Raw genomic sequence first — 56,277 nt, forward strand, 5'->3', positions numbered from 1 at the left:
AAGTGCTTGTCCATGCCGACCGCCGAGGCGAGGACGCCCGCGCCCACGTAGCGCACGTCGGCGAGCTCGAGCATGCCCTGGAGGGTGCCGTCCTCGCCGTAGGGGCCGTGCAGGAGCGGGAAGACGACGTCCACCTCGCCGAGCACGCGCGGCACCTCGCCGGGCGCGAGCACGCGCAGGTCCCGGCGCCCGGTCGACAGCGGGAGGATGACCTCCTCGCCCGTCGGCTCGACCTGGGGCAGCCGGCCCGCCGTGATCTCCCAGCGCGACGGCTCGTCGGCCGCGAGGACCCACTCGCCCGACGGCGTGATCCCGACCGGGACGACGTCGTAGCGCGTCCGGTCGATGGCGCGCAGGACGCCCGCGGCGGTCGCGGCGGAGATGGCGTGCTCGCCGGAGCGCCCGCCGAACAGCACGAGGACGCGGGGCTTGCGGGGGGCGCCGGTGGGGTGCTCGTCGGTGGACGGCACGGACCGGTCGGGGCTCTGGCTGGACATCGCCGACGACCCTACCGGACGCCTGCTCGCGCGCGGACGCGCGCCGGTGCGAGATTCCGGAGAACATCCCGGCGAGATCTTGGGAACGATCCGGGAGGCTCCGGCGTTGGGAGTGCCGTGGAAGACACGACTCTCGAGGCCCCCGCGGCCGACGACCCCGACCATAGTCCCGGCCGCACCGGCCCCGGCAGCGAGCGGACGCACCCAGGCGTCCCCGTCGACCGCAGGGCGGTGCGGGCACGATGACGACCTTCCTCTCCCTCCTCCTCGGGCTCCTCGTGGTCCTCGCGATCACGGCGGCGACGGCCTACTTCGTCGCCCAGGAGTTCGCCTACATGACCGTCGACCGCTCCCGGCTGGGGGCCAAGGCGGAGGCCGGCGACGAGTCGGCCCGGCGCGCGCTCGCCGTGACCCGGCGCACCTCCTTCGTCCTGTCCGGCGCGCAGCTCGGCATCACGGTGACGGGCCTGCTCGTCGGCTACGTGGCCGAGCCCCTCATCGGGCAGTCGCTCGGCACCATGCTCGGCGGCGTCGGCGTCCCGACGGGTGTCGGCGTCGCGGTGGGCACCGTCCTGGCGCTCGTGCTGTCGACGATCATCCAGATGCTCTTCGGCGAGCTCTTCCCCAAGAACCTCGCCATCGCGCGGCCCGAGCCGCTCGCGAAGGGTCTGGCACGCTCGACGTCGGCGTACCTCACGGTGTTCGGCTGGCTCATCGCGGTGTTCGACAAGGCGTCCAACGCGCTGCTGCGGATGCTCAGGATCGAGCCCGTCCACGACGTCGACAACACCGCGACCGCGCGCGACCTCGAGCACATCGTGGCCGACTCGCGCGAGAGCGGGAACCTGACCGACGAGCTGTCCGTGCTCCTCGACCGCGTGCTGGACTTCCCGCAGCGCGACGTCGAGCACGCGATGATCCCGCGCTCGCGCGTGGGGACCGTGCGGCCCGAGGCGACCGTCGCCGAGGTGCGCGAGCTCATGGCCCGCGCCCACACGCGCTACCCGGTGGTCGACGACACGGACCAGCCGCTCGGCGTCGTCCAGCTCGCCGACGTCCTCGCGACCGACCTGCCCGCGGACGCCCCCGTCACGGCGCTCATGCGCCAGGCCGTGGTGCTGCCGACGGCCATGACGCTCCCGGACGCCCTCGCGCAGCTCAACTCCACGCGCAACCAGCTCGCGTGCGTCATCGACGAGTACGGCGGCTTCACCGGCGTGCTGACCGTCGAGGACCTCGCCGAGGAGCTCGTCGGCGAGATCACCGACGAGCACGACCCCGAGCAGCCCGCCACGGTCACGGCCGAGGAGGACGGCGTGTGGGTCATGGGCGGCGACGTCCACGTCGACGAGGCGGAGCGCGCCCTCGGGCACGACCTGCCCCGCGGCGACCACGAGACGGTCTCGGGGCTCCTCATCGCCCAGCACGGTGCCCTGCCGCGCGCGGGCGACCAGATCGAGGTGCCGCTCCCGGACGACCCGGCCGACCTCGTGCACGACGAGCCGGTGCACCGCGCGCTCGTCGTCGACGTCCTGTCGGTCGAGCGGCACGTGCCGCGTCTCGTGCGCGTCCGGCTCGTCGAGCGGCGGGGCGACGTCCCCGTCGACGTCGTCGTGCACCCGACCGCGCGCGAGGCAGCGCACCCGACCGACGCCGCGGAGGAGACCCGATGAGCAACCCCTGGGTCGTCGTCACGGCGACCGTCGCGATCATCGCGCTCAGCGCGTTCTTCGTCGCCGTGGAGTTCGCGCTCCTCGGCGCCAAGAGGCACCGCCTCGAGGACGCCGCCCCCACGAGCCGCGCCGCGCGCGCCGCGCTGCGCAGCTCGAACGAGCTCACGCTCCTCATGGCCGGCGCCCAGCTCGGCATCACCGCGTGCACGCTCGCGCTCGGTGCCATCACCAAGCCCGCCGTCCACCACTGGCTCACGCCCGTCTTCGAGACGTGGGGCGCGCCCCTGTGGGCCGCGGACGTCGCGGGCTTCGTGCTCGCGCTGATCGTCGTGACGTTCCTGCACCTCGTCGTCGGCGAGATGGCACCGAAGTCGTGGGCCATCGCCCACCCCGAGCGGTCGGCCACGCTGCTCGCGCTGCCGATGCGCGGGTTCATGTGGGCGTTCCGCCCGCTCCTGCGCTGGCTCAACGAGCTCGCGAACCGCTGCGTGCGGGCCGTGGGCGTCGAACCGGTCGAGAACGTCGAGGGTGGCGGGCAGGACGCCGCGACCCTGCGGCACCTGGTCGAGCACTCGGCGAACGTCGGCGCGCTCGAGGCGTCGTACCGGGCGCAGATCTCGGGCGTGATCGAGCTCGAGACCCTCACGGTCGACGCGCTCGTGCCGACCGGGAGCCGGCCCACGTCGGTCCCCGCCGACGCGACCGCGGCCGACGTGCGACGCGCGTCGGCCCGCTCGGGCCACCTGCGCATCCTCGTCCAGAACGGGAGCGTGGTCCCGAAGGTCGTGCACGTGCGCGACACGCTCCTCGAGCCGGACGACCGGCTCGCCAAGGAGCTCGCACGCCCCGGGTTCGTCCTGGAGTCCGGCACCACGGTGCACGCCGCGCTCGCGCGCATGCGCGAGTCGAGCGAGCAGCTCGCGGTCGTCATGGACGGCGAGCGGTTCGTCGGCGTCGTGACGCTCGCGGACGTCCTGCGCCGCATCCTCCCCCACCCGGAGGACCCGGTGCCCGTCCTCGTGGGCTGACGGCCGGCCACCGGCCGCCATACGGTGGAGGGGCCCCGGCGACGCACGTCGCCGGGGCCCTTCCCCGTCCACCCCTCCACCGTCCGTCCCGAGACCGAAGGCAGGCCATGCCCACGCCCGTCCCGTCCCCCGCCCCGTTCCCCACGCCGCGCACGCTGCTCTCCGACGAGCTGCTGGAGCAGATCCGCGGCCGGGCCGCGGGCTACGACCGCGACAACGCGTTCTTCACCGAGGACCTCGCCGCGCTCACCGAGGCCGGGTACCTGCGCGCGCTCGTGCCGGAGTCGTTCGGCGGCGCGGGCCTCACCCTGCGCGAGCTGGCGCACGAGCAGGCGCGGCTCGCGAGTGCCGCCCCCGCGACGGCGCTCGCCGTGAACATGCACCACGTGTGGACGGGCGTCGCGCGCTACCTCCACCTGCGCGGTGACGCGTCGCTCGACTGGCTGCTCGAGGAGGCCGGCCGCGGCGAGGTCTTCGGCTTCGGCTACTCCGAGGGCGGCAACGACCTCGTGCTGCTCGGCTCGCGCACCGAGGCGCGCCCGGACGAGCGGGGCGGGTACACGTTCCACGGCCGCAAGATCTTCACGTCGAACTCGCCCGCGTGGACGCGGCTCGGCGTGCTGGGGCTCGACACCCAGTCACGCGACGCCCCGCGCCTCGTGCACGCGTTCGTGTCGCGCGACGCCGGGGTCCAGGTGCTCGACGACTGGGACACGATGGGCATGCGCGCGTCGCAGTCGCGCTCCACGGTGCTCGACGGCGCGTTCGCCCCCGTCGAGCGCGTCGTCCGGCGGCTGCCGCCAGGCCCGACCCTGGACCCCCTCGTCGTGGGGATCTTCACGACGTTCGAGACGCTGCTCGCGTCGGTGTACACGGGCATCGCGGACCGTGCGCTCGAGCTCGGCGTCGCCGCGGCCCGCCGTCGGACGTCGATGAAGAACGACGGCGCGCCGCTCTCCGAGGACGCGGACGTCCGCCGGCGCCTCGCCGACGCCGCGCTCGCGCTCGACGCCGTCTGGCCGCAGATCGACACCGTCGCGGCCGAGCTCGACGCCCTCGTCGACCGCGGCGCGGGCTGGTTCCGCGCGACCGCGGGGCTCAAGGTGCGCGCGACGGAGACGGCCAAGACCGTCGTCGACCAGATGGTGCGGGTCGCGGGCGGCTCGAGCTACTTCGCCGGCAACGAGCTCGGCCGTCTCTACCGCGACGTCCTCGCCGGGATCTTCCACCCGTCCGACGACGAGTCCGCCCACTCGACCGTCGCGCAGTCGCTCCTCGGCCCCCTGTCCTGACGCGGACCACCGGCCGCCGAGCAGGTGGTCCTGGCTCGTCCCGGCCGCACGACGCACCAGGACGACCTGCTCGGCCGACCGTGATCGCCTGGTCGCCCGGTCAGGGGGTGGTCGCCCGGGGCACTCGTCGGGCGGCCGGGCGTACGCTGCCGCCATGAGCGACCCGCACGTCCCCGACGCCCTGTCCCCGCGACCGTCGCCGTCGCCGCGGGACGCCCCGAGCGGTCGCAGGGCGCGCCCGTGAACCCCCCGATCGTGCTGTCCTCGACGTACGTGTCGCAGGGCGTCCAGCAGCCGGGCGAGCTGCTGTACACCCGGATGGACACCGAGACGTGGCACCCCTTCGAGGAGGCGCTCGCCGCGCTCGAGGGCGCGGAGCACCCCGGCGTGGTGTTCGGCTCCGGGATGGCGGCGATCGCCGCGGTGTTCTCGGCCGTGCCCGCGGGCGGGAAGGTCGTGCTGCCGCGCCACGCCTACCAGGTGTCGCTCGGCTTCGCGGACGACCTCGCGGCACGGGCCGGCGTCGAGGTCGTGCGCGTCGACGTCGCCGACACCGACCAGGTCGTCGCGGCCCTCGACGGCGCGTCGCTCCTCCTCGTCGAGTCCCCGACGAACCCCATGCTCGAGGTCGCCGACCTTCCCGCCCTCCTCGCGGCGGCGCGCGAGCGCGGGGTCCTGTCCGCGGTCGACAACACGTTCGCGACCCCGCTCGGCCAGCAGCCCCTCGCGCACGGCGCGGACGTCGTCGTGCACTCGGTGACGAAGTACCTCGCCGGGCACTCCGACGTCGTGCTGGGGGCGGCCGTCGCGCGCACGCCGGAGCTCACGACGGCGCTGCGTGCCTACCGCACGCTCCACGGCTCGATCCCCGGGCCGTTCGAGGTGTGGCTCGCGCTGCGCGGCCTGCGCACGCTCGCCCTGCGCGTCGAGCGGTCCCAGCAGAACGCGGCGGAGCTCGCGCGCCGGCTCGCCGAGCACCCCGACGTCGTCGAGGTGCGGCACCCGAGCCTGCCCGACGACCCGGGTCACGAGCGCGCGACGCGCCTCATGACCGGGTACGGCTCGATCCTCGGCGTGCGCCCGCGGGGTGGTGCGGCGGGCGCGGACGCCGTCGTCGCTGCGGTCCGGCTGTGGGTACCCGCGACGAGCCTGGGCGGCGTCGAGTCGAGCCTCGAGCGCCGACGCCGGTTCGCGACCGAGTCGCGCACGGTCCCGGAAGACCTGCTGCGGCTCTCGGTGGGCGTCGAGGACGTCGAGGACCTCTGGCGTGACCTGGACCGGGCGCTGCGCAGCGCGGTCGACTGACGCGCGCCACGGCCCCGGCCGCGCGGCGCCGCGGCGGCGGGTGCGTCGGTCCGGCTCCGCACCGCCACGCTCCGACCCCGTCAGAGCAGGTCGTTCTCCGCCTCTTCCAGGGGACCGCTCCACCAGGAGTCCGGCCCGGTCGCGGCGCTGTCGATGGCGCGCAGCCTCGTGCGGAGCGTCCGCAGCCGCGCCCGGTGCGAGGGAGCCCTGCGCCCGGACGGACGGGAGGGCGGGCGGACCTCCCCCGCGCGGAAGGCACGCAGACGCTCCGCGGCCTGCTCGGCCGTCATCGTCGTCGGTCCGGGGGCGGGCTGCCCGGAGCTGAGGAACTCCGCGAACGCCTCCAGGAACCCCTCGGTCGCCGCCCGGTCGCGGTTGAGGGGGGACGAGTCGCCCGTCGCGACGTCCCGCACCCATGTCGACCCGTCCTCGTGCTCCATGACCAGAAGCTCTCCGTCGTGGACGACGCCGATCTCGCGGGACCCGGGGTCGAGGTCGGTCCTCGCTGCCACCGGGTGCAGGCGGATACCGAACGGATGCTCGTCACGCACGCCCTGGATCCTCTCCGCGCAGGCCGCCACGGCCCGCGCACCACCACCTGTGGGTCACCGCACCCTAGCCCGCGTCGGGCTCGGGTGCCGGGGAGCCGCGGCGGGACTGCTCCCGAGGGACGTAGAAGACCCCGCCGTCCAGGTCGACGTCGAACGGCCGGCCCTCCGCCGGACGCTGCACGATGTCGAGCCGCTGACGTTCCTTCTCCTCGGTGAGGTGCGTCCGGCTCGGCTGGAAGATCTCGACGATCTCGCCGAACATGCCCGACGACGCGCTCTCGCCCGCGCCCTCGGAGCGCCGGGCACGCGCCTCCGCACCGGAGGTGAAGCGGACGATCCCCACGACGACCAGTCCCGTGAGCGCGACCGCGAAGAACGCACCACCGATCCCCTGCACCATCCCCCGAGGGTAGCGGCAGCCATCTCGTCAGGACAGGGTGCGTGCCAGCCGAGACCGGGCCGTGACACGACCGTCGCCGGACCGTGGCCCGCCCGCCGCGCGCGCGTGACCTGGGGTTTCTAGGATCGACCGCATGACGACACGACGAGCGGTGCGGACGCGGCGGGCACGACCGACGGACGGTGCGGCGCCCAGGCGGCGGCCGGCGGCCGTCGCCGGCGCGGTCCTCGTCCTCGCCCTCGCGGCGTGCAGCCCCGGTGGGTCGGACGACTCGCCCTCCCCGTCGAGCACCGCGACGAGCGCGTCGCCCAGCCCGACCGACTCCCCGAGCACCACCCCGGAGCCCGGCGCCGAGCCGACCGACGGCGCATCCACGCCGTCGGACGACGCGACCGAGGCACCGCTGCCGTTCCCCGCGAACACCGAGCCGGACACGCAGGACCCGTCCGCGGACGCCGCGCTCACGGTGACGGACGTCCGGGTCGGGCACCACGACGGGTTCGACCGGGTCGTCTTCGAGCTCGGCGGCACCGGCACGCCCGGGTGGCGGGTCGAGTACGTCGACCAGCCGGTCGACGACGCCAGCGGCAACGTGGCGACGGTCGACGGCGACGCCTACCTGCAGGTCATGATCTCCGGCTCGGGGTACCCCACGGACACCGGCGTCGACCTGTACGCGGGCGCCAACCCCGTCCGGGCCGGGAACGACGGCGTGGTCGAGGAGGTCCTGCTGCGCGGCGTGTTCGAGGGGTACACGCAGGCGTTCGTCGGGGTCGACGACGAGCAGCGCCCGTTCCGGGTGTTCTCGCTCGAGGACCCGACCCGCGTCGTCGTCGACGTCCGCGACGACGGCTGACGGTCCGCAGGCCGAGGGCCTCAGCGCTCCGCCGAGACGCCCTCGGCCTTCTGCGGCCGGGACAGCAGGCCGCGCGCCATCTCGTCGACGGGCATGCCCTCGTGGAGCACCGCGACGACGCCCGCCGTGATGGGCATCTCCACACCGACCTTGCGCGCGAGCTCGAGCACCGAGCGGCACGACTTCACGCCCTCCGCCGTGCCGCCGGTCGCGGCGATCGCGTCGTCGAGGCTCAGCCCCTGGCCGATGTGCTTGCCCAGCGTGTGGTTGCGCGAGAGCGGCGACGAGCACGTCGCGACGAGGTCGCCCATGCCCGCGAGCCCGGGGAACGTCTCGGCGTCCGCCCCGAGCGCGAGCCCGAGGCGCGTGATCTCGACCAGACCACGGGTGATGACGGTGGCGGTCGTGTTGTAGCCGAACCCGCGGCCCTGGGCGATGCCCACGGCGAGCGCGATGACGTTCTTCACCGCGCCGCACAGCTCGACGCCGACCACGTCCCGGTTGGTGTACGGGCGGAAGTACGACGACGAGCACGCGCGCGCCACGTAGCGGGCCACGTCGTCGTCGGCGCACGACACGACGGTCGCCGTCGGCTGCCGGTGCGCGATCTCGCGCGCGAGGTTCGGCCCCGAGACCACGGCGACGCGCTCGGGAGCCAGGCCGAGCGACTCCGCGACGACCTCGCTCATGCGCCGGTCGGTGCTCAGCTCGACGCCCTTCATGAGGGACACCGCGACGGCGTCGGGCGCCACGTGCGGGCGGAGCTCGGTGAGCGTGTCGCGCGCCACCTGGGAGGGCACCGCGACGACGACGAGCCCGGCGCCCGCGAGCGCCTCGGCCGCGTCGGTCGTGGCGCGGATCCCCTCGGGGAGGTCGATGCCCGGCAGCCGCTTCTCGTTGCGGCGCGAGGTGTTCACCTGCTCGGCGACCTCGGCGTCGCGGCCCCAGAGGCGCACCTCGCACCCGGCGTCGGCCAGGACGGCGGCGAACGTGGTGCCCCAGCTGCCGGACCCGAGGACGGCGGCGACGATGCGCTCGGCGCTCACGCGCGGTCCTCCGTCCCGGGCCGACGGCGCAGGTCGAACCGTTCGGCGGGCGCCTGCTCCCCGCGGATCTCCTCGAGCTGGCTCGTGATCGCGGCCATGATGCGCTCGGTCGCCTCGCGCAGCGTCGCGGTGTCCTGCGGGCGGTCGTAGAGGTCGGAGAGGTCGACGGGCGGCCCGGCGTGGACCGCGACCTGCTTGGGCGGGATCGGCTTGAACACCTTGCCGTACGGCGCGAGGAGCCGGTGCGCGCCCCACTGGGCGATGGGGACGACGGGCGCCCGGCTCGTCAGCGCGAGGCGCGCGACGCCCGTCTTGCCCACCATGGGCCAGCCGTCCGGGTCGCGCGTGAGCGTGCCCTCGGGGAAGAACACGACGCACTCGCCCTCGTCGAGCCGCGCGGTGGAGTCGACGAGCGACTGCGCGGCACCGGCCGTGCCGCGGTGCACGGGGATCATCCCGGTGCGGGTGAGGAGGCCGCCGAGCACGGGCACCTTCCAGAGCGAGGCCTTCGCCGTGATCTTGGGGGCACGGCCCTGGTCGTAGAGGAAGTGCGCGAGCGTCACCGGGTCGACCTCGGTGACGTGGTTGGCGGCGGCGATGAACCCGCCGTCGGGCAGGTTCTCGGCGCCCTGCCAGTCGCGTCGGGTGATCGCGAACAGGATCGGGCGCAGCAGGAACGCCAAGGTCTTGTACGCGCGCGGGGTCTGGGGCTGGCTCGGCACGGTCACCGAGCCTACCGGGCGGGGCCCGCCCTCAGATCCAGCCGTGCCGCCGCGCGGCGTGCGCGGCCTCGTGCCGGTTCGCGGCGCCCAGCTTGGCCGCCGCGGACGAGAGGTAGTTGCGCACCGTGCCGGGCGCGAGGTGCGCACGCGTCGCGATCTCCTCGACGGGGGCGCCGTCGGCCGCGAGCTCGAGCACGTCGGCCTCGCGCGGCGTGAGCGGGCTCGCGCCCGCGGCGATCGCCTCCGCGGCGAGCTCCGGGTCCACGTAGCGGCCGCCGTCGCGCACCTGGCGCACGACGTCCGCGAGGACGCGCGCCGAGACGGTCTTCGGAAGGAAGCCCCGCGCGCCCGCCTCGAGCGCGCGCTTGAGGTAGCCCGGGCGTCCGTGGCTCGTGACGATGACGACGCCGCACGACGGCAGCTCGCCGGCGAGCCGCTGCGCGACCTCGACGCCGTCGAGGCCCGGCATCTGGAGGTCGAGCACGGCGACGTCGGGCCGGAGCTTGAGCGCGGCCGCGACGGCCTCGGGGCCGGACGCCGCCTGCGCCACGACCTCGAGGTCGTCCTCGAGCGCGAGGAGCGACGCGACGGCGTCGCGGATGAGGTTCTCGTCGTCGGCGAGGAGGATGCGGATCACGCCGGGGTGGTCCTCTCGGGGAGCGGGGACGGGGACGAGCGGTGGGGACGGGCGGCGTCGGGCACACGGGCCACGAGCCCGAACCGCCCGTCGTCGACCCACGTCTCGAGGCGACCGCCGGCGCCCTCCAGGCGTTCGCGGAGCCCGACGAGGCCCGACCCGCCGCCGGTGCGCGGCGCCGTCGGGACGCCGTCGTTGACGACCTCCACGACGCTCGACGCCCCGTCGCGGTGGACCGTGATGGTGCAGGTGCGCGCGGTCGAGTGCCGCACGACGTTCGTCACGGCCTCCCGGACCGCCCACGCGAGCGCCTCCTGCGCGTCCTCGCCCACGGGGGTCTCGTCGCCGTGCACGGTCGTCTCGATCCCGGCGGACCGCAGGACGGACCGCGCCCCGGCCAGCTCGGCGCCGAGGTCGGCCGTGCGGTAGCCCGCGACGACGGCGCGCACCTCGCGCAGCGCGTCCTGCGCGATGCGACGGACCTCGAGCATCTGCTCCTCGGCGCCGGGGCGGCCGCGGGCCGCGAGCTCCGCCGCGAGCTCGCTCTTCACGGCGACCACGGACAGGGTGCGCCCGAAGACGTCGTGCAGGTCGCGCGAGAACCGCAGCCGCTCCTCCGCGACGGCGAGGCGGGCGTGGAGCACGCGCGTGCGCTCCTGCTCCCACACGACGCCGAGCATCCAGACCGAGGCGCGGTACGAGCCGAAGACGCCGAGCAGCATGACCAGGACCGAGAGGCCGAGGCCCACCGCCATGCCCGCCGTCCGCGCCGTCACGGGCCCGGTGCCCATCCACACGGAGCACCCGGTGACGACGGCGAGGACCAGCGCGACGAGCGCGACCCGCCGGAAGGTGAGCAGGGGGACGAGCGCCAGCACCCCGTACCCGAGGCCCAGGAGCATCGCGTAGTAGCGGCCGCTCGCGGCGACGTCGTCGGCGCCCTCCACGGGGAAGGTGCCGACGGCGAGCACGGCGACCGCGAGCGAGAGGACCCCGAGGAGGACGAGCAGCACCGGGTGGACGCGGCGTCCGCCGAGGAAGTGCCCGATCCCGGCGCGCAGCGTGAGGATGCAGACGACCGTGTGCACCAGGACGAGCGCCAGCCAGAACCGCGCCACCGACGGGTCGAACGTCCGGTCGCTCCCGATGAGGGCGAGCGCGATGAAGGGCTCGGTCCCCGAGAGGAAGTAGAGCGACCATCGGGTGTAGGAGTCGAACCGTTCAGGGCCGGTCCGACGGCTCCACACGTCGAGGAACGTGCGCGGTCGGGTGATCACGACGACCAGCCTCGCACGCGGACCGCGTGCGAGGCCGTGACAGTCGTCATGAGGTGGGTGCCCCGGGCACCCGTGGACGGCTCAGTCCCGGCGGACGTCCGCGCCGAGCGCGACCAGCTTGTCCTGGAAGTTCTCGTAGCCGCGGTCGATGAGGCTGATGCCGCGCACGGTCGACGTACCCTTCGCGGCGAGCGCGGCGATGAGGTGGGAGAAGCCGCCGCGCAGGTCGGGCACCTCGATGTCGGCCGCGGTGAGCGGCGTCGGGCCCGAGATGACCGCGGAGTGGTGGAAGTTGCGCTGCCCGAACCGGCAGTCGCGCCCGCCCAGGCACTCCTTGTAGACCTGGATGGTCGCGCCCATGCCGCGCAGCGCGTCCGTGAAGCCGAAGCGGTTCTCGTAGACCGTCTCGTGCACGATCGACAGGCCCTTGGCCTGGGTGAGCGCCACGACGAGCGGCTGCTGCCAGTCCGTCATGAAGCCCGGGTGCACGTCCGTCTCGAGCACGATCGGCGACAGGTCGCCGCCCGGGTGCCAGAACCGGATGCCGTCGTCCTGGACGTCGAACCGGCCGCCGACCTTCCGGAACGTGTTGAGGAACATCATCATCTCGGGCTGCGTCGCGCCCTTGACCGTGATGTCGCCGCCCGTCGCCAGCGCGGCCGACGCCCACGAGGCCGCCTCGATGCGGTCGCCGAGCGCGGTGTGCGTGTAGCCGTCGAGGCGGTCGACGCCCTCGATGCGGATCACGCGGTCGGTGTCGACCGAGATGATCGCGCCCATCTTCTGGAGCACCGCGATGAGGTCCATGATCTCGGGCTCGATCGCGGCGTTCGCGAGCTCCGTGATGCCCTCGGCGCGCACCGCGGTCAGCAGGAGCTGCTCGGTCGCGCCCACCGACGGGTACGGCAGCGCGATCTTCGTGCCCTGGAGGCGGCGCGGGGCACGGATGTGGATGCCGTTCTCCCGCTTGTCCACCACCGCGCCGAACTGGCGCAGGATGTCCAGGTGGTAGTTGATCGGCCGGTCGCCGATCCGGCAGCCGCCCAGGTCCGGGATGAACGCCTCGCCGAGACGGTGCAGCAGCGGGCCGCAGAACAGGATGGGGATGCGGCTCGAGCCAGCGTGCGCGTCGATGTCCGCGACGTGCGCCGACTCGACGTTCGACGGGTCCAGGTCGAGGATCCCCGCGTCCGGGTCGGACTTCACGGTCACGCCGTGCAGCTCCAGCAGCCCCGTCACGACGCCCACGTCGCGGATCTGCGGCACGTTGCGCAGCACGCTCGGCGACTCCCCCAGCAACGACGCCACCATCGCCTTCGACACGAAGTTCTTCGCGCCGCGCACGGTGATCGTCCCGTCCAGCGGGGTCCCGCCGTCGACGTACAGCACATCCTTCATGAGCTCTGGTCGCCCTCTCGCCAAGCCGATGGTCGTGGTGCCCCTGCGGGCAGGGCCCGCGTGCGGGGCCGCGGACGGCCGTTCCGCGCGCGCGGGTCCCGTGCGTGCCAACGTGCGGCACCCGGAGATTATTCACCCCCTGCGGGGGTGCTCGCCGCCGAACGGACGGTGGCGGCCGTCCCCGACACGTTACTCCCCGGTACGTCCGCGCGGGACGAGCGCCCAGAACCGCGAGACAGAGCCTCCATCGCGCGAGGTAGAGCCCCGGTCGCGCGAGGTAGAGGCGTGGTCGTGACCACGCCTCTACCTCGGCGGACCAAGGCTCTACCTCGGCGGGGTGGGTGGCCGGGTCAGACGGCGGTCGCGTCGAACGCCGCGACGTACCGGTCGATCTCGGCGAGGTAGGCCGCGCGCTGCGAGTCGCCGAGCCACGACGCCTCGAACGAGTTCCTCGCGAGCTGCACGACCTCCTCCGTCGTGAGGCCCGCCGCCTCTGCGAGCGCGACGTAGTTCTCCGCGACGTAGCCGCCGAAGTACGCCGGGTCGTCGGAGTTCACGGTGACGCGCACGCCCGAGCGCAGCAGGCCGGCGATCTCGGTCGCCTTCATGTCGTCGGTGACGAACGAGTTCGAGATCGGGCACGTCGTGAGGCCCAGCCCGCGCTCGCGCACGACGTCGACGAGCGCCGGGTCCTCCACGACGTTCGTACCGTGGTCCACCCGGTCCACGCCGATCTCGTCGAGCACGGTCCGGATGTTGTCGATGCTGCCGACCTGGTCGATGTCGCAGTGCATCGTCAGCCGGTACCCGAGCTCGCGGGCGCGCGCGAACACGTCCGCGAACTTCTGCGGCGGGTTGTCGCGCTCGTCGGAGTCGAGCCCGACGCCCAGGATCTTGTCGCGGAACGGCACCGACGCCTCGAGCGTCTCGGACGCGCTCTGCGCGGAGTGGTCGCGCAGGAAGCACAGGATGAGGTGCGCGTCGATGCCGTGCTTGCTCGGCGCCTCGGCCGCGGCGCGGTGGTACCCCGTCACGACCGCCTCGAACGGCACGCCGCGCGACGTGTGCGCCTGCGGGTCGAAGAACATCTCGGCGTGCTTCACGCCGTCCGCCGCCGCGCGCGCGAGGTAGGCGTCGGCGAGCTCGTAGAAGTCGTCCGCGGTCTGCAGCACCTCCATCGCCGGGTAGTACACGGCGAGGAAGCTCGTCAGGGAGTCGAACGCGTACGTCGCGCGCACCTCCTCGACCGTCGACTGGCCGATGTCGATGCCGTTGCGCTGCGCGAGGCGCAGCTTGAGGTCGGGCTCGAGCGTGCCCTCCAGGTGCAGGTGCAGCTCGGCCTTCGGTAGGCCGGTGACGAACTCGCGGGTGGGCGTCGTGGGCGCGGGCATGGGTCTCCTTCTCGGTCGGTGTCCCCCGGGACCATCTTCTCCCGGGCACGACGACGGCGGCGCACCCGGGTGGGGTGGCCGCCGTCTGGTCGCGCCGGGGACGGGAGAACCCGTCAGAGCAGCCGACCGCCGGTCACGCCGATGCGGTCACCGGTGATGTAGCTCGACTCCTGCGAGGCGAAGAACACGTACGCGGGCGCGAGCTCGGCCGGCTGCCCGGCACGGCCGAGGGGCGTGTCGGCACCGAACTGCTCGACCTTCTCCTCCGGCATCGTGGCCGGGATGAGCGGCGTCCAGATCGGCCCGGGCGCCACGGCGTTGACGCGGATGCCCTCGGGCGCGAGCTGCTGCGCCAGCCCCTTGGTGAAGTTGAGGATCGCCGCCTTGGTGCTGGCGTAGTCGAGCAGCGGAGGGCTCGGGTCGAACGCCTGGACGGAGGTCGTGTTGATGATCGCGCCGCCGCTGGGCAGGTGGTCGAGCGCGGCCTGCGTGATCCAGAACAGCGCGTAGACGTTCGTCTTGAGGACCCGGTCGAGCTGCTCGGTCGTGATCCCCCGCAGCCCCTCGTCCTGCGCCATCTGGTACGCCGCGTTGTTCACCAGCACGTCGAGCCCACCGAGGCCCGCGACGGCGTCCGCGACGAGCTGTCGGCAGAACTCCTCGTCGCGGATGTCGCCCGGCAGCAGCACGGCCGTGCGGCCCGCGTCCTCGATCCACCGGGCCGTCGTGCGGGCGTCCTCCTCCTCTTCCGGGAGGTACGAGATCGCGACGTCCGCGCCCTCGCGCGCGAACGCGATCGCGACCGCCCGGCCGATGCCCGAGTCACCGCCGGTGATCAGCGCCCGCTTCCCGTCGAGCCGGCCCGATCCCCGGTAGGTGGTCTCCCCGTGGTCCGGCTCCTGCGACATGTCGCCCGTGCGTCCCGGCGGCTGGAGCTGGTCGGCGGGCTGCTCCGGCTGCGGCTCCTGCGTCGTGGGGTCCTGCGGCGTGGTCTGGTCGGACATGAGCAACTCCCCTGTCGTCGTTCGGCGGAACGTCCAGCATGGGGGCGTCCGCGCGCGCTCGCAGCGCGCCCGCCCCGTGCGCCGAGGACGCGCGCCCTAGTCCGCTGCGACCAGACCCACGCGGTACGCGAGCACGACGGCCTGCGGAGCCCGTCCGCGAGCTGCTCGAGCACCTCTCCCTCGCGCGGCTCTCAGGGCACGCACGACCTCACCCACGCAGCCCGCTAGGGTACTTCGCATGCGAAACAACAGCCCGGCGACGGTGGGCTCCGAGGAGCTGCGGATCCAGATCCCGGCGGGCGGCTGGGTCGTCGGCACGGTGCGCGAGCCCGCCGAGGAGTCCCCCCGCGGTGTCGTGGTGATCCACCCCGCGACGGCGGTCCCCGAGCGTCTGTACACGGGGTTCGCGGAGTTCCTCGCCACCCACGGGTACGTCGCCGTCACCTACGACTACCGCGGCACGGGCCGGTCCGGCAGCCCCCGCGACCACCGCGGCCTGCGCATGCGCGACTGGATGGCCGACGACGTCCCCGCGGTCGCCGCGTGGGCCCGCCCGCGCTTCGGCGACGTGCCCCAGCTCGCCGTCGGGCACAGCATCGGCGGGCACGCGCTCGCGCTCGGCAAGGGCTCACGGGGCCTGGCCGGGTTCGTCACGGTCGCGTCCCACGTCGCCGCGACGTCCGCGATCCCCGACCGCGCCGAGCGAGCGCGCGTCCGACTGATCCTGCGGGCTCTCGGCCCCGCGACGGCCCGGGTGCTCGGCCACGTCCCCGGCCGTCGTCTGAGCCTCGGGGAGGACATGCCTGCCGCCGCGATGCTCGAGTGGAGCCGCTGGTCGACCATGCCGGGCTACTTCTTCGACGACCCGACCATGCACGCCGCCGCGGACGCGGCACGCGTCACGGGCGACGTCCTCGCCGTCGGGTTCACCGACGACCCGTGGGCCACGCCCGCGCAGATCGACGCGATCACCGACCGCCTCACGGCCGCCCACGTCGAGCGCCGCACCTGGAGCCCCGCCGACGGCGGCGTGGAGGCGATCGGCCACATGGGCTTCTTCCGCCGTGGCCTGCGGGACACGCTCTGGCCCGAGCTCGTCGCCTGGCTCGACGCCCGCGCCGCGGCCGCCCCGTCGCAGCAGGACGGGAACGTCCACTTCCCCGCCAGGAAGCCGCGACGATGACGGGCCGCCCGCCGCGGCTGGTGTTCCTCACCACCGCGGCGGAGCGCCAGATGCGGCGCTGGATCGCGCGCCGCGGCAGCTCGCGCACGACCGGGGACGGAGGCCCGGGGCTCGGGGCCGCCGCCGCCGGCGTGCTGCTGCACCTCGCCACCCACCCCGGCGCGACGATCGGCGAGGTGACGGCCGCGCTGCAGGCCTCCCCCGCCGGCACCAGCGGCCTGCTCGCCCGCATGGAGCGCGCGGACCTCGTGCGCCGTCGCCCCGACCCCGACGACCGCCGCACCGTCCGCCTGGACCTCACGCCCACCGGCACCGTGGCGCTCGACGACGTGCGCGCCGCGCTCGCCGAGCTGAACGACCGCCTCACCGAAGGCTTCACCCCCGACGAGCTGGCCACCGTCGCCCGCTGGCTCGAGCACGTGACGCGGACGCTCACCTAGCCGCACCGGCGGGTCGCCCGGCGGACCGTCGGCCTCCCCTGCGAGGGCGCGCGGGGGCACGTCGTCCCCGCGTGCGCACGGGCATGGGACAGCGCGAGGCCCGGACCTGGAGAAAGCAGGTCCGGGCCTCGGCTCGGGTGGTCGCCCGCGCGGGCGACCGCGTCTGACGGGTCAGAAGTTGATCATGTGCCCCGCGAGACCGTGGATCGACTCCTGGACGGCCTCGGACAGCGTCGGGTGGGTGTGCACGTTGCGCGCCACCTCGTTGACGGTGAGGTCCCACTTCTGCGCGAGCGTGAGCTCGGGCAGCATCTCGGAGACGTCGGGGCCGATGAGGTGGCCGCCGAGGAGCTCGCCGTAGGTCTCGTCGGAGATGAGCTTGACGAAGCCGACCGGGTCGCCGAGGCCGTGCGCCTTGCCGTTCGCCATGAACGGGAACGACGCGACCTTGACCTGGTAGCCCTCGTCGCGCGCCTGCTGCTCGGTGAGGCCGAAGCTCGCGACCTGCGGCTGGCAGAACGTCGCGCGCGGCATCATGCGGTAGTCGCCGAGCGTGAGGGTCTCGGCCCCGCCGATCGTCTCGGCCGCGACGACACCCTGCGCCTCCGCGACGTGCGCGAGCATGAGCTTCGCGGTGACGTCGCCGATCGCGTAGATGTGCTCGACGTTGGTGCGCATGACGTCGTCGATCGCGATGGCGCCGCGCTCGGTGAGCTGGACACCGGTGTTCTCCAGGCCGAAGCCCTCGACGTTGGGCGCGAAGCCGACGGCCATGAGGACCTTGTCGACGACGATCTCGCCCGGCTTGTCGTCCTTGACGCCCTTGTAGCTGACGGTGACGCCGTCGGCGCCGTTGTCCTTGACCGTCTGGACGGCGGTCGAGGTGAGCAGGTTGACGCCGAGCTTCTTGTACTGCTTGGCGATCTCCTTCGACACGTCGGCGTCCTCGTTGGGCAGCGCGCGGTCGAGGAACTCGATGATCGTCACGTCCACGCCGTAGTTCTTGAGGACGTAGGCGAACTCCATGCCGATCGCGCCCGCGCCGACGATGGCGATGGAGCGGGGCAGGTCGCGCGTGAGGATCTGCTTCTCGTACGTGACGACGTTCTCGGACAGCTCGACGCCCGGGAGCAGGCGCACCTTCGAGCCGGTCGCGATGATGACGTTGTCGAACGTCACCTGGTCGGTCGAGCCGTCGGCGAGCTTCACGTCGAGCGTGTGCGCGTCGCGGAACGTGCCGCGGCCGTCGTACTCGGTGATCTTGTTCTTCTTCATGAGGAAGTGCACGCCCTTGACGCGCCCCTCCGCGACGGTGCGCGAGCGGTCGAACGCCGCGCCGAAGTCGAAGCTGACCTCTCCGGAGATGCCGAAGGTCTTCGCGTCGTGCTGGAAGATGTGCGCGAGCTCGGCGTTGCGCAGGAGCGCCTTGGACGGGATGCAGCCCACGTTGAGGCACACCCCACCCCAGTACTTCTCCTCCACGACCGCGACCGACAGACCCAGCTGGGCTGCACGGATCGCGGCCACGTAACCACCGGGACCTGCACCGAGGACGACGACGTCGTAGTGGGATGCCATGGCCTCAAGCCTACTGGCGCAGCATCGGCCGTGGCGCGCCCGCGTGCGCGACGTCCGCCACACCGCCGGGGCGCCGAGCACGGGGTGGGCGACCGGAATCGCCTCGATCCGGTCGCCGGTCCCGTGCTCGGCGCCCCGGCGCCGGCGGGTGCGGTCCTGCGACGCGTGGTGGGGGCGGAGTCGCTACGATGCTGCGGCCGCGTCCACTCGACCAGCGGGCCCGTGCGCGGCGACACGGGTCGGCGCACGGAGCACCCACCCATGGCCTTCGGACTCGCTGCCCTCCTGGACGACATCGCGGCGTTCGCCAAGCTCGCGGCCGCCTCGATCGACGACGTCGGTGCCGCCGCCGGGCGTGCGAGCGCGAAGGCGACGGGCGTCGTCATCGACGACACCGCCGTCACGCCCCGCTATGTCGAGGGCCTGGCAGCCAAGCGCGAGCTGCCGGTCATCAAGCGCATCGCGACGGGGTCGCTGCGCAACAAGCTGCTCTTCATCCTCCCGGCGATCCTGCTGCTGAGCCAGTTCCTGCCCTTCCTCCTCACGCCGCTGCTCATGCTCGGCGGCACGTACCTCGCGTTCGAGGGCGCGGAGAAGCTGTGGGAGCTCGTCTCGGGGCGGCACCACGCCGAGGTCGAGACGAAGACCGAGAAGAAGGCGGTCGACGAGGACTCGGTGGTCTCGAGCGCGGTCCGCACCGACTTCATCCTCAGCGCGGAGATCATGGTCATCGCGCTCAACGAGGTCGCCTCGGAGAACTTCTGGTCGCGTCTGATCATCCTCGTGATCGTCGCGATCCTCATCACGGTCCTCGTCTACGGGGTCGTGGCGCTCATCGTGAAGATGGACGACATCGGCCTGCACCTCGCGAAGCGCGACACGCCCTGGGTCCAGTCGTTCGGGCGCGGGCTCGTGAGCGGGATGCCGAAGGTCATGTCCGTCATCTCGATCGTCGGGATCGTCGCGATGCTCTGGGTGGGCGGCCACATCCTGCTGCAGGGCACGTACGACCTCGGCTGGCACGGCCCGTACGACGTCGTGCACCACCTCGAGCACGCGGTGACCGGGGTCGCGGGCGTGGGCGGGTTCCTCGGCTGGCTCGTCAACACGGCGTGCTCCGCCGTCGTCGGGATCCTGGTCGGCGGCGTGGTGGTCCTCGTGGCGCACCTGATCCCGCGCCGCAAGCACGGCGAGCCCGCCGCGACCGAGCCGACGACGCCGGACGGCCCGGCCCCGACCGCCGGCTGAGCCCACGCCGGGCCGAGCGGCCTGGTTGGATGAGGCATGGACTCCGGCACCTGGACCAACATCGGCCTCGTCCTGCTCTTCATCCTCGTCGGCGGCGTCTTCGCCGGGACCGAGATCGCGCTCGTCTCGCTGCGCGAGAGCCAGGTCGCCCGCATCGAGAAGCAGTCGGCGCGCGGCGCGCGGGTCGCGGCGGTCGCGCGCGACCCCAACCGTTTCCTCGCCGCCGTGCAGATCGGCGTCACCGTGGCGGGGTTCTTCTCGGCCGCGTACGGCGCGTCGACGCTCGCGCCGGACCTCGCGCCCGCGCTCGAGGACCTGGGGCTGTCGAGCGGGCTCGCGGACACCGTCGCGCTCGTGGGGCTCACGCTCGTCATCGCCTATCTCTCCCTGGTGCTCGGCGAGCTCGTGCCCAAGCGCATCGCGCTCCAGCGCTCGGCGGGCGTCGCGCTCGTCGTCGCCCCTCCCCTGGACCGGTTCGCGACCCTCATGCGGCCCGTCATCTGGCTGCTGTCGCGCTCGACCGACGGCGTCGTGCGGCTGCTCGGCGGCGACCCCTCGGCGCGCAGCGAGGAGATGAGCGAGGAGGAGCTGCGCGAGATCGTGCTCGCCCACGAGTCGCTGCCCGAGGACGAGCGCCGCATCCTCGACGACGTGTTCGCGGCGGGCGACCGCTCGCTCGCCGAGGCGATGACGCCGCGCGGCGAGGTGGCGTTCCTCGCGGCCGACACCCCCCTCGCGGACGCCGCCGAGACGGTCGCGGCGGGCCCGTACTCGCGCTACCCGGTGACGGGCGACGACTTCGACGACGTCGTCGGCTTCCTCCACGTGCGCGACCTGCTCGGCCGGGACTGCCCCGACCACCCGCCGACGGACCCGACGACGGGGCGCGCCCTCACCGTGCGCGACGTCGTGCGGCCCATCCTCGCGCTGCCCGCGACGAACACCGTGCTGCCCGCGATGTCGCAGATGCGGCGGGAGGGCGTGCACATCGCCGTCGTCGTCGACGAGTACGGCGGCACCGACGGGATCGTCACGCTCGAGGACCTCGTCGAGGAGCTCGTGGGCGACATCCGTGACGAGTACGACGCCGACGAGCCGTCGCCCGCGCGCGAGCACGGCGCGACGACGAGCGTCGACGCCGGCCAGACGATCGAGGAGTTCGCGCGTCGCACGGGCGTCGAGCTGCCCGACGGCCCGTACGAGACCGTCGCCGGCTTCGTCCTGGCGCAGCTCGGGCGCCTCGCCGTCGTGGGCGACCACGTCGACGCGGACGGCTACCGGCTCACGGTGACCGACGTCGCGCGGCGGCGCATCGTGCGCGTGGACGTCGTCCCGCTCCCCTGACCGCTGCGCGCACGACGCTGAGTGCGGGAAACAGTCGCGTCCCGGCACCTTGGACGCGACTATTTCCTGCACTCAGCGGTGTGGGTGGGGCCGCGTAGCGTCGGGTGGATGAGCGCAGCGAGGACGGGGACAGGGTCGGGGATCAAGGTCGGGGTGGTCGGGAGCTTCGGCTCCGCCGCCCAGGTGCTGGAGATGGCGGTCGGGACGGAGGACTCCGGCTGGGACGGGTTCTTCTCGTGGGACGGGCTGAGCCTGCTGTCCATGCCGGTCGACACGTTCGACCCGTGGGCGGTGCTCGCCGCGGCGGCGGTCCGGACCGAGCGGATCACGCTGGGGGCGATGGTCTTCGCGCTCCCCCGCCGCAAGCCGTGGGAGGTCGTGCGCCAGGCGCTGACCGTCGACCACCTGTCGGGCGGTCGCCTCGTGCTGCCGGTCGGCGTCGGTGTGCTCGACGACGGCGGCTTCTCCGCCGTGCCGGGTCAGCCGCAGTCGCTGCGCGAGCGCGCCGAGCTGCTCGACGACGCGCTCGCCTACCTCGACCGCGCGTGGACCGGCGAGCGGTTCACCTTCGAGGGAACCCACGTGCGGACCGGGGAGATGCAGTTCCTGCCGCGCCCGGTCGAGCGCGCCGTCGTCGGCCACCACGTGCCGGTGTGGCCGGTCGGCGTGTGGGACGCCGAGCGCCCGCCGGTGCGCTCGCTCGACCGCACCCTGCGCGCCGACGGGATCGTGCTCCAGCTCCGCGGCGACCGCGGCTTCGACGTGCCCACGCCCGACGACGTCTCCGCCCTCGTCGCGTGGCTCACCACGCGGCGCGCCGAGCTGGGCCTCGACGCGGCCCGGCCGTTCGACGTCGTCGTCCAGGGCGAGCTCCCGGCGGACCGCTCCGCGGCGGCCGACCAGCTCGCCGGCCTCGCCGACGCCGGAGCGACCTGGTGGGTCGAGTCCCGCTGGAACCCCGAGACCGCGACCCCGGAGTCGCTGCTCGCCGCGATCCATGCGGGCCCGCCCCGTCCCTGAGCAGGGACGGGGCGAGGCGACGCACGCACGGGCTCGGCCGCGCGACGTGTCGGCGACACGATCACGGGCGGGCTCTGGGGTGGTGACGACGGGTCGTGGCGGGCCTGGCGGGAGCAGGGCGAGGGACGAGCCCTGCGGATGGTAGACCCGTCGTCACCACCCCAGAGCCCGCCCCCCGACCACGGACCCGAAGAATCAGACCGGCCGCGCCGCCTCGATCTCGACCTTGGGCAGCGTCTTCGCCGGCAGCGTCTTCGGGCGCCACGACGCGCGCGTCGCCTCGAACGCGGAGATCTCGTCCTCGTGCTGGAGCGTGAGGCCGATGTCGTCGAGGCCCTCCATGAGGCGCCAGCGCGTGTAGTCGTCGATCTGGAACGGCACGGTGACGTCGAGGGCCGACGCGGTGCGGGCGACGAGGTCGACCGTCACCTCGGTGCCCGGGTTGGTCTCGAGGATCTTCCAGAGCAGCTCGACGTCCTCCTGCGCGACGATGCCCGCGACGAGGCCCTGCTTGCCGGAGTTGCCGCGGAAGATGTCGGCGAAGCGCGACGCGAGGACGACGCGGAAGCCGTAGTCCTTGAGCGCCCAGACGGCGTGCTCGCGCGACGAGCCGGTGCCGAAGTCGGGCCCGGCGACGAGCACGGAGCCTGCACGGTAGGCGTCCTGGTTGAGGACGAACGTGGGGTCGCCGCGCCAGGCGGCGAACAGCGCGTCCTCGAACCCGGTGCGCGTCACGCGCTTGAGGTAGACGGCGGGGATGATCTGGTCGGTGTCGACGTTGCTGCGGCGCAGCGGGACGCCGACGCCGGTGTGGGTCGTGAACTTCTCCATGGCAGGAACCTCTTCGGGTCTTCGGGGCGACGAGTGGGGCAGCGCGGCGCGGGTGGCTCAGACCTGCACGAGGACGCGCGGGTCGAGCGGCGCGAGCGGCGTGCCGTCGAAGGACGTGATGTCGGTGCCCTCGGGCAGGTCGAGGTCGCTCAGCGAGGAGAGCGTCCCGCGCAGCGCGGTGGCGGCGGCGACGAGCGGCGACACGAGGTGCGTGCGCCCGCCCTTGCCCTGGCGGCCCTCGAAGTTGCGGTTCGACGTCGAGGCGGCGCGCTCGCCCGGCTGGAGCTGGTCGGGGTTCATGCCGAGGCACATCGAGCAGCCGGCGTTGCGCCACTCCGCGCCGAAGTCGAGGAAGATCTGGTCGAGGCCCTCGGCCTCGGCCTGGAGGCGCACGCGCGCGGACGCCGGGACGACGAGGACGCGGACGCCGTCGGCCTTCTTCTTGCCCTGCACGACCTTCGCGACCGAGCGCAGGTCCTCGATGCGACCGTTGGTGCACGACCCGATGAACACGGTGTCGACGGGGATCTCGCGCAGCGGCTGGCCGGGCGTGAGGCCCATGTACTCGATCGCGCGCTCGGCGGCGACGCGCTCGTTCTCGTCCGCGATCTGCTCGGGGACGGGCACGGTCGCGGAGATGGGCAGGCCCTGGCCGGGGTTGGTGCCCCAGGTGACGAACGGCTCGAGGTCGGACGCGCGGAGCGTGACCTCGGTGTCGAACACGGCGTCGTCGTCGGAGCGCAGCGTGCGCCAGTACTCGACGGCCGCGTCCCAGTCGGCCCCCTCGGGCGCGTGCGGGCGGCCCTTGAGGTACTCGAACGTGGTGTCGTCCGGGGCGATCATGCCGGCGCGCGCGCCCGCCTCGATCGACATGTTGCAGATCGTCATCCGCGCCTCCATGGAGAGCTTGCGGATGGCCTCGCCGCGGTACTCCAGGACGTAGCCCTGGCCGCCGCCGGTGCCGATCTTGGCGATGATCGCGAGGATGATGTCCTTGCTCGTGGCGCCGGGCGGCAGCTCGCCGTCGACGTTGATCGCCATGGTCTTGAACGGGGCGAGCGGGAGCGTCTGCGTGGCGAGCACGTGCTCGACCTCGGACGTGCCGATGCCGAACGCGAGCGCGCCGAACGCGCCGTGCGTCGAGGTGTGCGAGTCGCCGCACACGACCGTCAGGCCGGGCATGGTGAGCCCGAGCTGCGGCCCGACCTGGTGCACGATGCCCTGGTCGGCGTCGCCGAGCGAGTGGATGCGGACGCCGAACTCGCGCGCGTTGTTGCGCAGCGTGTCGATCTGCGTGCGGCTCGTGAGGTCCGCGATCGGCAGGTCGATGTCGAGCGTCGGGGTGTTGTGGTCCTCGGTCGCGATGGTGAGGTCGGGGCGGCGGACCGGGCGGCCCGCGAGGCGCAGCCCCTCGAACGCCTGGGGGCTGGTGACCTCGTGCACGAGGTGGAGGTCGATGTAGAGGAGGTCGGGCGACCCGTCGGTGCCTCGTCGCACCAGGTGCGCGTCCCAGACCTTCTCCGCCAGCGTGCCGGCCATGTAGCTCATCTCCTCGTCGTCTGTCACGGTCCTCCTGGGGGGTACGGAGAGCCGCCTGGGTCGATGGTCCGCCGTCCGGCATCCTGCCGGGGAAGACGTCCAGCGGGTGGAACATCCGTGCCGGACTTGCATCTCAGTGCGTGAGACGTCAATATCGACCTATGGACAATACTAGCGGAGTCGGAGTGCTGGACAAGGCGGCCTCCGTCCTGGGCGCCCTGGAGTCCGGACCTGCCACCCTCGCCCAGCTCGTCACGGCCACGGGCCTGGCCCGCCCGACGGCGCACCGCCTCGCCGTCGCCCTCGAGCACCACCGCATGGTCGCGCGCGACATGCAGGGCCGGTTCGTCCTCGGCCCCCGGCTCAACGAGCTCGCGACCGCGGCCGGCGAGGACCGCCTGCTCGCCGCTGCGAACCCCGTGCTGACGGCGCTGCGCGACCACACGGGCGAGAGCGCCCAGCTCTACCGCCGCCAGGGCGACCACCGCATCTGCGTCGCGGCCGCCGAGCGCCCCGTCGGCCTGCGCGACTCGATCCCCGTCGGCGCGACGCTCACCATGAACGCGGGCTCCGCCGCCCAGGTCCTCCTCGCGTGGGAGGAGCCGGACCGGCTGCACCGCGGGCTGCGCGAGGCCGTCTTCACCGCCACGATCCTCTCCGGCGTCCGACGCCGCGGGTGGGCCCAGTCCGTCTCCGAGCGCGAGCTCGGCGTCGCGTCGGTCTCCGCGCCCGTGCGCGGCCCGTCGGGCCGGGTCGTGGCCGCCGTCTCCATCTCGGGCCCGGTCGAGCGACTGAGCCGACAGCCCGGGCGGCTGCACTCCGGCTCGGTCGTCGCCGCCGCGAACCGCCTCACCGAGGTGCTGCGCCGCGCCGGCGAGTGAGGACGCCGACGCCGACGCCGGCCCGCACCGGGCCGGCGTCGGCGTGCCGCGGGCCGCAAACGGGACGCGCCCTGTCAAAATGTCCCCGGCTGCTGCCATGCTGTGCGTGCCCGACGCCCGGACAGCGCAGCGGTCGCGGGGGCGACCGCTGACCGTCCGATCCCGAGACACGAGGAGTTCCGATGCACCCGAAGCTGAAGGCCGCCCTGATCTGGGTCCTCGTGATCTTCGCCGTGTACGCGATCGTCACGAGCCCGGACCGCGCGGCCGACATCGTCGAGGGCATCTGGGACGTGATCGTCGGGGCGTTCCGCTCGATCGGCCAGTTCTTCAGCTCGCTCCTGGACTGACCGTGGCCCGCGGCGGACCTCGCAGCAGGATCCTGGACCGCTACGTGCTCAACGGCGAGCGGGTCGTGATCGCGACGCGCCACCACTGGGGGATGCTCGTCGAGCCCGTCGCGACGACGGTCGCGGGCGCGGTCGTGATCGCCTGGCTCGTCGTGCAGGCCGGCCCCGCGGTCGGCGACGGCGTGCTCGTGCTGTGGTGGCTGTGGCTGATCCTCGCCGCGCGCCTGGTGTGGAAGGTCTTCGAGTGGCGCAACGAGTGGTTCGTCGCCACGGACAAGCGCCTGCTCCTGCTCTACGGCCTCATCACGCACAAGGTGGCGATGATGCCGCTGACCAAGGTGACGGACATGAACTACGGGCGCTCGCTCGTCGGGCGCGTGCTGGGCTACGGCCAGTTCCTGCTCGAGTCCGCCGGGCAGGACCAGGCGCTGCGCCAGATCGACTGGGTCGCACGACCCGACCGGACCTACCGCCTGCTGTGCGACACGCTGTTCATCCCGGGCGTCCGCCCGGGGGGAGCGCCGGTCGGCCCGGGCGGGGCCGCTGCGACGACGGCGGGTGCGCTGCCCGCGACCGTGCCGCCGCCCGCGCCGCGCCCGCCGCAGCCTGCCGAGCCGCCTCCGGTCGAGCCCGCGCCCGCGTGGGACGGACGCAGCCCGGCCGCCACGACCCCGCCTCCCCCGGCACCGCTCCCGTCGGACCCGCGGGTCGTCGTCGTGCCCGGCCGGTCCGCCGGCGCGTCGAGCGGGCCCACCCAGCCGATCCCCGTGACCGGCGACGCTCACGCGGCGCGGGACGCCGCGCGTCCCGACGGCCGGCAGGCGGGGCCCGGCGAGGACGAGCAGGGCTGGACGGTCTCCGGCGAGCACCGCGCGACGTACGTGCCGGTCACGCCCCCACGGCCGTCGTCGACGCCCATCCCGAAGCCGTACGAGCCCGGCCCCGGGCGCGACGACGCTCCCTGACCCGACCGCACCACCCGCCCGACGGCACAGCCCCGAGGCTGACCCTCGCGGGGTCTCGCCCGCTACGCGACGTGCGTCACACCGGGCATCGGCCACGGCACGTCGTCGATCGACGCGCGGTCATCGGGCATCGGGCGTCGGGCATCAAGAAGAAACGACGAAGGCCCGGTCACCGTGATGGTGACCGGGCCTTCTTCTGTACCCCCAACGGGATTTGAACCCGTGTTACCGCCGTGAGAGGGCGACGTCCTAGGCCGCTAGACGATGGGGGCCTGTGGAGCTTCGTACCGTTTCCGGTCCGTTTCTCCGGTGAGAACTCTACCTCATGTTTCTCGCGGTCTTGACCGCGAGATCCAGAGCCGGAGCTCTTCGCTGGGGTACCAGGACTCGAACCTAGACTAAGTGAACCAGAATCACTCGTGCTGCCAATTACACCATACCCCAAGGGGGTAACCGATCCGCGTCGAGAGGCCGTGACGACGAGTCATAGACCCGTCCCCTGGCTCCCTCCCGTGGAGGTCCCACCGGCCGAGAACATTACCGGACATGCCGACGCGGACCAAATGCGCTCCGCGCGCCCGAGCGGCCGGGCGACGCGCGCGTCCTGCGGTCGACGGGCACGGCCGCCGTCTGGCACCGTCAGGGCATGAGCCCTGGACACTCCCCGGACCCTGGTGCGCCCGCGGATCGACGCGTCGCCGCGCCGAGCACAGCGGGCGTCGTCACGGGCGACGACGTCCGGGTGGCCGTCCGATGGCTCGCCGACCGCCTCGTGGACCAGCCCGTGTCGGCGTTCGACGCGCAGGCCGGGCCGGTCCGCTGGTCGTGCTGGACGACGACGGAGCACGTCGTGGACGACCTCCTCGCCTACGCGCTCCAGCTCGCGGCGCTCCCCGCGCTCGCGTACGTGCCGCTCGTGGGCCCCCGGGGCGAGGGCGAGATCGCGCACGTCGACCGCGCAGCCGGGACGGCGGGGCTCGTCGAGGCGCTCGTCGGCGGCGGGGAGCTGCTCGCGACGCTCGCCGAGACGCGACCGGCGGACGCGCGCGCCTTCCACCCGTACGGGGTCTCGGACGCCGACGGCTTCGCGGCGATGGGGGTCGTCGAGGTCCTCGTGCACGGCCACGACGTCCTGCTCGGGCTCACGCACGCACCCACCCCGTTCCCCCCGGGGGCTGGCGGCCCGGGCGCTGACGCGCCTGTTCCCCGACGTCGAGACGGGTCCGGACGAGGACCCCGACGCCGTGCTCCTCTGGGCGACCGGCCGGGGCGAGCTCCCGGGTCGGCCGCGGCGCACGCGCTGGCGCTGGGACGCGAGCGTGCGCGCGGACGCGCCGGGCTGAGCCGGCCCGTCAGCCCGACGCCGCGGCGGCAGCCGCCGCGATGCGGCGCGCGGCCGAGGAGAGCGCCGTGCCGTCCTTCCAGACCATCCGCAGCCGGCGGTCCAGCTCGAGCCCCGGCACCGCGACCCGAACGAGGGCGCCCCGCGCGACGTCGTCGGCGACGGCGAGGCTCGACAGCACGGCGACCGCCCCGCCGTGCTGCACGGCCGTCTTCAGCGCCGCGGTGGAGCCGAGGTAGGGCAGGTGGTCCGGCAGGCGCTCGCCGAGCGCCGCGAGGCCGCGCTCCAGCGTCTCGCGCGTGCCCGAGCCGCGCTCGCGCACGACGAGCCCCCCGGACAGCAGCTCGTCGACGCGCACGGCGCTGCGGCGCGCCCAGGGGTGCGCCGGACCGACGACGACGACGAGCCGGTCGTGCGCGACGGTGCGGCTGCGCAGCCCGCGCCGCAGCGTCGCGCTCTCGACGAACCCGAGCTCCACGCCGCCGTCGAGGACGAGGTCGGTCACCTCGCGCGAGTTGCGGACGACGAGCTCGACGTCGGGAGCCCCGCCGCCCGGCGCCCCCTCGAGCGCGAGCCGCGCGAGCCACCGCGGCGCCAGGTACTCCGCGACGGTGAGGCTCGCCGCGACCCGCACCCGGGCGGCCGGGGCGTCGCGCAGCGCCGCGACGGAGGTCTCGAAGCGGTCGGAGGCCTCGATCACCTCGCGCGCCCACGCCGCCGTCGCGCGGCCGGTCTCGGTGAGCCGGGACCCGCGCGTCGTGCGCTCGAGGAGGTCGAGGCCGAGACGGCGCTCGAGCGCGCGCAGGCCCGCCGACGCCGTGGGCTGGGCGACGCCGAGCGCGCGGGCCGCCGCGCTGATCGACCCGTGCGAGTCGGTCGCGACGAGCAGCTCGAGCGCGGAGAGGGACGTCCTGTCGCGGGCGGTCGGGGCCATAGGCCCACTCTATGCCTCGCGAGGGAAATCGCTCTTCTGCCGCCGCACCGGCCGCAGCACGCTGGAAGCATGAACCACCCTGCACCTCCCTCGACGCGCACGGAGGCCCTCGCGACCCGAGGCGCCCCGGTGGCCACGGCCGCTCCCCCGGCGCCCGCACCCGACCGGCGCCCCGACGCACCGCGCGGGCCGCGCGCGCTCGTCCCCGGGCTCGTCCTCGTCGGCGCGGCGACGCTCCTCGTGCTCGCGTGCGCGCGCCTGGTCCCGACGGTGTCTCCGCTGGTCGTCGCGCTCGTCCTGGGCGCGCTCGTCGCCCCGGTGCTCGGCCGGCTCGCGACGACCCGGAGGGGCGGGGCGACGGTCGCCGCGACGCGTCCCGGCGTCGCGTGGACGTCGCGCGTGGTGCTCCGGGTGGGCGTCGTGCTGCTCGGCTTCCAGCTCTCGCTCCCGGAGGTGCTGGGGCTGGGCTGGCGCGGGCTCGTCGTCGTCACGACGACGCTCGCCGTCACCTTCGCGGGGACGCTCGCGCTCGGCCGCGTGCTGCGCGTGCCGCGCGTGACGACGCTGCTCGTCGCGACCGGCTTCTCCGTGTGCGGGGCCGCCGCGATCTCCGCGATGCAGGGCGTCGTGGACCGGCCGGGTCGCACGCCCGACGAGGTGCGCGAGGACGACGACGGCGTCGCCACCGCGCTCGCGCTCGTCACCGTCTACGGCACCCTCGCGATCGTCGTGCTGCCCTGGCTCGCAGGGCTGCTCGGGCTCACCGACGACCGGGCCGGGCTCTGGATCGGCGCGAGCGTCCAGGAGGTCGCGCAGGTCGTCACCGCGGCCGGGACGATCTCCGCGCCGGCGCTCGCCACCGCGACGGTCGCGAAGCTCGCGCGCGTGGCCCTCCTCGCGCCGCTCGTCGCCGTCGCCGGGGTCGTCGTGGCCCGCGGGGCCCGACGCGCGGCGTCGGCGCTCGCGAGCACGAGCGCGCTCGGGGCGCCGGGCGCCGCGCCGTCGACCGGTGCGGACGACGGCGAGCCCCGCGGCGTGGGCGCGGGTGCCGAGGTCGAGAAGCGCCGCGTCGCCCCGGTGCCGTGGTTCGTCGTCGGGTTCGTGGCGGCGGTGGCGCTCCGCAGCCTCGAAGTCGTGCCCGCGCCGGTGCTCGCCGTCCTCGTCACGGCCTCGACGCTCGCGTTCGTCGCGGCGATGTTCGCCCTCGGGCTCGGCGTGGATGTGCCGACCCTCGTGCGCACCGGGCGGCGGTCGCTCGTGCTGGGCGCTCTCTCCGCGGTGCTCGTCACCGCGACGGCCCTCGTGGGCGTCCTGCTCCTCGCCTGACCGCCCCGCGAGGAAGCGGCCCGGTCCCCCGAGGGAGAGGTCCGGCAGGCCGGGGTAGAGGCCCGGTAGGCCGAGGTAGATCCCTGGTCATGACCAGGGATCTACCTCGCGGAACCAGGGCTCTACCTCACGGGGCGGGGGCTCTACCTCGCGGGCGGGGGCTGTGCCTCGCAGGGCCGGGGGTTACCTCGGCGCGGGTGTCTGCGCCGCCGCGACGCCGAGCGTCGCAGGGAGGCCGTCGAGGCCGTGGACGACGTGCACGCCCGACGCGCGGGCCGACGTCGGGTCCTCCGGGTGCGGGCCGCCGCGGCGGGTGCCGGGGCGGTCGAGCCACACACCGACGAGGCCCGCGGCGAGCGCGCCGCGCGCGTCGACGTCGAGCTCGTCGCCGACGTACGCGGTGCGGGCCGGGTCGGTGCCGAGACGACGGCACGCCTCGGCGAACACGCGGGGGTCGGGCTTGCCGAAGCCGAGCGTGTCCACCCCGACGAGCAGCGGCACGTCGGCCAGGCCCGCGGCCGCGAGCTTGCGGGTCTGGAGCTCGACGCGCGCGTTCGTCAGCGACCCGACGCGCACCCCGGCCCCCGTGAGCGCGTCGACGACGCCGCGGGAGTCGGCGAACGCCGACCACGACGCCTCGAACGTGCCCCAGAAGAGGTCCTTCCAGTCGACGTACGCCGCGTCGTCGAGCAGCTCGCCGCCGAACGCCGCCTGGAGCTCGTTGGCACGCGCCATCCGCTGGGCGTCGAAGTCGACCTCGCCGCGCGTGTACGCGCGGTAGTGTCCGTTGGGGTCGGCGCGCCACAGCGCGAGGACCTCGTCGTAGCGCTCCTCGGGCAGGTGCGGCAGCCACACGCGCGACGCGGCGGCGATGGCCTGCGCGAACGCGGCACGCGTGTCGACGAGCGTGTCGTCGACGTCGAACAGGACGCCCTCGAGCGGCGCGCCCGCCGAGGCCGCGGCGTCGGTCACAGCGCGTCCCGCAGGCGCACGAGGCGCTCCAGCGTCGAGCCCTTGCCGAGCAGCTCCATCGACTCGAACAGCGGCGGCGAGACGCGGCGGCCCGTGAGCGCGACGCGCAGCGGCGTGAACGCGAAGCGCGGCTTGACGCCCATGCCCTCGACGATCGCGTCGCGCAAGCGCTCCTCGATGGCGGCGGTGACGAACTCGTCGTCCTGCAGCACGTCGAGCGCGGCGATCGCCGCCGCGAGGATGTCCTTCGCGTCGTCGCGCAGGGCGCCGCGCGCGTCCTCCTCGACCGTGAGCGCGTCGTCGGCCGTGAAGAGGAAGCCCAGCATCCCGACCGACTCGCCCAGCAGCACCATGCGCTCCTGGACGAGCGGCGCGGCCGCCGTGAGGATCTCCTGGTTGCGGGGCGACAGGTCGGCGAACGAGTCCGCAGGGACGAGCCCGCCCGCGTGGAGGTACGGCACGAGGCGGTCGCGGAAGTCCTCCGGCGCGAGCATCCGCACGTGCGTCGCGTTGATCGCCTCGGCCTTCTTGAGGTCGAAGCGCGCCGGGTTCGGCAGCACGTCGTGCACGTCGAACGCCTCGACCATCTCGGTGACCGTGAAGATGTCGTGGTCCGGCGAGATCGACCAGCCGAGCAGCGCGAGGTAGTTGAGCAGGCCCTCGGGCGTGAACCCGCGCTCGCGGTGCAGGAACAGGTTCGACTCGGGGTCGCGCTTGGAGAGCTTCTTGTTGCCCTCCCCCATGACGTACGGGAGGTGGCCGAACTCCGGCATCACGTGCGCGACGCCGATCTCCAGCAGCGCCCGGTACAGCGCGATCTGGCGCGGCGTCGAGGACAGCAGGTCCTCGCCGCGCAGCACGTGCGTGATACCCATGAGCGCGTCGTCCACCGGGTTCACGAGCGTGTAGAGCGGCTGCCCGTTCGCGCGCACGAGCGCGTAGTCCGGGACCGAGCCCGCCTTGAACGTGATCTCCCCGCGCACGACGTCGGTGAACGTGATGTCCTCGTCCGGCATCCGCAGGCGCAGCACCGGCTCGCGGCCCTCGGCGCGGAAGGCGGCCTTCTGCTCGTCCGTGAGGGTGCGGTCGAAGTTGTCGTAGCCCTTCGTCTTGAGCCCCGCGGCGGCGTTGCGCGCGTCGGACTCCTCCGGGGTCGAGAACGACTCGTAGACGTACCCGCCCTCGACGAGCCGCGCGATGACGTCCTGGTAGATGTCCGCGCGCTGCGACTGCCGGTACGGCTCGTGCGGGCCGCCCACCTCGACGCCCTCGTCCCAGTCGAGCCCGAGCCAGCGCAGCGCGTCGAGGAGCTGCTGGTAGCTCTCCTCGCTGTCGCGCGCGGCGTCGGTGTCCTCGATGCGGAACACGAACGTGCCGCCCGTGTGCCGCGCGTACGCCCAGTTGAACAGCGCGGTGCGGATGAGCCCGACGTGCGGCGTCCCGGTCGGGGACGGGCAGAAGCGGACGCGGACGGGCGAGGAACCAGGTGCGGGGATCACGGTTCCCAGCCTAGTTGCCCGACGCCGTCCGCCGCCCGGGCGTCCGGCGCCGGGCCCGTCCTCGTCTCAGCCCGGGACGGTCCCCGCCGCGCCTCCCGCGCGCCCGGCCCGCCACGACCGCGTCGCCGCGACCGCCGCGCCGAGGGCGGCGCCCGCGAGCGCGCACCCCGGGACCAGGATGATCGCCAGCACGACGGCGTACGCCAGCACCTCGCCCGGGGGGACGTTCCCGGAAGCGACCGCGAGGACCGCGAGCACGACCACGACGACGCACGGGACGACGGCGCCCCAGCCCGCCCACCGCGCGACGACGCGGCCCGGACCGCGTCCCACGGTCAGCCGCGCCGGACGACCGGGTTGCTCAGGACGCCCAGCCCCTCGACCTCGCACTCGACGCGGTCGCCGACGTCGATCAGCCCGACGCCCGCCGGGGTGCCGGTGAGGATGACGTCGCCGGGCAGCAGGGTCATCGCCTCGGAGACGTAGGACACGAGGAACGGGATGTCGAAGATCATGTCGCTCGTGCGGCCGTCCTGCTTGACCTCGCCGTTGACGCGGCTGCGGACGCCGACGTCCTCGGGGTCGAGGTCGGTGTCGATCCACGGCCCGAGGGGGCACGCGGAGTCGAAGCCCTTGGCGCGCGCCCACTGGCCGTCGGTCCGCTGCGCGTCGCGCGCGGTGACGTCGTTCGCGACCGTGTACCCGAGCACGTACGCCGGCGCGGCCTCGGGCGACACGTCCTTCGCGAGGCGCCCGATGACGACCGCGAGCTCGGCCTCGTACGAGACCTCCTGCGAGAAGTCGGGCAGGACGATCGGGTCGTCCGGGCCGACGACCGACGTGTTCGGCTTGAGGAACAGCAGCGGGCTCGACGGGACGTCGTTGCCCATCTCCTTCGCGTGGTCCGCGTAGTTGCGGCCCACGGCGACCACCTTGGAGCGCGGGATCACCGGCGCGAGGAGCCGGACGCCGTCGCCCAGCTCGACGCGCTCGCCCGTCGGCGTGACGGGCATGTAGAGCGGGTCGCCCGTGAGGACCGCGAGGTACGTGCGGTCCCCCTCCTGCTGGACGAGGGCGTAGCGGGGGTCGTCTCCGGTGGTGAATCTCGCGATGCGCACGGGCCCAGGCTATCCGGCCGTGCCCGGTCGATCACGCGCGGGCGAGGACCTCGCCGTTGAGGACGGCGAACCAGCCCGCGGGCTCCTCGGCCCAGCGCAGCCAGTCCTGCGCGAGCTGCTCGAGCGCGACGTCGTCCGCGAGCGCCGACTCCTTCGCCTGGACGGCGAAGTTCGACGCGACGCAGCGCTCGGCCCACAGCCCGCCCCACCACGTGCGGTCGGCGGGGGTGGCGTAGCACCAGGTGCTCGCGCTGGGCTCGATCCCGTCGAGCGGGAACCCGGCGTCCTGCACCCAGGAGAAGAGGCGACGGCCGGCGTCGGCCTCGTACCCGTAGGCGTGGGTGACCTCGTGGTAGAGCGTGTTCCACTCGGTGAGCCCCGGCGACTCGGGGTACCAGGTCATGGCGGCGTAGTCGGCGTCGCGCACGGCGACGAGCCCGCCCGGCTTCGTGACGCGCCGCATCTCGCGCAGCGCGCCGACCGGGTCGGACAGGTGCTGCAGGAGCTGGTGCGCGTAGACGACGTCGAAGGTGCCGTCGGCGAACGGCAGCTCGTAGGCGTTCGCGTGCTGGAACGTGATGTTCGCGGTGCCGCGCTGGGCGGCGAGCTCGCGCGCGCTGTCGAGGACGGCCTCGGACGCGTCGACGCCGACGACCCGCCCGCCGCCGACGCGGTCGGCGAGGTCGACGGTGACCGTGGCCGGGCCGCAGCCGACGTCGAGGAGGCTCATGCCGGGGCGCAGGTGCGGCAGGAGGAAGCCGGCCGAGTTCTCGGCCGTGCGCCAGCGGTGCGAGCGCAGCACGGACTCGTGGTGGCCGTGGGTGTACGACTCGGACTCCTGCGCGGGGTCGCTGCCTGCCCCGGTGGGGGCGTCGGCGTGGTGCTCGGCGGCCTCGTCGGCGCCGTGGGGGGTGTGCGTCATACCCGCACCGTAGGCCGCGGGTGCGGCGTTCTCGACCCCGTTCTCACACTCTGGGCGCGCGGTCCCCGCGCGGCTCGTCCCCGGCGTGGCGACGGGGTGGGAGCGCGCCCGCGCACGGACAATCCCCCCATGACGGCCGCGACCGGCACGACCTCCGCCCCGGGCGACCGCGCTCGACCCTCCGCCGGCTTCACGCGGCGCCACGCCGCGCTCCTGCTCGGCGGGCCGGGCCGCGTCACGGGGCTCGACGTCGCGCGCGGGGTCGCGGTCCTCGGGATGTTCGCGGCGCACGTGGGCTTCACGACGGACGACTTCGGCGAGGTCTCCGGCTGGCTCTCGCTGTCGCACGGGCGCTCGTCGGTGCTCTTCGCGCTCGTGGCCGGGGTGTCGCTCGCCCTCGTCTCGGGCGGGCGCACCCCGCTCGACGGGCTGCCCGCGCTCCAGAACCGCACCCGCGTCCTCGTGCGCGCCGTGCTCCTGCTCGCCCTGGCCGGGCTGCTGGACCTGCTCGGCACACGCGTGCTGCTCATCCTCGGCTTCTACGCCGCCTACTTCGTGCTCGCGCTGCCGTTCCTGCGCTGGCGGCGCCGGGACCTCCTGGTCCTCGCGGGCGTGGTCGCCGTCGTCGGTCCGGTGCTCGCCCTGTGGCTCCCGGAGGTGCTCGCGCGCGCCGGGCTCCACCTGCCCGACGACGGGTCGGGCGCGCTCACCGACTTCCTCGTCTCGGGGCACTACCCGGCGGTGGTGTGGATGGCGTACGTGCTCGTCGGGATCGCGATCGGGCGGTCCGACCTCGGCGCGAGGACGACGCGCGTCGCGCTGGTCGGTGGCGGTCTGCTGGCGGCCGGGCTCGGGTACGGCGTCTCGGCGGTGCTCACGGGTCCGCTCGGCGGGGCGCAGGCCGTGGAGGACGCGGCCGCGGTGTGGTCGAGCGCGTACCGGCCGGAGCCGCTCGGGTGGGCGGACCCGTGGCCGACGAGCGCCTACCTCTGGCTCGCGGGCCCGCACACGGACACGCTCCCCGAGGTCGTGGGGTCGGGCGGGTTCGCCGTCGCGGTGCTCGGGCTGTGCCTGTTCGCGGGCCGGGTCGGTCGCTGGGTGCTCGCCCCCGTCGCCGCGGTCGGCGCCATGGCGCTCACGGTCTACTCGGCCCAGATCGTCGTCCTGTGGGCGTGGGGCGACGCGGCGTACGAGCAGACGACGAACGGGCCGCTCCTCGCGCTCGTGCTCGCGACGCTGGTGGTCGCGACCTTCTGGCGCTGGGCGTTCGGCCGCGGCCCGCTGGAACGGCTCGTCGCGTCCGTCGCGGCGCGCGCCTCCGCCGTCACGTCGTCGCGCGGGCCGACGTAGGGTCGGCCGCATGACCACCACGAGCGACGACACCGCCCCCCGCCCCGCCCTGCGCCGTCTCGGCCGGTCCGGCCTGGCGGTGTCCGCCGTCGGGCTGGGGTGCAACAACTTCGGGCGCCCCACGACGGCGACGGAGACCCTGGAAGGCACGCGCGCCGTCGTCGACGCCGCGCTCGACGCGGGCGTGACGTTCTTCGACACGGCCGACACGTACGGCGGCCGCCCGGGTCTGAGCGAGGAGCTGCTCGGCCAGGCGCTCGGGTCGCGGCGCGACGACGTCGTGGTGGCGACGAAGTTCGGCATGTCGATGCGCGGGGCCGCGGGGGCGGACTTCGACGCGCGCGGCTCGCGCCGCTACGTCGTGCGGGCGGTCGAGGACTCGCTGCGCCGCCTCGGCACCGACCGCATCGACCTCTACCAGTTCCACACCCCCGACCCGCGGACGCCGATCGACGAGACGCTCGCGGCGCTCGACGACCTCGTGCGCGCGGGCAAGGTCCTCTACGTGGGGCACTCGAACCGGGCGGGGTGGCAGATCGCGGAGGCGGAGCTCGTCGCGCGCGCGGCGGGCACCGTGCGGTTCGTGTCCGCCCAGAACCAGTACAACCTCGTCGACCGCGCGGCCGAGCTCGAGGTGCTGCCTGCCGCGGCGGCGTACGGGCTCGGCGTCCTGCCGTACTTCCCGCTCGCGAACGGCCTGCTCACCGGCAAGTACGCGCACGGCGCGCGGCCCGACGACGGCCGGCTCGTGCGCAGCAAGCCGCACCTGCTCGAGTCCGCGCCCTGGGAGGCGCTCGCGCGGCTCGGCGCGTTCTGCCAGGTGCGCGGCATCACCGAGGTGCAGGTCGCGTTCGGGTGGCTGCTCTCCCGACCCCAGGTGTCGAGCGTCATCGCGGGTGCGACGAAGCCCGAGCAGGTGCGGCAGAACGCCGCCGCGGGCGCGTGGCGGCCCACGGACGAGGACCTCGCCGAGCTCGACGAGATCTTCCCGCCGCTCGGGAAGGTCGCGCCCTTCTGACCCGCCCCACCGCGCTCCTGCCGGCCTGGCGGCCGGTCGTGTGGCCCGACCGCGACCGGCTGCCTACCGTGGGGGCATGGCCTCGTGGGAGGACGTCGGACGGGTCGTGGCGGTGCTGCCGGACACGGCGCTCAAGGACGCACGACGGTGGACGGTGCACGGCAAGCTCTTCGTGTGGGAGCGCCCCCTGCGCCCGCGCGACCTCGCCGAGCTGGGCGCCGCAGCCCCGGCGGAGCCGCCCGTCGCGCTGCGCGTCGCGGACGAGGGCGAGAAGACCGCGCTGATCCAGGACGACCCCGGCACGTTCTTCACGACGAGCCACTTCGACGGGTACCCGATCGTCCTCGCGCGGCTCGACCGGGTCCCTGTGCCAGAGCTCGAGGAGCTCGTGCAGGACGCGTGGCTCGCCCGCGCCCCGCACCGTCTCGCGCAGGAGTACCTGCGGCGCACGGAGTGACGCCTGCGCACGTCGGGAGAGGCGTCACCAGGAGAAGACGGCCACCGCGTAGTTCGCCCACGTCGGCTCCAGCGCCACCGTGACGTCCTCCGGGTCGTGGACGGCGTACACGAGGTCCCACTCGCCGCTCGACCCCCGCGCCACGAGGTCGGGACGCTCGAGCAGGACGTCCGGCGCGTAGTCGTACACCCGACGGGCCACGAGGCCGCCCGACACCGGCTGCACGTCGATGCTCCCGGGGTCGACGGCGCGGCCCGTGCCGTTCGTCAGGCGCACCCGGACGCGCACGGAGTCCGGCGGGTCGCCGTCCCGCACCGCCGCGTGCTCGCTCGGCGTGTACGCCTGCGGGGCCGAGACGGAGACGACGAGGCCGTCGGCGTACCGGACGGAGTCGCCGAACCAGACGCGGTCGGACACGGCCGTGATCTCCGGGCCGTCGTCGGACCCGCCGCCGAGCGGGTAGCCGCGCAGCGAGCTGCCGACGCCGTAGCCGGGACCGGACGCGGGCACGAGGTCGACGGCCACCCAGGTCGTGACGACGGCCGTCCCCGCGAGGAGCGCGACGAGCGCGCGCGTCGCCCCCGGCACGCCGCGCGTGCCCCGGCGCCAGGCGACGGCGCCGACCGTGAGCACGACGGCTCCGGCGACCGGGTAGAGCCAGCCCACGTGCGCCCAGCCCATGCGGGCCGTCATGGCCTCGGTGAGGAGGACGGCCCCGACGAGCAGGACGCCGAGGCACGCCGTCACGAGGACGCCCGTCCCCGGCCGCCGGGCCCGCGCGGGCTGCGCCGTCGGTGCGGGCTCGGGGTCGCCGGAGGCCGGGGGTTCCCCGCCGTCCGCGGGCGGCGAGGTCTCCGCAGGGTCCGGCCCCGACGACGCGGGCTCGCGCTCCCCCGCCGCGCCGGGCGCCGTGCCCCAGGCAGGTGCGGGCGCCGCGCCGTCAGGCGGGGTTCTGTCGTTCGTGCTCACCGGTCCGTCCCTCGGTGCTCAGCGCCGGTCAGTACGCGCTCACGCGCGTGACCTCGAAGGTCGCGGTCCTCATCGCCTCCAGGTTCTCGGAGTCGATGAAGTCGAAGGTCTCGACCGTCGTCGACTCGCCCGGCGCGAGCTCGTCGGTGTAGGCGAAGTCGGACTCGACGACCGTGCCGTCGGGCGCGACGGCGTCGATGTCGAGGTCGAACGTCAGCGGCTCGTCGGAGGTGTTGGTCAGCGTGACCGGCAGCGCGGACTCCACCCAGCCGAACTCGTCGGCGGTGCCCTCGAACGTGCCGATCTCGACCCCGAGGTCGTTCGCGAGGATCTCGTCCGTCGACTCGCCGAGCGCACGGTCGGAGTCCTCCTGGATCTCCGCCAGCGACTGCTCGTACTGCGACGAGGCCTCGTTCGCCGCGATGACGAAGAGCACCCACACGAGGATCGTCACGAGCACGGACACGACACCGAGCACGATCGCCGCGATGGAGAAGCCCTTGCCCGACCGGCCCCGCTTCGCCTGCGACAGCCCGACGAAGCCGAGCACCACGCCCGCGATGCCCATGACTGCGGCGAAGATGTTGACGAACGGGATCCAGCTGCCCAGGAAGCCGAGGATCGCGAGCACGAAGCCGACGATCGCCATCGTCGGGGTCGACGACGCGGGCGCGGTGTACGGGGCGTAGCCGTTCCCGAACGGGCTCCCGTAGGGCTGCTGCGCGGCGCCGTAGGGCTGCTGGGCGGGGTCGCCGTAGGGCTGGCCGTACGGCTGCTGCGCCCCCGCGGCGGGGTACGGCTGCGCGTGTCCCGGCGCAGGGTCACCAGCGGGCTGACCGTAGCCCGGCTGTCCGTACGCCGTCTGCGGGTCCGCGCCGTAGGGCGCGTAGCCCGGGTCGCCGTAGGGCGCCTGCTCCGGCGTGCCGCCGTACCCGTGCGCGCCGGACGCGGCGTCGGGCGAGCCGTACGGCTGGGTCTGCGGCTCCCCCTGCGGCGCCCACGCGTCCTGCCTCTGTCCGTGCTCCTGCCGCGCCGGGTCCGGGTCCTGGGGCCGGTAGGGGTCGAACTGGTAGGGGTCCTGCGGTGCCGTGGGCGGCTGCGACATGGTGCTCCTCTGCGGCCTCGCCGCGAGATCGGTCGTTCGGATCGGGGTGGACGGCCGACGCGCGGTCGGCCGGCCTGACGCGCCGGGTCTTCACAGCACGTTCACGACCATTCTTCCCGGTCGTGCCCACATCGGGAAAACCGCATGGCGGGTGAAAGTCCGCCGCGACGGCGCGCCCGCGGGCTCTCGTACCCTGGATACGTGCCTGTGACCGCCACCGCGACCCCCCGGACGACGCCCGTCGTCCGCCCCGTCGTGCTGCCTGCCGCGGAGTGGGCGGAGCGCGAGCGCGCCCACGCCGAGCGCGCGGACGCGCTCACGGCCGGGTGGCGGCACCGCAAGCCGCTCGGGCAGAAGCACGCGATCGAGGACTTCCTCTTCACCTACTACCCCACGCGCCCGGCCCAGCTCCGGCGCTGGCACCCGGGGCCGGGCGTCGTGCTGGCTCCCCCGCCCACGGCCGCGAGCGGTGCGGCACCGGGCGGCGACGACGCTCCCGACCCGTCCACCGACCGCGCCGGCTGGCGCTGGTACCGCCGCACGACCGACGGCCTGACGCTCGACACCGACGCGTTCCTCGCCGACCGTGGCGACACCGTGCGGTACCTGCGCGGTCTGCTCACGGCGACGGCGTCTCGCCCGGGGCGGTTCGGCTGCTTCGGGCTCCACGAGTGGGCCATGGTCTACCGCGACAAGGCGGCCGGGCGCGACCACCGCCACCCGCTCCCCCTGCGGCTCGGGCACGACGGGACGGACCGGGTCGTGGAGGACCACCCCGTGCAGTGCTCCCACTTCGACGCGTTCCGCTTCTTCACTCCCGAGGCCGGGCCGCTCAACCGCCTGCGGCCCACGCGCGAGACGCAGCCCGCCCTGGAGCAGCCCGGGTGCCTGCACGCGACGATGGACCTCTACAAGTGGGCGCTCAAGCTCACGCCGGCCGTCCCCGGCGACGCCGTCCTCGACGCGTTCGAGCTCGCGCGCGACGTCCGCGTCGTCGACATGCAGGCGTCGCCCTACGACGTGTCGTCGTACGGGCTGGAGCCCGTCGCGATCGAGACGCCCGAGGGCAAGGCCGAGTACGTGCGGCACCAGCGCGCCTTCGCCGCCCGCGGGGCGGCGCTGCGCGAGCGGCTCGTCGCCGTGTGCGACGCGCTGCTCCCGCCGGACGACGACGCGGCCGCCCGCCCTGCCCGCTGACGCACCGACGACCGGCGCACCGGGCCGGCGACGTCGCGCGGGGAATGGCGGTGACCGGCGGACGGACCGCGTGCGAGGATCGCCCGCGTGAGCCGCGCCGAGACCATCGCCGAGATCCCGACCGGACCCGTGGCCGTCCCCGCCGTCGTCCGCGCGCTCGCGGGGGACGACGGCGTCACCCCAGTCTGGCGCAACACCGTCGGCGGGCTGACGTTCCGGCTCGACCCCCGCGGCGGCGAGGCCGGGCGACCGGTCCGGTACGCGAAGTGGGTCCCGGCGGGCGTCCCGGAGATCGACCTGGCCGCGGAGGCCGAGCGGCTCGCGTGGGTCGGCGACCGGACCCCGGTGCCGCGCGTGCTCGACCAGGGCGCGGACGACGACGGCTCGTGGCTCGTGACGCAAGCCGTCGCGGGGCGGTCGGCGGTCGAGGCGCGCTGGGCGGGCGACCCGGCGGTCGCGGCGGCCGCGATCGGCCGCGGGCTGCGCGCGCTCCACGACGCGCTCCCGGTCGCGTCGTGCCCCTTCACGTGGTCCGTCGTGCAGCGCGTGGCGCAGGCCGACGACCGCCTCGCGCGCGGGCACGGGCCCGACGAGTGGTTCCCCGAGCACCGCGGTCTGGCCGTCGCCGAGGCGCGCGCCCGGCTCGACGACGCTCCCCCGGTCGACCGCCTCGTCGTGTGCCACGGGGACGCGTGCGTGCCGAACACGCTCCTGCACGACGACGGCACGTTCGCCGCGCACGTCGACCTCGGATCGCTCGGGGTCGCGGACCGCTGGGCGGACCTCGCCGTCGCGGCGTGGAGCACGGAGTGGAACTACGGCCCCGGGTACGACGGCCACGTCTACGCGGGCTACGGCGTCGACCCCGACCCGGAGCGCATCGCGTACTACCGGCTGCTCTGGGACCTGTCGTGACGGCGGGGTGCGGCGCACCGCCGTGCGCCGTCAGCGACGCGGCTGGTGGGCGGCGACGCCCTGCTCGGCGAGCTCGGCGGTCTCCGCGATCCGGCGGGCCCGGGTCTCGGGCCGCTTCGCCTCGACGATCCAGCCGAGGATCGAGCGCCGCACGCCGGGCGTGAAGGCGTCGAAGCGGGCCCGCGCGTCGGGCCGCTCGCCGAGCGCCGTGGCGAGGTCGTCGGGGACGACGAGCGCCTCCGCGTCGTCGTGCCGGGTCCAGGACCCGTCCGCCCGGGCCGCCTCCACGACGGCGCGCCCCGCGTCCGTCAGGCGTCCGTCCGCCTCGACGCGCGCGACCCGCTCCTTGCTGAGGCGCGTCCACCGGGAGCCGGGACGGCGGCGCGTGAACCACAGCGCGTGCCGGTCCTGGTCGACGGTCGCGGCCTGCCCGTCGATCCAGCCGTAGGACAGCGCCTCCTCGATCCACGGCTCGTACCCGAACGTCGGCCGGCCGCTCTCGCGGCGCCACGTGACGAGCCAGACCCCGGGCTCGGCGTCGTCGTGGTGCGCCGCGAGCCACGCCCGCCACTCGGCGGGGGTCTGCGCGTGGAACGCGGGCCGGCCCTGGTACTCCTCGGTCACGGTGGCGCCTCCGTCGTCGGTCGGGGCACCAGCGTGCCCGGTCCGCCGCGGAGGCGCCAGGGTGCCGGCCCGGGAGGCGCCCCGTCGGCGCCTCCCGGGTCGGTCGTGCGTCCTGCGGTCAGGAGCAGGACGGGACGGTGACGACCTGCTCGACGGTCTGCGTCCCGTCCGCCCCCGTCGCCGTGACGGTGACGTCCAGGTCGCCCGTCGCGGACCGCGCGGCGAACGACTGGTACGCGCTCGCCCCCGGCGCGACGCCGGTGAACGACCTCGTGCCGAGCGACGACGCCAGCTCGACGTCGACGGCCGCGTCGGAGACGTTCACCGCGCGGACCGCGACGTAGGGCTTGCCGGCGAGGCAGCGCGGGCTGACCTCGACCTCGACGAGCACGACGTCGGCCGGTTCCTCCAGGGCGTCGACGGCGCCCTGGAGCGCGAGCCGCGCGTCGTGCAGCGCCACGTCGGACGCCGCGGCGTCGTCGAGCGTCCCGGTCGCCGCGGCGAGAGCCGTGCGGAAGGCCTGCCAGGACTCCGGGCTGTACCCCTCGTCGGTCAGTGCCTCGGCGCTCGCCACGAGGTTCTCGAGCCGACGGCGCTCGGCGGGCACGAGCTGGTCGGTCGCCAGGCCGAGGCGCCGCGCCCGCTCGTCGGCCTGCGCCTGGGTGGCGCCGGCGTCGGCGAGCACGGACCGTGCCGCCGCGAGCTCGCGCGTGAAGACGCGCGCGTCGATCCGGCCGTACCGCGCGATCTCCGCCTCGAACGCCTCGGCGTCCTCGACGGACGCGGCGAGCGCCGCGGTGTCCGTGGAGGGAGCCTCGACGTCGTACGCGTCGGTGAAGAACCGCATGCTGTCGAGGTTCGCGACGTACGGGTGGTCGGCGTACGCCTCGGTGGACAGGCGCACCCACACCTGGTGCTTGCCGCGCACCGTGCTCGGCAGGTCGACGACGGCGGTCCCGTCCGTCGTCCAGCTCGACCCCGTGTTCGCCAGCGGGACGGTGACGAACGGCTCGCCCGGGTTCGTCGGGTCGAACGCGTCGAGGTACACCGACAGCGCGGAGTTCCGCCCGGACCGGTTCGAGTTGTGCACGTAGTGGACCGAGAGCTGGTCGAGCGCGGCGGAGCCGAGGTCGATCTCGCCGTAGGCGAGCCAGTCGCCGTCCGCGGTGCCGCCGACGTTCGTCACCGGACCGCTCGTCCACGTCGAGCTCTCGTTCTTCAGCCCGCGGCCGGAGTTCGACGTCCACGCCTCGGACTCGACGACGACCGACGTCGGGCCGCCCGGCGCGAACGTCAGGCTGTCGAGGTTCGCGACGTACGGGTGGTCGGCGTACGGCTCGGTCGACAGGCGCACGAACACCTCGTGCGTCCCCTGCACCGTCTCGGGCAGGACGACGGTCGCGGTCCCGTCCGCGGTCCAGCTCGACCCGGTCGTCGGCAGCGGCACGGTGACGAACGGCTCGCCCGGGTTCGCCGGGTCGAACGCGTCGAGGTACACCGACAGCGCGGAGTTGTTCCCGGACCGGTTGGAGTTGTGCACGTAGTGGACCGACAGCTCGCCGAGCGGGAGCTCACCCAGGTCGACCTCGCCGTAGGCGATCCAGTCGCCGTCCGCGGTGCCTCCGACGTTCGTCACCGGACCGCTCGTCCACGTCGAGGACTCCTTCTTGAGCCCGCGACCGGAGCTCGCGGTCCAGTCCTCGGCCTCGATCGTCACCGTCTGGGACTCGCCCGGCTGACCTGGGGCAGCCGGGTCCTCGGCGCTGAACCGGAACCAGTCGAAGTTGCCGACCCAGCTTCGCCCGGACGGCGCGAGCAGCTCGAACGTGACGACCTGCGCGTCGACGAGCGCCTGCACGTCGCCGAGCTCCGCCGTGACCTCGGTGTACTTGCCCCAGCCACTCGTGCCCTTCAGGTCGACGGTCGCGACCACAGGGCCGCTCACGTCGCCCGCGTGCACGCGCACGGTGCTCGGCGTGTCCGTCGGGGCGAAGCTCGTGTCGTACCGGACCGTGAGGAAGCGCGGCGGGGTGTCCCCGGCCGCGGTCTCGAAGGTCATGTCGCGGTACTGCACCCACGACCCGGAGCGCACGCCGCCGAGGTTGCCGGACGAGCTGTTCGCCTCGTTCTTCAGCTCCCCGCCCGACCACGCCTCGGACTGCTCGGCCTCGAGCGTGCGGTACCCGCCGCCCGTGAGGTCGAGCGCGTCGGCCGCCGCACCGAGCCGGTCGGCCGCGAACCGCAGCGCGATGCTCGTCGCGGCCTCGTCACCGAGGGCCTCCTGCGCCTTCGTCAGCGCGGTGGAGAACCGGTCGAACGTCACCGAGGAGTAGTTTCCGTGCCGCACGAGCACGGCGTCGTCGACGAGCGCGGCGAGCGCGTCGCGCTCGGCGGACGCCACGGACAGCCGCAGGGGCGAGCGCACCGAGACGCCCTGTCCCTGGAGCGACGCCGCGGCGACGCCGTCGGCGAGCGCGGCGTCGCGCAGGTGCACGAAGAAGCGCGCGTCCGCGGACACGGTCCCCGTCAGGGAGACGGTCAGCGCGGTCGGTGACGCGACCGTCACCGCCGCCGTGACGCCGTCGGGCAGCCCGACGACGGTCGCCGCCCCGCTCGTGACGAGGTCCGTACCGGCGGGCGCGGCGAGGCGGGCGCCGTCGAGCGTGAGCGTCACGGTCGCGTCGAGCGCGCCGCCGTCGCCGGTCTGCACGGTGGTCGGTTCGGCGCTGACGCGCGGTCCCTCGGCCGGCTTTTCGGTCGCGGTGCTCATCGAGAACGCGGGCGCGGTGTCCGTGCCCCAGTCGCTCGGCTGCTCGCCCATGCGGAACGCGAGGTCGGCTCCGCCGACCACGGTCGCGTAGTCGACCCACGTGTTGCCGAACGTCGCGCCGTCGAGCGTCGCGGACTGGACGTAGAACGCGTCCTCCGAGACGCCGTCGGCCGTGACCGTGAAGGCGCTGCCGTCGTCGTACGTGATGGTCGTCGCGTCGAAGAACGGCGACCCGACCTGGAACTGGGACGAGCCCGCGGTCACCGGGAACAGGCCGACGGCCGCGGCGACGAACATCGTCGACATCGTGCCCGCGTCGTTGTCCATCGTGGGGAGCATCCCGCGTGGGTCGAGCCGGTAGACCTTCGTCTTCACGGGCGGCGTGAACTCGCCGCCTCCGCTCGGCACGGCGCTCGAGGAGCCCGTCGCGATGTACCGGTTCCAGGTCTCCTTCGTGTAGATCGCGCGCGTCCACTTCTGCGTGAGGCTCGGCTCGCCCGTGTAGTTGAACAGGTACGGCGCCTGGAGGTCGATCTCGTTCGCGTTCGAGTGGAGCATGGCCGTGCCGTCGTCCGGCGCGTGCTCACCGAACATGTGTCGCATGGCGAGGCTCGCCGCCTCGGGGCCGCCCATCGCCTCGACGAGCGCGTCCATGTCGTACGCGTCGTACCAGTGGTACTGCCAGAGCGTGCCCTGGTAGAGGCTCGCGGCCTCGAACTTCGCGTAGTCGGCGCTCTGCCACGAGCCGTCGGCCGCACGCGGGGTGAGGAGGCCGACCGGGGTGCCGTCGGCCGCGGTCCACGCGCCCGGCTTCGTGAGCCTGTCGATCGGCCACGACGCCTGTTCGCGCAGCGTCTCGGCCTCGTCGGTCAGCCCGAGCTCGTCCGCGATCACGGAGAGGCCGTACTGGTCGTAGCCCCGTTGCACCGACGCGCCGGGGTTGCCCGCCACGTAGCCGCGCCGGAGCTCGTCCGCGCTGTACTGCCCGACGAGCCGCTGCAGCGCCGGGTACGCCTCGTCGAGGCGGTCGAACCCGTCGAAGCCCTTGGCGATCGCGTCCGCGACCACGACCGACGACCGCTCCCAGCGCACCGTCGGGACGGAGTGCACGAACCCGCCGAGCCCGCCGCCGGTCCCCGTCGCCTCGGCGTCCGCGAACAGGTAGATCAGCGACTGCACCATGTCCCGGTACAGCGCCGGGTCGATGTACGCGATGACGGAGAACTTGCGGAAGTCGTCCCACGTGGCCCACGAGTCGTAGTACGTGAAGCCCTGCGCGGCGTGCACCGCGCCGTCGACGCCGCGGTACGTGCCCGAGGTGCTCGTCGCGTTCATCGGCATGGCGAACATGCGGTAGAGGTGCGTGTAGAAGAGCTGCTGGAGCTCTCCCGTCGGATCCGTCGCGGTCGAGGCGTCGATCGCGACCCGCCCGAGCGTCGCGTTCCACTCCGCGCGCGTGCGGTCACGGATCGCGTCGAACGACAGGTCGCCGAGCTCGACCTGCTGGTCGATCCGCGCCTGCTCGACGCTCACCGGCGACAGGGTGACCTGGAGCCCGATCTCCCCGGCGTCGGCCGGGTCGAACGTGAGGATCGCGCCGGTGTCGACGCCGTCCTGGGCCGTCGCGTCGACGAGCCGGTCGTCGTCGCCCCAGGTCTGCACCGTCGCGGGCTGGAGCGTGCGCGCGGTGTAGTACAGCGTGTAGGCCGCGTTGTAGAAGTAGCCCGTGACCTGTCCGGACAGCTCCACGGTGCCGTCCGTGCGCGTCTCGACCTGCACCGAGGACGACCGGCGGCTCGTGTTGTTCGTCTCGAGGTCCACGACGAGGCTCGGCGTCGAGCCCGCGGGGAACGCGTAGCGGTGCACGCCCGAGCGCGTGGTCGCCGCGACCTCGGCCTCGATCGTGCCCGGCGCGCCGGTGATCGCGCCGTCCTTGCCCGCGACGTTGCCGAGCCCGACGGAGTAGAAACCGGGACCCGCCTGCTCGTCGTCGTGCGAGAACGGGTGCGCGTACGTGCCCGTGCCGGGGCGCGCCGTGTACGACCCGGACGTCGGGACCACGAGGAGGTCGCCGCCGCCGCCGGAGCCCCCGACCCCGTCGAGGTTGGTGTGCGTGAAGCCCGAGATCTTCGACTGCGCGTAGTCGTACCCGGTGTTGTTCCGGCCCGGGGTCGTGCGCGGGTTGACCTTCGCGAGGCCGTTCGGCGCCTGCGCGGCCGGCATGTCGTTGCCGTAGTCGCCCTCGGTGCCGACGAAGACGTCGACCAGGGACGCGTAGTCGGCCGACGGCGGCTCGGGGGCGGCGCTCGCGGCGGTCGCGGGCGCGAGGCCGACGACGGCGAGCGCCACGGCGAGCGCACCCGCGACCAGCCGCGGGGCTGGTCGGCGCGGGCGGTCCGGGGTCGTGGTGCCGGGGGTCAGGGGTCTCGGGTGCAGGGTTCGGGGGTCGGCAGGCTGGGGGCCATGGTGTCCTCGGGCAGGGGCCGGCGGCGGGGGCGCCGCGGTGGCCGGGTTCGGTCGGGGGTGAGGTGGCGCGGGCGGGCGGGGGCGGCCCCGCGCCACCCTGTCAGGGGCACGTGACGAGCAGGTGATCTGCGGGTGGCCGCACGGGGTGCTCCCTCCGTCCCACGGCGGCGTGGGCTCGGTGGTCGTCGGTGACGCGGAGGCTGGACGCACGTCCAGTGCACGTCCGGGCCTACCCTCGCACACGTTGACAGCGCTATCAACCCCCTTCTCGGTCCCCCGGGCCCCCCGCAGCGCCGGTCCGGCGACCGGCCTCCGCGACACCTGACAGACTCGTCCCGTGACCACCACGACCGGCCGCACCCCGGCTCTCCTCGCGCACGTGCCCGCCCCGACGGGCAAGGCCCCCGACCCGGACGCGCTCTACGAGGGGTTCACCACGTGGGCGACGGAGCAGGGGCTCGAGCTCTACCCCCACCAGAGCGAGGCGCTCATCGAGCTGGTCACCGGCTCGCACGTCATCCTCTCGACGCCCACCGGGTCGGGGAAGTCGCTCGTCGCGATGGGCGCCCAGTTCGCGGCGCTCGCCGCGCACCGCTCGGGCCGCGGCGGCCGCACCTACTACACCGCGCCGCTCAAGGCGCTCGTCAGCGAGAAGTTCTTCGCGCTCGTCGCGGCGTTCGGCTCCAAGAACGTGGGCATGACGACGGGCGACTCCGCCGTGAACCCCGACGCGCCGATCATCTGCTGCACGGCCGAGATCCTCGCGAACATCGCGCTGCGCCGCGGCGGCGAGAACGCCGGCGCGGACGACGAGGACGCGATCTCCCAGGTCGTCATGGACGAGTTCCACTTCTACGCCGACCCGCAGCGCGGCTGGGCGTGGCAGGTGCCGCTGCTCGAGCTGCCGAACACCCAGTTCCTGCTCATGTCCGCGACGCTCGGCGACACGACCCGGTTCGTCGAGGAGCTCGAGGAGCGCACCGGCCGGCCCGTCGCCGAGGTGACCACCGCGCAGCGACCGGTCCCCCTGCACTTCAGCTACGTCGTCGAGCCGCTCACCGAGGTCATCGAGGAGCTCGTCAGCACGCGCCGCGCGCCCGTGTACGTCGTGCACTTCACCCAGAAGGACGCGGTCGAGCGCGCGCAGTCGCTGCTGTCGATGAACGTCGCGACGAAGTCCGAGAAGGAGGCGATCGCCGCCGAGCTCGGCGACTTCCGCTTCGGCACCGGGTTCGGCAAGACGCTCAGCAAGTTCCTGCGGCACGGCGTCGGCGTGCACCACGCGGGCATGCTGCCCAAGTACCGGCGCGTCGTCGAGCGCCTCACGCAGGCGGGCCTGCTCAAGGTCGTGTGCGGCACGGACACGCTCGGCGTCGGCATCAACGTGCCGATCCGCACCGTGCTGCTCACGAGCCTCGTGAAGTTCGACGGCGAGCGCATGCGCCACCTCACGGCGCGCGAGTTCCACCAGATCGCGGGGCGCGCGGGCCGCGCCGGGTACGACACCGTGGGCGAGGTGCTCGTCATGGCGCCCGAGCACGTCATCGAGAACCGCAAGATGCTCGCCAAGGCGGGCGACGACCCGAAGAAGCTCAAGAAGATCGTGCGCAAGAAGGCGCCGCAGGGCTCGGTCAACTGGACCGACGCGACGTTCGAGCGCCTGCGCGACGCCGAGCCCGAGCCGCTGACGAGCCACTTCACCGTCACGCACGCCATGGTGCTCAACGTCCTCGCGCGCACCGCGCAGCACGGTCGCGGCGGCCAGGCCGACGCGAGCGACCCGCGCCGCGACCCGGTCGAGGCCATGCGCCACCTGCTCCTCGCGAACCACGACACCGAGTCGCAGCGCCGCGAGCACGTGCGCCAGACGTTCCGCATCTACCGCTCGCTGCGCGTGGCGGGCATCGTCGAGCGCGTGCGCGTCCCCGACCCGTCGCGCCCCGCGGGCTACCGCCCGAGCGTGCGCCTGGTCGGCGACCTGCCGCGCGAGTTCGCGCTCAACCAGCCGCTGTCGCCGTTCGCGCTCGCGGCCCTGGACCTGCTCGACGTCGAGGGCGCGACCCACGCGCTCGACGTCGTCTCCGTCATCGAGGCGACGCTCGACGACCCGCGCCAGGTCCTCTACGCCCAGCAGAACGCCGCCAAGGGCGAGGCCGTCGCCGCGATGAAGGCCGAGGGGTACGAGTACGAGGAGCGCATGGCGCTGCTCGAGGAGATCACGTGGCCCAAGCCGCTCGAGGAGATGCTCGCGCCCGCGTTCGCGATGTACAAGCGGTCCAACCCGTGGGTCGCGGACGCCGAGCTCTCCCCCAAGTCCGTGGTCCGCGACATGGTCGAGCGCGCCATGACGTTCGCGGAGTTCGTCTCCGTCTACGGGCTCGAGCGCACGGAGGGCGTGGTGCTGCGCTACCTCGCGGACGCCTACCGCGCGCTGCGCCAGGTCGTCCCCGAGGAGCACCGCACCGAGGAGGTGCAGGAGATCGTCGAGTGGCTCGGCGAGCTGGTGCGGGGCGTCGACTCGTCGCTCCTCGACGAGTGGGAGCGCCTGGCGCACCCGGTCGACGACGACGCGGACACCGAGGTGGGCGACGGCCCGCTCTCCGGGGCGGGGGCCGAGGCGCCGACGCGTCCCGTCACAGGCAACCCGCGCGCGTTCCGCCGCCTCGTGCGCAACGCGCTGTTCAAGCGCGTGGAGCTCGCCGCGCATGAGGACTACCGCGCGCTCGGCGCGCTCGACGGCGGCGCGGGCTGGGACGCGGACGCGTGGGGCGACGCGCTCGACCCGCTCTTCGAGGACCAGGGGGACGACGCGATCGGTATCGGGCCCGGGGCCCGCTCCGCGGCGCTGTTCCGCGTCGTCGAGGCGGGCGCCGAGCTGCCCGCGGGCCACGAGGGCCCGACGGCGGAGCACGCCCCCGGCGGCGTGGTGCCCGCGGGCACGTGGCTCGTGCGGCAGGTGCTCGACGACCCGGCGGGCGACCACGACTGGGCGATCACGGCGAGCGTCGACCTCGCGGCGAGCGACGAGGCGGGCGAGCCCGTGGTGACGGTGCTCGCCGTCGGGCCGCTGTAGGCCGGGCGAGACCGGAGGGCGCGCCGGCCCCCGCCCTCACTCGACCGGCAGGAGCCCGCGCCGCCCGAAGACCTCCTTCGCGACCGCGGTCGCGTTGAGAGCGCGCGGGAAGCCGCAGTACACCGCCGACTGCAGGAGCGCCTCGACGATCTCGCGCGGCGTCAGCCCGACGTCGAGCGCGGTCCCCACGTGGATGTCGAGCTGCGCCTCGCACCCGCCGAGCGCGGCGAGCATCCCGAGCGTGACGAGCTGGCGGTCCCGCGGTTCCAGGTGCGGGCGCGCGTACATCTCGCCGTACGCCCACGCCGAGATCTGGTGCTCGAGCTCGGGCGAGACGTCCGCGAGCGCCTCGGCGATGGCGGCGGGCGCCGCCTCGTTGACCGCGCCGAACACCGCCCGCCCGTGCTCGTAGCGCTCCGCGCGCGTCGTCGGCCGGTCGTCCGTGGAGTTCCCCTGCGTCACGCGGAGCAGGGTAGAGGACGCGCGGCGATCGCGGTCGACGGTCTCGCTCCACCGGTCGCGCTCCGGCGGCGGCACCCTACGGTGAGACCATGAGCGACACGCCCCGTACCGGTCGGCACCCCGGCGAGCCCCACCACCCGGAGAGCACGGGCTCACGGCTCAACCGGCTCCGGGCGGGGGTGCTCGGCGCGAACGACGGCATCGTCTCGACGGCGGGCGTCGTCGTGGGCGTCGCGGCGACGAGCACGTCGATCCCCGTCATCGCGACCGCGGGCGGCGCGGCGCTGCTCGCGGGCGCGCTGTCCATGGCGGCGGGCGAGTACGTCTCGGTGAGCACGCAGCGCGACACCGAGAAGGCGCTCCTCGCGACCGAGCGCCGCGAGCTCGCGGAGATGCCGGACGCGGAGCTCGACGAGCTCGCCGGCATCTACGAGGCGAAGGGCCTGACGCCCGACCTCGCACGCCAGGTCGCCGTCCAGCTCACCGAGCGCGACCCGCTCGCCGCGCACGCCGACGCGGAGCTGCACATCGACCCCGACGAGCTCACGAGCCCGTGGGAGGCCGCGGTCGCGTCGATCGTGTCGTTCACCGTCGGTGGCCTGCTGCCGCTCGCGGCGATCCTCCTCGCCCCGGCGGCCATCCGCATCCCGCTCACCTTCGTCGCCGTCGTGCTCGCGCTCGTCCTCACCGGCTGGGGGTCGGCACGCCTCGGCAACGCGCCGACGCGCCGCGCGACGATCCGCACCGTTGTCGGGGGCGCCGTCGCGATGGGCGTGACGTACGCGATCGGCTCGTTGCTCGACGTGAACGTCTGACCGGAGTGCCAGGCCGGGGACGGTCGGGGGACTCCCGGCGCCCGCGCGGCGCCTTGGGTAGGGTGTGGCCCATGTCGAGCCCTGAGGCATCCACTCCGGGGGCTTACGGTCACACCGTCAGCCCCAGGACCGCTGAGCCTCTCAGCGCTGCCTTCCGCCCCCGCTGCGTGCGGGTGCCGTGCCGGACGCTGCCCTCCGGGCGCTGACCGTGGTGTGACGAGACACCTCCTGCTCGTCCCCTCGCACCCCGGAGCCCTCGATGCCTCGTGCCCTGTACCTGCTCGCCCTGGCGGTCTTCGCCATGGGCACCTCGGAGTTCATGCTCGCCGGCCTGGTGCCGGACATCGCCGCCCGTCTCGACGTCCCGGTGGGGACGGCGGGCCTGCTGACGTCGGCCTTCGCCGTCGGCATGGTCGTCGGCGCGCCGGTCATGGCGGCCTCGGCCCGCCGCCTGCCGGTGCGGGCGACGCTGCTCGGCTGCGTCGCGCTGTTCGCCCTCGCCCACGTCGTCGGCGCGGTCACCCCGAGCTTCGCGGCGCTCGTCGCGGTCCGGGTGGTGGCGGCCTTCGCCAACGCGGGGTTCCTCGCCGTCGCGCTCAGCACGGCGGCGACGCTGGTGCCCGCGGACCGCACGGGGCGCGCCGTCGCCGTGCTCCTGTCGGGCACCACCGCCGCGATGGTCGCGGGCGTCCCGGCCGGGGCGCTCCTCGGCGCCGCGTGGGGCTGGGAGTCGACCTTCTGGGCTGTCGCGGTCCTCTGCCTGCCCGCCGCGCTCGGGATCGCCCGCGGCCTCCCCGCGCGCGGGCCCGAGCGCGCGACCCTGCCGTCCGTCGACGCACCGTCGCTGCGGACGGAGCTGGCACAGCTCGTCTCGCCCCCGCTCGGCCTGACGATGGTGTCTGCCGCGCTGGTCAACACCGGCACCTTCGCGACGCTCACGTTCCTCGCACCGCTGGTGACCGATGTCGCCGGGCTGAGCCGGTGGTGGGTGCCCGTCGCGCTCGTGCTCTTCGGGGTCGGCTCCTTCCTCGGCGTCGCCGTCGCGGGCCGGACGTCCGACCGCATCCCCGGGGTCGTGGTCGCCGTGGGCGGCGTCCTGCTGCTGGCGGGCTGGGTCGCCCTGGCCACCTTCGCCGCCGTTCCGGTGGTGCTGCTCTGCCTCGTGCTCGTGCAGGGCGTCCTCGGTTTCGCGGCCGGCAGCACGTTGATCGCGCAGGTGCTCCGCGCGGCGTCGGGCGCACCGACCCTGGGCGGCTCCTTCGCCACGGCGGCGCTCAACGTCGGCGCGGCCGTGGGGCCGGCCGTCGCCGCAGCGACCATCGCCACCGGGCTCGGCGACCGCGGGCCGGTGTGGGTCGCCGTGGCGGCGACGGCGCTCGCCCTGGTGCCGGTAGCCGTCCTGCGTCGCGCGACCGGCCCCGCGACGGCCCGCGCCCCCCGCTGACCCGTGCGGGCGCTCCCCCGCGCCCGCTGCGGCAGAATCGGGCCGTGGCCAAGAAGACGAAGTCCTCCGCGCACGCCGGCACGCCCGCGGTCGCCCTCCTCGAGCGCGAGGGGGTCGCGCACACGCTCCACCCGTACGAGCACGACCCGTCGAGCGAGCTGTCCTTCGGGCTCGAGGCGGCCGCGGCCATCGGGGTGCCCGCGGAGCAGGTGTTCAAGACGCTGCTCGCCGTGGTCGACGGCGGCCCGCTCGTGGTGGGGATCGTGCCGGTCGACCGACAGCTCGACCTGAAGGCGCTCGCCAAGGCCGCAGGCGGCAAGAAGGCGAGCATGGCCGAGCCCGCCGCGGCCGAGCGCGCGACGGGCTACGTCGTCGGCGGGATCTCGCCGCTGGGCCAGAAGCAGCCCCATCGCACGTTCCTCGACGACAGCGCGCTCGCGTTCGACGCCGTCTACGTCTCGGGCGGGCGCCGCGGGCTCGACGTCGGTCTGGCGCCCGCGGACCTGCTGCGCCTCACCGCAGGCACGGCCGCCCCGATCGCCCGGTAGGGTGGTCCGTCAGCGCTGGTAGAAGGTGTACCGCGCGTCGGTCGGGACGATGTCCTTGCCGAGCGGCAGGAGCGAGACGGGGATCATCTTGAGGTTGGCGATCCCGAGCGGGATCCCGATGATCGACACGAACAGCGGGATCGCGGTGACGACGTGCCCGATCGCCAGCCAGATCCCCGCGACGAGCACCCAGATGACGTTCCCGATCGTCGACCAGGCGCCCGCGGTCGGCTTGTCGACCACCGTGCGGCCGAACGGCCACAGCGCGTAGCCCGCGATGCGGAACGACGCGATCCCGAACGGGATGGTCACGATCAGGATGCAGCAGATGATCCCCGCCACGACGTAGCCCAGCGCGAGCCACAGCCCGGCGAACACGAGCCAGATGATGTTGAGCAGCGTCTTCACGGCACCGTCCTTTCCCTTCCATTCTCGCCGATCGAGCGGTCGGTGGGATCGGGGACCACCCTGAGACGACCCGGATCCCGGACCCTGCGGCCGACCTAGACTGGCCGCATGCCCCTCCCCGAGCCGTCGTCCGTGCTGCCCGCGCAGATCGCGCAGAACCTCGACCGGGTGCGGGCCCGGGTGGACGACGCCGCGCGCGCGGCCGGGCGTGCGGCGTCGGACGTGCGGCTGCTCGTGGCGACGAAGACCCAGCCCGGCGACGCCGTGCGCGCGGTCGTCGAGGCCGGTGCGGACCTGATCGGCGAGAACCGCGTGCAGGAGCTCGTCGCGAAGGCGCCTGAACTCGCCGACCTCGTGGCGGCGGGGCGGGTCGAGGTCCACATGATCGGGCACCTCCAGCGCAACAAGGTGAACCAGGTCCTCGCCACCGCGACCGGGGTCGAGAGCGTGGACTCGCTCGCGCTCGCCGAGGCGCTCGCGGCGCGCTGCGCGCGCGACGGCCGCCTGCTCGACGTCCTGGTGCAGGTCAACGTCTCGGGCGAGGAGTCGAAGTCGGGCGTGCGGCCCGACGACGCGCCCGCCCTCGCGACGGCGGTCGCCGCGCTCGACGGACTGCGGCTCGCAGGCTTCATGACGATCGGCGCGAACTCGCCCGACGAGGCCGTGGTGCGCGCGGGCTTCGCGCGCCTGCGTGCGGTGCGCGACGCCGTCGTGGGGTCGGGCGCGCCCGGGACCGCGGACGCCCGCGCGCTGTCCATGGGCATGAGCGGCGACCTGGAGCTCGCGGTCGCCGAGGGCGCGACGATCGTCCGCGTCGGCACCGCCGTCTTCGGCCCTCGCCCCACCCCGCCGAGATAGAGCCCCGGTCAGCCGAGGGAGGGGCCCGGTAGACCGAGGTAGAGGCCTGGTCGCGACCACGGCTCTACCTCCCGGTACCCGGCCTCTCCCTCGGCGGGGTGGTCATCGCGCGGGGAGTGCGCCCAGCCGGGCGAGCGCGCCGCGGACACCAGCCACGCCGTCGCCGGCCAGCGCCTCGCGTGCGGCGTCGGCCTCGACGCCCGCGAGGAGCATCACGAGCGCGACGTGCACCTCGCCGTCGGCCGCGCGCAGCACGTCCTCGCACTCCGCCGAGCCCAGGCCGGTCGCCTGCACGAGCATCCGGACGATGCGTGCGCGCAGCTTCTGGTTGGTCGGGCGCACGTCGATCATGAGGTTCGAGTACGTCTTGCCGAGGCGGATCATCGTCGCGGTCGAGAACGTGTTGAGCACGAGCTTCTGGGCCGTCGCCGCCTTCATGCGCGTGGAGCCCGTGACGACCTCGGGGCCCGTGTCGACGAGGATCGCGACGTCCACCCCGGCCGCGAGCGGCGCGTCCGGGTTGGCCGAGACGAGCACCGTGCGCGCCCCCCGCTCGCGCGCGACGTCGAGCGCCCCGCGCACGTACGGGGTGCGGCCGCTCGCCGCGAGCCCGACGACGACGTCGCGCGGGCCGACCGCGTCGACGTCGGCGCGCCCGAGCGCCACGTCGTCCTCCGCCCCCTCGACGGCCAGCATCATCGCGCCCACGCCGCCCGCGAGGTGCGCGACGAACCACTCCTCGCCCACGCCGTACGTCGGCAGGAGCTCGACGGCGTCGAGCACGCCGAGACGGCCCGACGTGCCCGACCCCACGTAGTGCACGCGGCCGCCGGAGCGCAGCGCCTCCACGGCGAGGTCGACGGCCTGCGCGATCCGACCGCGCTGGGCCCGCACCGCGTCCGCGACGACGGCGTCCTCCTCGGTGATGAGCCGGACGACGTCCGCCGTCGGGAGCAGGTCGACGTCGGTCGTGCGCGGGTTGCGCTCCTCGGTCGGCGAGGCGAGGCGCACCAGCTCCTGCCACTCGTCGGGGCTCGAGGTGGTGCTCGCAGCCCCGCTCGGAGTGCCGCTCGTGGCGACGGTCGGGTCGGTCATCGGGAGGTTCCCTTCGTCGGGTCCGGCAGCGGACCCTGGGTGCGCGGGCCCGGGTGCAGGCCGTGCGGGGTGTTGGCGAGCGCCAGACGGCGCACCGGGCCGCTCGCGGCGGGCCACGGCAGCGGCGTGGGCGG

General features: G+C 74.3%; 51 protein-coding genes, 2 tRNA genes and 1 pseudogene (2 of these 54 cut by a window edge). 24 read left to right on the top strand and 30 right to left on the bottom strand.

Annotated elements, in window-relative coordinates; genetic code table 11:
- Positions 1-497, bottom strand: partial view of a D-alanine--D-alanine ligase family protein gene (locus BJP59_RS10980; protein WP_194520939.1) — the 5' end (the start) only. It extends 673 nt beyond the left edge of the window; the window shows 497 of its 1,170 coding nt (coding positions 1-497); its start codon is at positions 495-497; the stop codon falls past the left edge of the window.
- A gap of 242 nt (positions 498-739) precedes the next feature.
- Here BJP59_RS10980 and BJP59_RS10985 point away from each other — a divergent pair, with 242 nt between their 5' ends.
- The 4 genes and pseudogenes from BJP59_RS10985 to BJP59_RS11000 form a co-directional block, all read left to right on the top strand.
- Complete coding sequence (locus tag BJP59_RS10985; RefSeq protein ID WP_194520940.1) at positions 740-2,170, top strand: hemolysin family protein; 1,431 nt, start codon at positions 740-742, stop codon at positions 2,168-2,170.
- Positions 2,167-3,198 carry a hemolysin family protein gene (locus BJP59_RS10990; RefSeq protein WP_021481110.1) on the top strand — a complete coding sequence of 344 codons (1,032 nt, stop codon included), beginning with the start codon at positions 2,167-2,169 and terminating at the stop codon, positions 3,196-3,198. Before BJP59_RS10985 ends, BJP59_RS10990 begins: the two co-directional genes overlap by 4 nt.
- A 107-nt stretch (positions 3,199-3,305) precedes the next feature.
- The gene (locus BJP59_RS10995; protein ID WP_194520941.1) at positions 3,306-4,490 is read left to right on the top strand and encodes an acyl-CoA dehydrogenase family protein; all 1,185 of its coding nucleotides are present in this window, start codon (positions 3,306-3,308) and stop codon (positions 4,488-4,490) included.
- A 186-nt stretch (positions 4,491-4,676) separates the two neighbouring features.
- A pseudogene (locus BJP59_RS11000) lies at positions 4,677-5,795 on the top strand (trans-sulfuration enzyme family protein); the annotation flags it as partial.
- Between the two features lie 80 nt (positions 5,796-5,875).
- Here the strand turns inward: BJP59_RS11000 and BJP59_RS11005 are convergent.
- Both BJP59_RS11005 and BJP59_RS11010 read right to left on the bottom strand, forming a co-directional pair.
- Positions 5,876-6,346: a hypothetical protein gene (locus BJP59_RS11005; RefSeq protein ID WP_194520942.1), complete on the bottom strand. Its 471-nt coding sequence runs from the start codon at positions 6,344-6,346 to the stop codon at positions 5,876-5,878.
- A gap of 64 nt (positions 6,347-6,410) precedes the next feature.
- The gene (locus BJP59_RS11010) at positions 6,411-6,746 is read right to left on the bottom strand and encodes a DUF6191 domain-containing protein (protein WP_114553221.1); all 336 of its coding nucleotides are present in this window, start codon (positions 6,744-6,746) and stop codon (positions 6,411-6,413) included.
- 133 nt (positions 6,747-6,879) lie between these two features.
- Between BJP59_RS11010 and BJP59_RS11015 the strand changes: the two genes are divergently transcribed.
- Positions 6,880-7,602 carry an AMIN-like domain-containing (lipo)protein gene (locus tag BJP59_RS11015; protein WP_194520943.1) on the top strand — a complete coding sequence of 241 codons (723 nt, stop codon included), beginning with the start codon at positions 6,880-6,882 and terminating at the stop codon, positions 7,600-7,602.
- A gap of 20 nt (positions 7,603-7,622) precedes the next feature.
- On the opposite strand, the gene BJP59_RS11020 is transcribed toward BJP59_RS11015, so the two are convergent.
- The 7 genes from BJP59_RS11020 to BJP59_RS11050 all read right to left on the bottom strand — a co-directional run bounded on the left by BJP59_RS11020 (position 7,623) and on the right by BJP59_RS11050 (position 15,077).
- The gene (locus tag BJP59_RS11020) at positions 7,623-8,648 is read right to left on the bottom strand and encodes an NAD(P)H-dependent glycerol-3-phosphate dehydrogenase (RefSeq protein WP_228485011.1); all 1,026 of its coding nucleotides are present in this window, start codon (positions 8,646-8,648) and stop codon (positions 7,623-7,625) included.
- Positions 8,645-9,370: a lysophospholipid acyltransferase family protein gene (locus tag BJP59_RS11025; RefSeq protein WP_031316293.1), complete on the bottom strand. Its 726-nt coding sequence runs from the start codon at positions 9,368-9,370 to the stop codon at positions 8,645-8,647. Before BJP59_RS11025 ends, BJP59_RS11020 begins: the two co-directional genes overlap by 4 nt.
- A 31-nt stretch (positions 9,371-9,401) precedes the next feature.
- The gene (locus BJP59_RS11030) at positions 9,402-10,007 is read right to left on the bottom strand and encodes a response regulator transcription factor (RefSeq protein ID WP_061266816.1); all 606 of its coding nucleotides are present in this window, start codon (positions 10,005-10,007) and stop codon (positions 9,402-9,404) included.
- Positions 10,004-11,284, bottom strand: coding sequence for a sensor histidine kinase (locus BJP59_RS11035; protein WP_194520944.1), 1,281 nt, complete (start codon positions 11,282-11,284; stop codon positions 10,004-10,006). Before BJP59_RS11035 ends, BJP59_RS11030 begins: the two co-directional genes overlap by 4 nt.
- An 81-nt stretch (positions 11,285-11,365) precedes the next feature.
- A complete protein-coding gene (gene murA, locus BJP59_RS11040) occupies positions 11,366-12,682 on the bottom strand; it encodes a UDP-N-acetylglucosamine 1-carboxyvinyltransferase (protein WP_021481138.1) in 1,317 nt (438 codons plus the stop codon).
- A gap of 350 nt (positions 12,683-13,032) precedes the next feature.
- Complete coding sequence (locus BJP59_RS11045; protein ID WP_194520945.1) at positions 13,033-14,073, bottom strand: adenosine deaminase; 1,041 nt, start codon at positions 14,071-14,073, stop codon at positions 13,033-13,035.
- Positions 14,074-14,186: 113 nt separating this feature from the next.
- Entirely contained in the window at positions 14,187-15,077 is an 891-nt protein-coding gene (locus BJP59_RS11050) for an SDR family oxidoreductase (protein ID WP_085387641.1), read from the bottom strand.
- 238 nt (positions 15,078-15,315) lie between these two features.
- Here BJP59_RS11050 and BJP59_RS11055 point away from each other — a divergent pair, with 238 nt between their 5' ends.
- Together BJP59_RS11055 and BJP59_RS11060 are read left to right on the top strand one after the other, a co-directional pair.
- A complete protein-coding gene (locus BJP59_RS11055; protein WP_194520946.1) occupies positions 15,316-16,260 on the top strand; it encodes an alpha/beta hydrolase family protein in 945 nt (314 codons plus the stop codon).
- The gene (locus tag BJP59_RS11060; protein WP_194520947.1) at positions 16,257-16,700 is read left to right on the top strand and encodes a MarR family winged helix-turn-helix transcriptional regulator; all 444 of its coding nucleotides are present in this window, start codon (positions 16,257-16,259) and stop codon (positions 16,698-16,700) included. The genes BJP59_RS11055 and BJP59_RS11060 overlap by 4 nt, the downstream gene beginning before the upstream one ends.
- 171 nt (positions 16,701-16,871) lie before the next feature.
- On the opposite strand, the gene lpdA is transcribed toward BJP59_RS11060, so the two are convergent.
- Positions 16,872-18,278, bottom strand: a complete 1,407-nt coding sequence (lpdA, locus tag BJP59_RS11065) for a dihydrolipoyl dehydrogenase (protein WP_021483176.1) — start codon at positions 18,276-18,278, stop codon at positions 16,872-16,874.
- A gap of 261 nt (positions 18,279-18,539) precedes the next feature.
- Here lpdA and BJP59_RS11070 point away from each other — a divergent pair, with 261 nt between their 5' ends.
- The 3 genes from BJP59_RS11070 to BJP59_RS11080 all read left to right on the top strand — a co-directional run bounded on the left by BJP59_RS11070 (position 18,540) and on the right by BJP59_RS11080 (position 21,890).
- Positions 18,540-19,526, top strand: coding sequence for a DUF808 domain-containing protein (locus tag BJP59_RS11070; protein ID WP_194520948.1), 987 nt, complete (start codon positions 18,540-18,542; stop codon positions 19,524-19,526).
- Between the two features lie 36 nt (positions 19,527-19,562).
- Positions 19,563-20,870 (top strand): hemolysin family protein, encoded by a 1,308-nt coding sequence (locus BJP59_RS11075; RefSeq protein ID WP_137281022.1) that lies wholly within the window; start codon positions 19,563-19,565, stop codon positions 20,868-20,870.
- A gap of 108 nt (positions 20,871-20,978) precedes the next feature.
- Positions 20,979-21,890, top strand: a complete 912-nt coding sequence (locus tag BJP59_RS11080) for an LLM class flavin-dependent oxidoreductase (RefSeq protein ID WP_194520949.1) — start codon at positions 20,979-20,981, stop codon at positions 21,888-21,890.
- Between the two features lie 195 nt (positions 21,891-22,085).
- On the opposite strand, the gene leuD is transcribed toward BJP59_RS11080, so the two are convergent.
- Together leuD and leuC are read right to left on the bottom strand one after the other, a co-directional pair.
- Positions 22,086-22,721 carry a 3-isopropylmalate dehydratase small subunit gene (gene leuD, locus BJP59_RS11085; protein WP_076405679.1) on the bottom strand — a complete coding sequence of 212 codons (636 nt, stop codon included), beginning with the start codon at positions 22,719-22,721 and terminating at the stop codon, positions 22,086-22,088.
- 57 nt (positions 22,722-22,778) lie between these two features.
- Entirely contained in the window at positions 22,779-24,260 is a 1,482-nt protein-coding gene (gene leuC, locus BJP59_RS11090) for a 3-isopropylmalate dehydratase large subunit (RefSeq protein WP_074809932.1), read from the bottom strand.
- Between the two features lie 161 nt (positions 24,261-24,421).
- On the opposite strand from leuC, the gene BJP59_RS11095 reads away from it, so the two are divergent.
- The 3 genes from BJP59_RS11095 (at position 24,422) to BJP59_RS19800 (ending at position 26,456) form a co-directional block, all read left to right on the top strand.
- Positions 24,422-25,141 (top strand): IclR family transcriptional regulator, encoded by a 720-nt coding sequence (locus BJP59_RS11095; RefSeq protein ID WP_034654517.1) that lies wholly within the window; start codon positions 24,422-24,424, stop codon positions 25,139-25,141.
- A 182-nt stretch (positions 25,142-25,323) separates the two neighbouring features.
- Entirely contained in the window at positions 25,324-25,491 is a 168-nt protein-coding gene (locus BJP59_RS11100; RefSeq protein WP_163187158.1) for a hypothetical protein, read from the top strand.
- A 2-nt stretch (positions 25,492-25,493) separates the two neighbouring features.
- A complete protein-coding gene (locus BJP59_RS19800) occupies positions 25,494-26,456 on the top strand; it encodes a PH domain-containing protein (RefSeq protein ID WP_228485012.1) in 963 nt (320 codons plus the stop codon).
- 199 nt (positions 26,457-26,655) lie between these two features.
- On the opposite strand, the gene BJP59_RS11110 is transcribed toward BJP59_RS19800, so the two are convergent.
- From BJP59_RS11110 to BJP59_RS11125, 4 genes are all read right to left on the bottom strand, one after another.
- Positions 26,656-26,728 (bottom strand) — tRNA-Glu (locus BJP59_RS11110).
- Positions 26,729-26,828: 100 nt separating this feature from the next.
- Positions 26,829-26,900 (bottom strand) — tRNA-Gln (locus BJP59_RS11115).
- A gap of 40 nt (positions 26,901-26,940) precedes the next feature.
- Positions 26,941-27,606: a hypothetical protein gene (locus tag BJP59_RS19805; RefSeq protein ID WP_228485013.1), complete on the bottom strand. Its 666-nt coding sequence runs from the start codon at positions 27,604-27,606 to the stop codon at positions 26,941-26,943.
- 202 nt (positions 27,607-27,808) lie between these two features.
- Entirely contained in the window at positions 27,809-28,732 is a 924-nt protein-coding gene (locus BJP59_RS11125; protein ID WP_086151189.1) for a LysR family transcriptional regulator, read from the bottom strand.
- Between the two features lie 69 nt (positions 28,733-28,801).
- Between BJP59_RS11125 and BJP59_RS11130 the strand changes: the two genes are divergently transcribed.
- Positions 28,802-30,058 carry a YeiH family protein gene (locus BJP59_RS11130; RefSeq protein WP_194520950.1) on the top strand — a complete coding sequence of 419 codons (1,257 nt, stop codon included), beginning with the start codon at positions 28,802-28,804 and terminating at the stop codon, positions 30,056-30,058.
- Between the two features lie 183 nt (positions 30,059-30,241).
- Here BJP59_RS11130 and BJP59_RS11135 read toward each other — a convergent pair whose 3' ends face one another.
- From BJP59_RS11135 to BJP59_RS11155, 5 genes are all read right to left on the bottom strand, one after another.
- On the bottom strand, positions 30,242-31,030 hold the full coding sequence (locus tag BJP59_RS11135; RefSeq protein ID WP_194520951.1) for an HAD family hydrolase: 789 nt from the start codon (positions 31,028-31,030) through the stop codon (positions 30,242-30,244).
- A complete protein-coding gene (gltX, locus tag BJP59_RS11140; protein WP_021482938.1) occupies positions 31,027-32,529 on the bottom strand; it encodes a glutamate--tRNA ligase in 1,503 nt (500 codons plus the stop codon). Before gltX ends, BJP59_RS11135 begins: the two co-directional genes overlap by 4 nt.
- A gap of 66 nt (positions 32,530-32,595) precedes the next feature.
- Positions 32,596-32,862, bottom strand: a complete 267-nt coding sequence (locus BJP59_RS11145) for a hypothetical protein (RefSeq protein ID WP_194520952.1) — start codon at positions 32,860-32,862, stop codon at positions 32,596-32,598.
- A gap of 2 nt (positions 32,863-32,864) precedes the next feature.
- Complete coding sequence (locus BJP59_RS11150) at positions 32,865-33,647, bottom strand: fumarylacetoacetate hydrolase family protein (RefSeq protein ID WP_021483062.1); 783 nt, start codon at positions 33,645-33,647, stop codon at positions 32,865-32,867.
- A 31-nt stretch (positions 33,648-33,678) separates the two neighbouring features.
- Entirely contained in the window at positions 33,679-34,569 is an 891-nt protein-coding gene (locus BJP59_RS11155; protein WP_194520953.1) for a methyltransferase domain-containing protein, read from the bottom strand.
- A 129-nt stretch (positions 34,570-34,698) separates the two neighbouring features.
- Between BJP59_RS11155 and BJP59_RS11160 the strand changes: the two genes are divergently transcribed.
- The 3 genes from BJP59_RS11160 (at position 34,699) to BJP59_RS11170 (ending at position 37,394) form a co-directional block, all read left to right on the top strand.
- A complete protein-coding gene (locus BJP59_RS11160; RefSeq protein ID WP_194520954.1) occupies positions 34,699-35,919 on the top strand; it encodes a heparan-alpha-glucosaminide N-acetyltransferase domain-containing protein in 1,221 nt (406 codons plus the stop codon).
- 10 nt (positions 35,920-35,929) lie between these two features.
- A complete protein-coding gene (locus BJP59_RS11165; RefSeq protein ID WP_194520955.1) occupies positions 35,930-36,937 on the top strand; it encodes an aldo/keto reductase in 1,008 nt (335 codons plus the stop codon).
- A gap of 76 nt (positions 36,938-37,013) precedes the next feature.
- Positions 37,014-37,394 carry an MmcQ/YjbR family DNA-binding protein gene (locus BJP59_RS11170; RefSeq protein WP_194520956.1) on the top strand — a complete coding sequence of 127 codons (381 nt, stop codon included), beginning with the start codon at positions 37,014-37,016 and terminating at the stop codon, positions 37,392-37,394.
- Between the two features lie 24 nt (positions 37,395-37,418).
- On the opposite strand, the gene BJP59_RS11175 is transcribed toward BJP59_RS11170, so the two are convergent.
- Positions 37,419-38,363, bottom strand: a complete 945-nt coding sequence (locus BJP59_RS11175; protein WP_194520957.1) for a hypothetical protein — start codon at positions 38,361-38,363, stop codon at positions 37,419-37,421.
- A gap of 28 nt (positions 38,364-38,391) precedes the next feature.
- A complete protein-coding gene (locus BJP59_RS11180) occupies positions 38,392-39,468 on the bottom strand; it encodes a DUF4190 domain-containing protein (protein ID WP_194520958.1) in 1,077 nt (358 codons plus the stop codon).
- Between the two features lie 201 nt (positions 39,469-39,669).
- Between BJP59_RS11180 and BJP59_RS11185 the strand changes: the two genes are divergently transcribed.
- Both BJP59_RS11185 and BJP59_RS11190 read left to right on the top strand, forming a co-directional pair.
- Positions 39,670-40,665 carry a 3-methyladenine DNA glycosylase gene (locus BJP59_RS11185; RefSeq protein ID WP_442861505.1) on the top strand — a complete coding sequence of 332 codons (996 nt, stop codon included), beginning with the start codon at positions 39,670-39,672 and terminating at the stop codon, positions 40,663-40,665.
- 87 nt (positions 40,666-40,752) lie between these two features.
- Complete coding sequence (locus BJP59_RS11190; protein ID WP_194520959.1) at positions 40,753-41,580, top strand: aminoglycoside 3'-phosphotransferase; 828 nt, start codon at positions 40,753-40,755, stop codon at positions 41,578-41,580.
- Positions 41,581-41,610: 30 nt separating this feature from the next.
- On the opposite strand, the gene BJP59_RS11195 is transcribed toward BJP59_RS11190, so the two are convergent.
- Together BJP59_RS11195 and BJP59_RS11200 are read right to left on the bottom strand one after the other, a co-directional pair.
- Positions 41,611-42,204, bottom strand: coding sequence for a YdeI/OmpD-associated family protein (locus BJP59_RS11195; RefSeq protein WP_194520960.1), 594 nt, complete (start codon positions 42,202-42,204; stop codon positions 41,611-41,613).
- Positions 42,205-42,322: 118 nt separating this feature from the next.
- Complete coding sequence (locus BJP59_RS11200; protein ID WP_194520961.1) at positions 42,323-47,323, bottom strand: glycoside hydrolase domain-containing protein; 5,001 nt, start codon at positions 47,321-47,323, stop codon at positions 42,323-42,325.
- Positions 47,324-47,777: 454 nt separating this feature from the next.
- Between BJP59_RS11200 and BJP59_RS11205 the strand changes: the two genes are divergently transcribed.
- Complete coding sequence (locus BJP59_RS11205) at positions 47,778-50,513, top strand: DEAD/DEAH box helicase (RefSeq protein WP_194520962.1); 2,736 nt, start codon at positions 47,778-47,780, stop codon at positions 50,511-50,513.
- A gap of 36 nt (positions 50,514-50,549) precedes the next feature.
- Here the strand turns inward: BJP59_RS11205 and BJP59_RS11210 are convergent, their stop codons facing one another.
- Positions 50,550-50,975: a carboxymuconolactone decarboxylase family protein gene (locus tag BJP59_RS11210; protein ID WP_031316731.1), complete on the bottom strand. Its 426-nt coding sequence runs from the start codon at positions 50,973-50,975 to the stop codon at positions 50,550-50,552.
- An 89-nt stretch (positions 50,976-51,064) separates the two neighbouring features.
- On the opposite strand from BJP59_RS11210, the gene BJP59_RS11215 reads away from it, so the two are divergent.
- From BJP59_RS11215 to ybaK, 3 genes are all read left to right on the top strand, one after another.
- Complete coding sequence (locus tag BJP59_RS11215; protein ID WP_194520963.1) at positions 51,065-51,790, top strand: VIT1/CCC1 transporter family protein; 726 nt, start codon at positions 51,065-51,067, stop codon at positions 51,788-51,790.
- A gap of 259 nt (positions 51,791-52,049) precedes the next feature.
- A complete protein-coding gene (locus tag BJP59_RS11220) occupies positions 52,050-53,234 on the top strand; it encodes a Cmx/CmrA family chloramphenicol efflux MFS transporter (RefSeq protein WP_194520964.1) in 1,185 nt (394 codons plus the stop codon).
- Between the two features lie 44 nt (positions 53,235-53,278).
- Positions 53,279-53,782 carry a Cys-tRNA(Pro) deacylase gene (gene ybaK, locus BJP59_RS11225; RefSeq protein WP_194520965.1) on the top strand — a complete coding sequence of 168 codons (504 nt, stop codon included), beginning with the start codon at positions 53,279-53,281 and terminating at the stop codon, positions 53,780-53,782.
- Between the two features lie 9 nt (positions 53,783-53,791).
- On the opposite strand, the gene BJP59_RS11230 is transcribed toward ybaK, so the two are convergent.
- Positions 53,792-54,190 carry a YccF domain-containing protein gene (locus BJP59_RS11230; RefSeq protein ID WP_021483390.1) on the bottom strand — a complete coding sequence of 133 codons (399 nt, stop codon included), beginning with the start codon at positions 54,188-54,190 and terminating at the stop codon, positions 53,792-53,794.
- A 108-nt stretch (positions 54,191-54,298) separates the two neighbouring features.
- Here BJP59_RS11230 and BJP59_RS11235 point away from each other — a divergent pair, with 108 nt between their 5' ends.
- Positions 54,299-55,048: a YggS family pyridoxal phosphate-dependent enzyme gene (locus BJP59_RS11235; RefSeq protein ID WP_194520966.1), complete on the top strand. Its 750-nt coding sequence runs from the start codon at positions 54,299-54,301 to the stop codon at positions 55,046-55,048.
- Between the two features lie 102 nt (positions 55,049-55,150).
- Here the strand turns inward: BJP59_RS11235 and BJP59_RS11240 are convergent, their stop codons facing one another.
- Together BJP59_RS11240 and BJP59_RS11245 are read right to left on the bottom strand one after the other, a co-directional pair.
- Complete coding sequence (locus tag BJP59_RS11240; RefSeq protein WP_083711907.1) at positions 55,151-56,143, bottom strand: N-acetylmuramic acid 6-phosphate etherase; 993 nt, start codon at positions 56,141-56,143, stop codon at positions 55,151-55,153.
- Positions 56,140-56,277, bottom strand: the end of a protein-coding gene (locus BJP59_RS11245) for an anhydro-N-acetylmuramic acid kinase (RefSeq protein WP_086151207.1). Its footprint extends 1,161 nt past the window's final position; 138 of the gene's 1,299 nt are visible here — the last part of the coding sequence; its start codon lies beyond the right edge, outside the window; the stop codon is at positions 56,140-56,142. The genes BJP59_RS11240 and BJP59_RS11245 overlap by 4 nt, the downstream gene beginning before the upstream one ends.

Origin of the sequence: Cellulosimicrobium sp. JZ28 (genome assembly GCF_015327065.1) — a bacterium.
GTDB classification, from domain to species: Bacteria; Actinomycetota; Actinomycetes; order Actinomycetales; family Cellulomonadaceae; genus Cellulosimicrobium; species Cellulosimicrobium funkei.

What these genes read in the sequence shown, in the direction of transcription:
- BJP59_RS11080 (WP_194520949.1), top strand. Translation starts at nt 20,979, where the DNA reads ATGAGCGCAGCGAGGACGGGGACAGGGTCGGGGATCAAGGTCGGGGTG.
- BJP59_RS11165 (WP_194520955.1), top strand. Translation starts at nt 35,930, where the DNA reads ATGACCACCACGAGCGACGACACCGCCCCCCGCCCCGCCCTGCGCCGT.
- BJP59_RS11095 (WP_034654517.1), top strand. Translation starts at nt 24,422, where the DNA reads ATGGACAATACTAGCGGAGTCGGAGTGCTGGACAAGGCGGCCTCCGTC.
- BJP59_RS11240 (WP_083711907.1), bottom strand. Translation starts at nt 56,143, where the DNA reads ATGACCGACCCGACCGTCGCCACGAGCGGCACTCCGAGCGGGGCTGCG.
- leuD (WP_076405679.1), bottom strand. Translation starts at nt 22,721, where the DNA reads ATGGAGAAGTTCACGACCCACACCGGCGTCGGCGTCCCGCTGCGCCGC.
- BJP59_RS10985 (WP_194520940.1), top strand. Translation starts at nt 740, where the DNA reads ATGACGACCTTCCTCTCCCTCCTCCTCGGGCTCCTCGTGGTCCTCGCG.
- murA (WP_021481138.1), bottom strand. Translation starts at nt 12,682, where the DNA reads ATGAAGGATGTGCTGTACGTCGACGGCGGGACCCCGCTGGACGGGACG.
- BJP59_RS11050 (WP_085387641.1), bottom strand. Translation starts at nt 15,077, where the DNA reads ATGTCCGACCAGACCACGCCGCAGGACCCCACGACGCAGGAGCCGCAG.
- BJP59_RS11170 (WP_194520956.1), top strand. Translation starts at nt 37,014, where the DNA reads ATGGCCTCGTGGGAGGACGTCGGACGGGTCGTGGCGGTGCTGCCGGAC.
- BJP59_RS11075 (WP_137281022.1), top strand. Translation starts at nt 19,563, where the DNA reads ATGGACTCCGGCACCTGGACCAACATCGGCCTCGTCCTGCTCTTCATC.
- BJP59_RS10990 (WP_021481110.1), top strand. Translation starts at nt 2,167, where the DNA reads ATGAGCAACCCCTGGGTCGTCGTCACGGCGACCGTCGCGATCATCGCG.
- BJP59_RS11180 (WP_194520958.1), bottom strand. Translation starts at nt 39,468, where the DNA reads ATGTCGCAGCCGCCCACGGCACCGCAGGACCCCTACCAGTTCGACCCC.
- BJP59_RS11045 (WP_194520945.1), bottom strand. Translation starts at nt 14,073, where the DNA reads ATGCCCGCGCCCACGACGCCCACCCGCGAGTTCGTCACCGGCCTACCG.
- BJP59_RS11130 (WP_194520950.1), top strand. Translation starts at nt 28,802, where the DNA reads ATGAACCACCCTGCACCTCCCTCGACGCGCACGGAGGCCCTCGCGACC.
- BJP59_RS11160 (WP_194520954.1), top strand. Translation starts at nt 34,699, where the DNA reads ATGACGGCCGCGACCGGCACGACCTCCGCCCCGGGCGACCGCGCTCGA.
- BJP59_RS11220 (WP_194520964.1), top strand. Translation starts at nt 52,050, where the DNA reads ATGCCTCGTGCCCTGTACCTGCTCGCCCTGGCGGTCTTCGCCATGGGC.
- BJP59_RS11070 (WP_194520948.1), top strand. Translation starts at nt 18,540, where the DNA reads ATGGCCTTCGGACTCGCTGCCCTCCTGGACGACATCGCGGCGTTCGCC.
- BJP59_RS10995 (WP_194520941.1), top strand. Translation starts at nt 3,306, where the DNA reads ATGCCCACGCCCGTCCCGTCCCCCGCCCCGTTCCCCACGCCGCGCACG.
- BJP59_RS11015 (WP_194520943.1), top strand. Translation starts at nt 6,880, where the DNA reads ATGACGACACGACGAGCGGTGCGGACGCGGCGGGCACGACCGACGGAC.
- lpdA (WP_021483176.1), bottom strand. Translation starts at nt 18,278, where the DNA reads ATGGCATCCCACTACGACGTCGTCGTCCTCGGTGCAGGTCCCGGTGGT.
- BJP59_RS11125 (WP_086151189.1), bottom strand. Translation starts at nt 28,732, where the DNA reads ATGGCCCCGACCGCCCGCGACAGGACGTCCCTCTCCGCGCTCGAGCTG.
- BJP59_RS11235 (WP_194520966.1), top strand. Translation starts at nt 54,299, where the DNA reads ATGCCCCTCCCCGAGCCGTCGTCCGTGCTGCCCGCGCAGATCGCGCAG.
- BJP59_RS11100 (WP_163187158.1), top strand. Translation starts at nt 25,324, where the DNA reads ATGCACCCGAAGCTGAAGGCCGCCCTGATCTGGGTCCTCGTGATCTTC.
- BJP59_RS11055 (WP_194520946.1), top strand. Translation starts at nt 15,316, where the DNA reads ATGCGAAACAACAGCCCGGCGACGGTGGGCTCCGAGGAGCTGCGGATC.
- BJP59_RS11060 (WP_194520947.1), top strand. Translation starts at nt 16,257, where the DNA reads ATGACGGGCCGCCCGCCGCGGCTGGTGTTCCTCACCACCGCGGCGGAG.
- BJP59_RS11010 (WP_114553221.1), bottom strand. Translation starts at nt 6,746, where the DNA reads ATGGTGCAGGGGATCGGTGGTGCGTTCTTCGCGGTCGCGCTCACGGGA.
- leuC (WP_074809932.1), bottom strand. Translation starts at nt 24,260, where the DNA reads ATGGCCGGCACGCTGGCGGAGAAGGTCTGGGACGCGCACCTGGTGCGA.
- BJP59_RS11155 (WP_194520953.1), bottom strand. Translation starts at nt 34,569, where the DNA reads ATGACGCACACCCCCCACGGCGCCGACGAGGCCGCCGAGCACCACGCC.
- BJP59_RS11215 (WP_194520963.1), top strand. Translation starts at nt 51,065, where the DNA reads ATGAGCGACACGCCCCGTACCGGTCGGCACCCCGGCGAGCCCCACCAC.